Here is a 56,064-nt window from a genome sequence, read left to right as displayed (position 1 = left end):
CTGGTGTTCGCCGCCCGTGCCACCGCCAGCTTCCCCGGCGCCTTCCCCCCTTTCACCGTGCGCGAGCTGGACAAGGTGCTGGACAAGATGAAGCGCCACTGGCCGGGGCGCGCGCGCTTCCTTGCCCGCGTGCTGCCCAAGCAAAGCGCATTGGGGCAAGCCGAGAGCGCGGTGCTGATCGACGGATCGGTGCTGACCAACGCGCCCTTCGCCCCCGCGATCAGCGCGCTCAAAGACCGCCCGGCCCGGCGCGAGATCGACCGCCGCTTCGTCTATATCGACCCAAAGCCCACATCGGGCCGCGCCTTCTCGCTCAACCGCAACGGCAAAGCGCAGGCGGGCGACACCACACAAGACGCCCCGCCGCTGCCCGGCTTCTTCCGCACCATCTTCGGTTCCTTGAGCGACATCCCGCGCGAGCAGCCGATCCGCGACAATCTGGAGGCGATCGAAACCCGCTCTCGCACTATTCACCGCATGCGCCGCATCACAGAGGCCTTGCGCGAGGAAATTGAGCGCGAGATTGAGGGCACGTTCGGAGGCACCCTGTTCCTGGACAGGCCCACGCCGGATCGGCTCGCCACCTGGCGCGCCAAGGCGCAAACCCGCGCTGCCGTCAACTCCGGCTTTGCCTACCCCGCTTATGCGCTGGTGAAGCTCTCCGCCATCGTCGAGGAAGTGGTGGCGATGCTGTTTCGGTTAGGAGGAGACGGCAGCCCCGCCCTGCGCGAGCGTTTCCGCCAGTCGGTCTGGGCGCATATCCGCGAGCGTGGGCTGGATCAGATGCGCGAGGAGCGCAAGGGCGGCGCGCGGCCCGAAATCATCGCCTTCTTCCGCGATCATGATCTGGGCTTTCGCATCCGCCGCCTGCGCTTCATGGCCCGGCGCCTGACGGAGGTGGCAGACACTCCCCAGCCAGAGCTGATCGAGGCGGTGGGCATCATGCGCAATTCGATCTATTCCGCGCTCGCCATCTATCAGGAGAGCGAGGCGAGCGACTCATACTCCGAGGTGATGATCCAGTCCGCCGAGGCGACCGCGATAGACCCGGTCCACGCCCTGTCCGAGCTGGCCGAGGCGCGGAACCTCAAGGCCAAGGACGTGGCGGTGGAGGAGATGCTGGCCGGCGCGCTCTCCGGCCTGCCCAAGGCGGAGCGGCGGGCGATGCTGCTCGCCTATCTCGGCTTCCCGTTCTACGACATCGCGACGCTGCCGCTGCTTCAGGGCGAGGGGCTGGACGAGTTCGACCCGATCAAGGTCGACCGCATCTCGCCCGACGACTGCGCCTCGCTGCGCGCGGGCGGCGCGGCGGCGATGCTGAAAGGCATAGAGTTCAACAATTTCGGCGCGTTCTTCAGCCGCGTCTATCGCGAGAACGACTATCTCTGGGGCCGCCTCCACGGCGCGGAGCGGATGATCGACATATTGCTATCGACCGTGAAGGAGGGCGATCTGGAAGGCGCGGCCGAGCTTGCCCGCACCGCAAAGTTCAAGGCCTTCGCGGCAATCCTGGCGGAGGAAGAACCGCACCTGACCCATGTCGCGGAGCTGATCGCGGAGCTGAAGGGGGTTGTGGGGGGATAAAGGCCCTAAACGCGGAAACGCTACGTTACTTGTTGATATTCAAGAGGTTATATGCCGCAACCAATCAGCAGATCTGAAGCCAAATCCTATTCCGTTGGCGCTAAATGGGTGAGCGACCATCGCCCCGAATGCGTTGCAGCCATCGGACTGATCGCTATCTCGTGGACTAGGTTGGAGGACGAGCTTGCCTCCATGATATCAGGAATACTAGGCACATTTGGGAAGAGGCCAGACAATGGTTGGAGCATCAATCCGAATTGGATTATTTCAACAGCCATGCAAGAAACCGAAACAATCCGAGCGCGAATAAAAGTCGTAGATGCAATTCTAGGCAAGGTATTGGAGACTAGCGGGCTAATCGGAGAATGGAACATTCTTTCGAAGCGTCTCTATAAGAGAGCACGCGACCGGAACATCGCCATACATTCGGTATGGGCCTGGTCAGAACATTTACCAGAATTCATTCTAAAAATCGACAAATCACATGAAATTTCAAAATGGAATGAAAGTGATTTCATTAATATTTATAAAAGAATCCACGAATTAGAAATCGATATACATAAATTTATTAAAGGTGTTCTCGAACAAATCTATGAAGGTATAATAACCTCCTATGTAACTAAATAAATGTTTGCAACCTGACCATAAACCGATTGAAAATAGTTCAACCCAAATCGTCCCACATCTCTTTCAGCTTGCTGAAAAATCCGCTCGATGCCGGACATTCGTCGCCCGTCTCCGTCGCGCGGAATTGCTCCAGCAGTTCCTTCTGCTTGGCGCTCAGCCGCGTCGGCGTCTCGACATCGATCTGCACCACCATGTCGCCGCGCGCGCCGCGTGAATTGAGCGCAGGCATGCCCGCGCCGCGCTGGCGCAGTTGCTTGCCGGACTGGATGCCCGCCGGGATCTTGATCTTCACCACCTCGCGGTCCAGCCCCGGCACCTCGATCTCGCCGCCCAGCGCCGCCGTGGTAAAGCTCACCGGCGCGCGGCAGAACAGGGTCGTGCCATCGCGCTCGAACACGCGGTGGCGCTTCAAATGCACGAAAATATAGAGATCACCCGGAGGCGCACCGCGCGCGCCCGCTTCGCCCTCGCCAGTGAGGCGGATGCGCGTGCCTTCGTCCACGCCCGCCGGAATGTTGACAGAAAGCGTCTTGGGCTTGTCCACCCGCCCTTCGCCCCGGCAGGCGCGGCAGGGGCTTTCGATCACCTTGCCCGCGCCGTGGCAGGCCGGGCAGGTGCGCTCGACCACGAAAAAGCCCTGCTGCGCGCGCACCTGGCCGTGGCCGCCGCAGGTGGTGCAGGCGCGGGTGCCGGTGCCCGGCGTCGCGCCCGATCCATCGCACTCGCCGCATGAGGCGGAAACCTCGATCGAGATTTCCTGCGTCTTGCCGGTGAAGGCTTCTTCGAGGCTGACCTCAAGGTCATAGCGCAGGTCTGCGCCGCGCCGCTGTTGCTGCCGCCCACGCCCGCCGCCAAAGCCGCTGCCGCCGAAAATCGTCTCGAAAATATCGCCCAGGTCTGAGAAACCGGCGCCGCCGCCAAAGCCGCCCTGCCCCCCCGGCCCGCCATTTTCGAACGCGGCATGGCCATAGCGGTCATAGGCCGCGCGCTTCTGATCGTCTTTCAGGCAATCATAGGCGTGGCTGATCGCCTTGAACTTGGCTTCGCTTTCCTTGCAGCCCGGATTCTTGTCCGGGTGGCACTGCATGGCGAGCTTGCGATAGGCAGACTTGATCGTCGCGCCATCGGCGGTGCGCTCCACACCCAGCAGCTCATAGAAATCGACTTGCGCGCTCATTCATTCCCCCGGAACGTCCAGCTACCGCCCCCACAAGCGGCAGCCGGAGATCATTGGCATCACGCCTTACCGTTGTCGTCCACTTCGGAGAATTCGGCGTCGACGACGTCGTCGTCCTTCTTCGCGCCAGCATCGGCATCGGGAGAGGCAGCGGCGGCCTGTTCCTTCTCATAGATCGCCTGGCCGAGCTTCATCGCCACGGTGGCAAGCTCCTGCGCCTTTTCCTTCATCGCTTCCGGCTCATTGCCTTCCACCGCTGTCTTGGCGGCGGCGATCGCGGTCTCGATCTCGGCCTTCAGCGAGGCATCGACCTTGTCGCCATGCTCTTCCAGCTGGCGCTCGGTGGTGTGGATGAGGCTCTCGGCGTTGTTCTTCGCCTCGGCGGCCTCGCGGCGCTTCTTGTCTTCGTCGGCAAACTGCTCCGCTTCCTTGACCATCTTGTCGATGTCGGCGTCAGACAGGCCGCCAGAGGCCTGGATCTTGATCTGCTGTTCCTTGCCGGTGCCCTTGTCCTTGGCATGGACCGAGACGATGCCGTTGGCATCGATGTCGAACGTCACCTCGATCTGCGGCACACCGCGCGGCGCAGGCGGGATGCCGACAAGGTCGAACTGGCCGAGCATCTTGTTGTCCGCCGCCATCTCGCGCTCGCCCTGAAACACGCGGATCGTCACCGCCTGCTGGTTGTCATCAGCGGTCGAATAGACCTGAGACTTCTTGGCGGGGATGGTGGTGTTGCGGTCGATCATGCGGGTGAACACGCCGCCCAGCGTCTCGATGCCGAGAGACAGCGGGGTCACGTCGAGCAGCAGCACGTCCTTGACATCGCCCTGCAGCACGCCTGCCTGAATGGCCGCGCCCATGGCGACGACCTCATCGGGGTTGACGCCGGTGTGCGGTTCCTTGCCGAAGAAGTCCTTCACCGCCTCACGCACCTTGGGCATGCGGGTCATGCCGCCGACGAGAACGACTTCGCTGATCTCGCTCGCGGTAACGCCCGCATCCGCCATTGCCTTGCGGCACGGCTCCATCGTGCGCTTGATAAGGTCTGCCACCAGACGCTCCAGATCCGCGCGGGTGATCGTCTTGACCAGATGCTTCGGTCCGTTCTGATCGGCGGTGATGAAGGGAAGGTTCACTTCGGTCGTCTGCGCAGAGGACAGCTCGATCTTCGCCTTTTCGGCGGCTTCCTTCAGGCGCTGGAGCGCCAGCTTGTCCTTGGTGAGGTCGATGCCCTCGTCTTTCTTGAAGCTCTCGGCCAGATATTCGACGACCTTGGAGTCGAAGTCCTCGCCGCCGAGGAAGGTATCGCCATTGGTGGACTTCACCTCGAACACGCCGTCGCCGATCTCAAGGATCGAGATGTCGAAGGTGCCGCCGCCAAGGTCATAAACCGCGATGGTCTTGCCATCCTGCTTGTCCAGCCCATAGGCCAGCGCGGCAGCCGTCGGCTCGTTGATGATGCGCAGCACCTCAAGGCCCGCAATCTTGCCGGCATCCTTGGTCGCCTGGCGCTGGGCATCGTTGAAGTAGGCGGGCACGGTGATGACGGCTTGCGTCACGGTCTCGCCCAGATAGCTCTCGGCGGTTTCCTTCATCTTCTGGAGCGTGAAGGCCGAAATCTGCGAGGGGGAATAGTCTTCGCCGCCCGCCTTCACCCATGCATCGCCATTGCTGCCCTTCGCGATGGTGTAAGGCACCAGCTCCATATCCTTGGCGGTCATCGGATCGTCAAAGCGGCGGCCGATAAGGCGCTTCACCGCGAAAATCGTGTTTTCCGGGTTGGTAACGGCCTGGCGCTTGGCAGGCTGGCCAACCAGACGCTCGCCATCCTTGGTGAAGGCGACGATGGAAGGCGTGGTACGCGCGCCTTCCGCATTTTCAATCACCTTGGGCTTGCCCCCATCCATCACAGCAACGCAGCTGTTGGTCGTGCCCAGATCGATACCGATAACTTTAGCCATCTATGTCCTCTTTAACCCCAGAAGTTTCAGCGGTTGAGGGGGTGACATCGCTGCTAAATGAGCCGGTGCCGCCTCCCGTTCAGGTTGCGATATAGGGGCGCTTTTTCTTGGCACAAGACACGCGAAGGCTTAGCACTGCCGTCGAGTCGAATTTTGGGACAGATTTGAGGGATATTTCGATGCGACTGCTTCATTTTGCCGCCGTTCTTGCCGCGCCTTTTGCCCTTGCAGCATGCGCAGACCCGGCGCCGCTCTATGTCGATCAGGCATGGATCAAGCTGAACCCCAATCCCGAAGCACCGTCTGGCGGCTATTTCACGATCCACGGCGGGCCTGAGGCAGTGGCGCTGCGCGGTGTGCGCACAGAGGGCGCTCTGCGCATAGAGATGCACGACAATGTGATGAAGGACGGCATGATGACGATGGTGCCGATCGACTCTGTCGAAGTACCGGCTGAAACCAAGGTCGCGTTCGCGCCGGGCGGCAAGCATCTGATGATCTATGGCGTCAACCCCGCCGTGGTGAAGGAAGGCAAGCTGAGCCTGATGTTCATCTTTTCCAACGGCGACCGCCTGCCGGTAGACGCCGTGATCCAGAAGGCGGGTGCAGCCGATGCGCCGATGAACGGGATGGATCACGACGCACACTGAGCCTGACCCGCCCATGAGCAGCCGCGCATTGACCGCCGGAGAACGCGCGCTCGCCGCGTCGATCTTCGGGACTGCGATAGATTATGCGCCCGTGCGCCTGCATCGGCGCAAGTTCTGGCTGTTCCATCCACGTAGCTACACGATGGCGCCGGATGGACACTTGTGGTTCCATCCCCATAGCGATCTCTATTGCGCTGATTTTGCATGTGAAAGCCTGACGCTGCAAGGTCACTTCATCCACGAGATGACGCATGTGTGGCAGGCGCAGGCACGCGGGAAATGGTTTTTGCCACTGCGGCGCCATCCGTGGTGCCGCTATGAGTATGCGCTGGAACCAGGCAAGCCCTTTGCCCGCTATGGGATTGAGCAGCAGGCGGAAATCGTCCGCCATGCCTTCCTCTATCGGCGCGGGCTATGCGCGGCGGGCGCTCCCCCGCAAGACGCGCTGGAGGCGCTGTTGCCGTTTTGATGGCGTAGCCGACACCAGCCCGCTCCCCCTCCCGCTGCCGAGGCGCGTTAATCCGGCTTTTTCGCCACACCCACCAGCGCCGGGCGCAGCAACCGGTCCTTGATTTTATAGCCCGCCTGCATCTCCTGCACGATTGTGCCGGGTGCCTCGTCACTCGGCAGCTCGATCATAGCCTGATGGAGGTTGGGATCGAGCATGGCGCCCAGCGCCTTCACCTTCTCGATGCCGTGGCGGGCGAATACGCTCTCGACCTCGCGGCCCGTAGCCTCCAGCCCTACAACAAGCGCCTTGAACTTGTCGTCCTCGCGCAGCTCGGCGGGGATGGAATCGAGCGCCCGGCCAAGATTGTCCGCCACCGAGAGGATATCGCGCGCAAAAGCGGTCGCGGCATAGGCGCGGGCATCGGCCAGCTCCTTTTCCATACGGCGGCGCACATTCTGCGTCTCTGCATGGGCATAGAGCACATCCTGCTTCGCCGTTTCCAGCTCCTGCTCCAGCTCCGCGAACCGGGCGTCCAGATCATCGAGCGCCTCGCTCGCGCCGTCTGTCACTGATGCCTCCACTTCAGCCTTTTCGTTCTGGTCAGCTTCCATTTTCTGTTCGTTCATCTCATCAATCTCGATAATGTCTGTGCGGTGAAATCCACCATGGGGATCACGCGCGCATAGTTCAAGCGGGTGGGGCCGATCACGCCGACCACGCCGACGACCCGCCCTTCCCCATCGCGGTACGGCGCGGCTATGACCGAAGAACCGGACAAGGAAAAGAGTTTGTTCTCCGATCCGATGAAGATTTTGGTGGCGGCGGCCTGCATCGCCCCTTCCATCAGGCGCGAAATCTCCTGCTTGCCCTCCAGATCCTCCAGCAATTGCCGCACGCGCTCCAGGTCTGCCGAGGCATGTTCGTCGATCAGGTTCGCCTGCCCCCGCACGATCAGCACCGGGCGTTCCGAAGCGTCGCTGCTCCAGCTCGCCAGCCCGCTCTCGATGAGGCCACGCGCCGCTTCATCAAGCACCGCGCGATCCCGCGCCAGCTCTCCTGCCAGCTTCTCGCGCGCCTGCGCCAGTGTGAGGCCCGAAAGGCGCGCCGAGATATAATTTCCCGCCTCAACCAGCGCCGTCGGACTGACTCCTGCCGGCAGATCGACGATGCGGTTTTCCACACCGCCATCGGCGCTCACCAGAATCGCGAGCGCCTGTTCCGCGCCGCCCGGCCCGGCCCGGCCCAGTGGCACGAAACTGAACTGCCGCAGCACCAGCTCACGCCGGGGCACCAGCACCATGCCGGCGCAGGCAGAAAGGCCAGAGAGGATCGCACTGGTGGAGGCCAGCGCATCCTCTATCGGGCCATTGATCTCGCCCACGCCCTGCTCGATCACGCGCCGCTCTTCTGCGGAAGGCTCGGCCACCTGCATCATAGCATCGACAAACAGCCGCAGGCCGCTTTCGGTCGGCATCCGCCCGGCAGACACATGGGGCGCGGCAAGCAGGCCCATCTCCTCCAAATCCTGCATCACTGTGCGGATGGAGGCAGAGGAGAGGTTCAGCCCCGACAGCTGGCTGATCGTGCGCGAGCCGACAGGCGCGCCGCTGCCCAGATAATTCTCAACCACAAGGCGGAAAATATCGCGCGCACGGTCGTTCAGTTCTGAGATCGGGGTGACTCGCATGGGGCCACTGTAGGGGCACTCTCGCGCCCGCTCAATTGTGACGAACGAAATAGGGCGGCGACGCTCTGCTCATTCATCCGCGACGGACAGAAACACCAAATCGGTGAACCGAACTGTCGTTGATCCGCCATGCTTTGGCCCGGCTTCAGCGGAATCCGCTTGTGCAGGCGGCACTCGCTGCATAAGCGGCTCCCCAGCATATTAGTGTCTTAGAGGAAAGGTATTCCCATGCGCCCATCAGGCCGCACCCCCGATCAAATGCGGGGCATCACCATCGAACCGGAGTTCACCCGCCACGCCGAGGGGAGCTGCCTCGTCAGCTTTGGCGACACGCGCGTGCTCTGCACCGCCAGCATCGAGGAAAAGGTGCCCCCCTTCATGCGCGGCAAGGGCGAGGGGTGGATCACGGCGGAATACGGCATGCTGCCCCGCGCCACCCACACACGCGGCAGTCGCGAGGCGGCCAAAGGCAAGCAGTCTGGCCGCACGCAGGAAATTCAGCGGCTTATCGGTCGTTCCTTGCGTTCGGTGGTAGACCTGAAAGCACTGGGTGAGCGGCAGATCACGCTCGACTGCGATGTGATCCAGGCTGACGGCGGCACGCGCACTGCCTCTATTTCCGGCGCGTGGGTGGCGCTGCGCATCGCGGTGGACAAGCTGATGGCGTCGGGCGCTCTGAAGGCTGATCCCATAGTCGCGCAAGTGGCGGCGGTGAGCTGCGGCATTTATCAGGGCACGCCGGTTCTCGATCTCGATTACCCGGAAGACAGCGCGGCAGAAGCCGACGCCAATTTCGTGCTGACCGGCGATGGCAAGCTTGCCGAGGTGCAGGCAACCGCCGAAGGCGCGACCTTTGACGAGGAGGAGCTGCTGCGCCTGTTGCGCCTCGCGCGTATCGGCTGCGGAGAGATTTTCGCGGCGCAGAGGAAAGCCACAGGAAGATGAGGGTCGCCCGGTGACACGCAAGCTCTCCCCCGGCAGGCTGGTGATCGCCAGCCATAATGCGGGCAAAGTGCGCGAGATTACCGAGCTGCTCGGCCCTTATGGCATGGAGCCGGTTTCCGCAGGCGCGCTTGGCCTGCCGGAGCCGGAGGAGACGGGCACGACCTTCATCGCGAATGCCGAGTTGAAGGCTTTGGCTTCCGCGACAGCATCGGGCCTGCCAGCATTGGCGGACGACAGCGGCCTGTGTGTATCGGCGCTGGGCGGTGACCCCGGCATCTATTCCGCGCGCTGGGCGGGAGAGACCAAGGACTTCTCGCTCGCCATGGCCAAGATCCAAGAGGCACTCGTAGCAGCAGGCCCGGACGCGCCGCGTGACGCGCATTTCATCTGCGCGCTCAGCCTCGCCTGGCCGGACGGGCATGTGGAAAGCTTCGAAGGCCGTGTCGATGGCAGCCTCGTCTGGCCGCCGCGCGGGGACAAGGGCTTCGGCTATGACCCGATCTTCGTGCCCCAAGGCCACGCCATCACCTTCGCGGAGATGGACCCCGCCGCCAAGCACGCGATGAGCCACCGCGCCGACGCATTTCGCCAGCTCGTTGCGGCGGTGTTTTGAGAGTGCAGTGACCGCGCCGCTCGCCCTCTACATCCACTGGCCGTTCTGCGTTTCCAAATGCCCCTATTGCGATTTCAACAGCCATGTGCGTGAGAGCGTGGACGTGGACACATGGCGCGCGGCTTTGCTGGCGGACATGGCCTATGAAGCCGCGCAGACCGGCCCGCGCGACCTCGGCTCGATCTTCTTCGGCGGCGGCACGCCCAGCCTGATGCCGCCCGCTCTCGTAGCGGATCTCATCGCAGCGGCGCAGCGGCACTGGCAGTTTGCGGATGACATAGAGATCACGCTGGAGGCCAACCCCAATAGCGTAGAGGTCGCCCGCTTTGCCGACCTCGCGGCGGCTGGCGTCAACCGCGTGTCACTCGGAATCCAGTCGTTCGAGGCGGAGGCCTTGCGCTTCCTCGGTCGCGCGCACGATGCAAGCGAGGCGCACACCGCGCTCGATGTCGCGCAAAGCGCTTTCGCGCGCGTGAGCTTCGACCTGATCTACGCTCTGCCCGGCCAGAGCATTGCGCACTGGCAGGCGCAGCTCAAAGCCGCGCTGGCCCGCCAGACCTCGCACCTCTCGCTCTATCAGCTCACGATCGAGCCGGGCACCCGCTTCGAAACCTTGGTGCGGCAGGGCGATTTCACGCCGCTGGACGCCGACCATGCCGCCGATCTCTATGAGGCAACGCAGGAACTGAGCGCTCAAGCGGGCATCCCCGCCTATGAGGTGAGCAACCACGCCCGTGCGGGTGAGGAGAGCCGCCACAACCTCGCCTATTGGCGCTATCAGGATTATGTCGGCGTCGGCCCCGGCGCGCATGGGCGGCGGCCTTTTTGTCTGGATGCCGCACCAGCCCACTCCCCCTCCCAACCTCCCATAGGATACCATATCGGGGGGTTGGGAGGGGGAGCGGGCTGGCACCGATCACCAACCAGAACCTGCGCCACCCAGCGTCACAAAAAGCCAGAAAACTGGCTGGCCGCCGTCGCCCGCAACCAGCATGGCGCGCAAGCCGAAACGCCCCTCGCGCCTCAGGATCAGGCGCGCGAGGCACTGATGATGGGCCTGCGGCTGGCGGAGGGGATAGACATTGCCGCGCTCGCCGCCCGCCTCCGCCTTGATGGCAGCGCGATGGTCGACCGCGCGGCAGTCACGCGGCTCACCGGCCACGGCCTGCTGCACACCGATGGCCCCCGCCTCGCCGTCACGCCTGCGGGCATGCTGCTGCTCGATGCCATTCTGCCGCAGATTGTGGTATAAACACAGCTATGAAGCAGCCCCACCCCCTGCTCGCCACATGGCACCGGCATCTGGCGCTGGAGCGCCGCCGCTCGGCCCACACGGTGCGCGCCTATGTCGCGAGTGCGGAGCGGCTGCTTGCCTTTCTCGCCCGCCATCAGGGCGCGGTCCCCTCCACCAAAACCCTCGCCGCCCTGCCCGCAACAGACCTGCGCGCTTTCCTCGCGCACCGGCGCGCGGAAGGCCTCGGCAATGCCTCCACAGCGCGGGAGCTGTCCGCCATCCGCGCCTTCCTGAAGTTCGCGGGCGGCGAGGAGGCAACCGTGCCGCCGATACGCGGCCCGCGCGTCAAGAAGGGGGTGCCCCGCCCGGTCAGCCCGGATGATGTGATCGCGCTGGGCGAGGATGTGGCCGAAAATGCCGCCGAACCGTGGATCGCCGCGCGCAACTGGGCGGTGCTGCTGCTGCTCTATGGCGCGGGCCTGCGCATCTCGGAGGCGCTTTCGCTCACCGGAAGCGATGTGCCAGCCCATGAGACCATCCGCATCACCGGCAAGCGCGGCAAGACGCGGATCGTGCCGCTGCTCCCGCAGGTGCGCGAGGCCTTGGCCGAATATGCCGCGCTCTGCCCTTATGGCACCGGCAAGGCCGAGCCGCTGTTCCGTGGCGCACGCGGCGGACCGCTCGACCCCGCGATCATCCGCAAGGCGGTGCGCGAGGCGCGGCGGCGGTTGCAACTGCCGGAGCGCACCAGCCCCCATGCCCTGCGCCACAGCTTCGCCACGCATCTCCTCGGGCGCGGCGCGGACCTGCGCGCGCTACAGGAGCTGCTCGGCCACGCAAGCCTCAGCTCCACACAAATCTACACCCATGTCGACGCCGCCCATCTGCTCGACATCTATCGCAATGCCCATCCAAGGGCTTAGCGCACTCAATCCTCCGCGCGCGGCTTCCAGCGGATCAGCCGCCACACGAACCACAGCAGCCCGAACGCCAGCGCCGCCGTCGCCAGTGGCCCAAGATAATCATCAATCCGCTTGAAATGCGCGCCCATAAAATAACCCGCGCTCGCAAGAATGATGTTCCAGATCGTGGAGCCCGCCGCCGTCCAGATCAGGAACCGCAGCGGGTGCATGCGGAATATGCCTGCGGGCAGCGAGACAATGGTGCGGAAGGCGGGCATGAAGCGGATGACGAACACGATTTTCTCGCCATGCCGCGTGAACAGCCGGTTGAGATGCGTGATCGTGTGCCAGTCGAGCGTGAGGAAACGGCCGAACCGCTCCACAAAAGGCCGCAGCCGCTCCGTGCCGAGGCTATAACCCAGCCAGTACCACGGAATATTACCGATGGTGGTGCCTACCGTCCCCGCGATCAACAGCGGGATCATCTCCATCCGCCCCTGCCCCACGCGGATGCCGCCAATGCCCATGATCAGCTCGGACGGGATCGGCGGAAAGACGTTTTCCAGCACCATCAGCAGCGCGATGCCCCAATAGCCCCCGCCGTCGATCAGTTGGATTACCCACTCGGTCATCGGCGGAACACCATTATCATCGCTGCATGGATGCGAGGCGCGCCTCGATTGCCTCCCAGATCATCGCGCCGGTGTCAGTGCCGTTGAACGCGTCGATGGAGACGATGCCCGTAGGAGACGTGACGTTGATCTCGGTCAGCCACTCGCCGCCGATCACGTCTATGCCGACAAACAGAAGCCCGCGCTTTTTCAACTCCGGGCCTAAGGCGACGCAGATTTCCCGCTCCCGCTCGGTCAGCTCGGTCTTGGCAGCGGACCCGCCGACCGCGAGGTTGGAGCGGATCTCGCCCTTGCCCGGCACCCGGTTCACTGCGCCCGCCACCTCGCCATCGACCAGCACGATGCGCTTGTCGCCCGCGCTCACCGCAGGGATAAACGCCTGCACCATGAACGGCTCGACCCAGCTCGCGTTGAACAGCTCGACCAGCGCGGAAAGGTTCGCGCCATCGCCGCCAACATGAAACACCGCATTGCCCGCATTGCCATAGAGCGGCTTGACGACAATCTCTCCATGCTCGGCTAAGAAGCTTTTTACTTCGGCCAAATCCCGCGTGATCATCGTCGGCGGCATGAAGCGCGCATAATCGAGCACGAACAGCTTTTCCGGCGCATTGCGGACGGCAGCCGGGTTGTTCACCACCAACGTCTCGCCCTCGATCCGCTCCAGCAGATGCGTCGCGGTGATATAGGAGAGGTCAAACGGCGGGTCCTGCCGCATCAGCACGACATCGACATCGCGGCCAAGATCAAGGCTCGTCCAGTCGCCGAAGCTGAAATGATCGCCCTCAACTCGCTGCACCGTGACGGGCCGGGCCTTGGCGATCAGCCGCCCACCGCGCATCGTCAGAGCAGGCGCCTCATAGTGGTAAAGCCTGTGCCCGCGCGCCTGCGCGCTGAGCATAATGGCAAAGGTCGAATCCCCGCCGATCTTGATCCCTTCCATCGGGTCCATCTGCACGGCGATATTGAGAGGGGCGGTCATAATGCATTGCTCCAATAGGTGGCATGGGGAGGTCAATCTTGTTCGTGGCGAGGCGAAAATGGTGGATTTCGAGAACCGGAGCGCAGCGTACTCTAAGGTACGTGAGCACCGGAAGCGCAGAAAGCCGACATTTGCAGCCCGCCACGGACGAGATTATCCCCCATGCCAGACGTTGCTCAGATGGCGTGGGATCGCACCCGGCGCAAGGAGGATCACGTCAATTTGCATATCATCGCCCGGTTTCAGATACTCATGCGCCACGCTTTCCGCCGCTGCGGCGACGCGCGACAGGCGGCGCTCGTCTATCGCGAGGTCCAGCTCTGCCGGGGTGGCGCGCGCCTTCACCTCGACGAAGATGACGAGGCCGCCGCGCCGGGCAATGATGTCAATCTCCCCCGCCCGCGTCTTCACCCGCCGCGCCAATATCTGCCAGCCTTTGAGGCGCAGCCACCACGCGGCGATGCGCTCGCCCTGCCGCCCGCGCTTTTCGGCGGCGAGGCGCGTGGGCGACTTCATTCCGCTTTCAGGTCGAGCGCGCGGGCATAAAGATTGCGGCGATCCAGCCCGGTCGCCTTCGCCACCTCGCTCGCCGCCTTGCCCACGGGCAAGCGCGCCAACGCCTCCCGCAACAACGCATCCGCATCATCCGCGCTGGCAACAGGCGCTTCCCCCGGCGGGCCGACCACCACCACGATCTCGCCCTTGGGCGGTGCGTCGGCGGCGGCATAGGCACGCGCCAGCTCGGCCAAGGTGCCGGTGCGCGCTTCCTCATGCAGCTTGGTAATCTCGCGCGCGACGCACGCCTCGCGCCCCTCCCCCAAAGCAAGAGCCATATCGGAAAGCGCAGCAGCAAGGCGTGGCCCGCTCTCGTAAAACACCAAGCTAGCCCTCAGCCCCGCAACTTCGGCCAGCGCATCAGCCCGCGCCTTCCCCTTGGCAGGCAGGAAGCCCATGAACACAAAGCGGTCTGTCGGCAGGCCCGAAACGGTGAGCGCCGCTATCGCCGCGCAGGGTCCGGGAATGGTCGTCACACTCCGCCCCGCCGCGCGCGCATCGCGCACCAGCTTATAGCCGGGGTCTGAGATCAGCGGCGTGCCTGCGTCAGAAAGCAGCGCCACCACTTCCCCTGCCATCCGCGCCACCAGCCTTGCGCGCACCGCTTCGTCGCTATGGTCATGATAGGGCAGCATCGGCCGGTCGGACCCGGCATGACGCAGCAGGCGGGCGCTCACCCGGCTGTCTTCCACCGCCACAACATCGGCATGGCATAAGATATGAGCTGCCCTGGGCGTAAGATCAGACAAGTTGCCGATTGGCCCCGCAACGATATATAGGCCGGGAGAGAGAGCTTCCACCATATAAGGATGTGCAATGGCAGAGACGGGTGCCCTTCGGCAAGCAAACAGTTCCAGCCGCAGGTATCTGGGCCGAATCATCGCCGTTGCTGGCGCGTTGCTGCTCGCCGCCTGCCAGACGATGGTGCCGCGTGGCACCGGGCCGGAGGCAACCGGCCCCGCCCAGCCCGCGCCTGTGCAGCCAGGCCTGCCGTCTGACACCCAGCGCCACAGAGTCGCGCTGCTGGTGCCGCTCAGTGGCTCCAACGCCGGGGTAGGGCAGTCCATCGCCAATGCCACCACGCTGGCGCTGCTCGATACCGGGGCGCAGACTGTGCGCATCACCAGCTATGACACCGGCAAAGGCATAGCGGGCGCGGTGGCGAGCGCGATTGCGGACGGCAACCGCCTGATCCTCGGCCCCCTGACCGCCGATGAAGCCAGCGCCGCCGCTGCGCCCGCGCGCAAGGCGGGCGTGCCGATCATCAGCTTCTCCAACGATACCGGCGTTGCGGGCAATGGCGTCTTCATCATGGGCTATACACCTGCACAATCGGTGGAGCGCGTGGTCGGCTATGCGCGCGCCAAGGGCGTGAGCAAATTCGCAGCGCTGGTGCCGGGCGGCGTTTATGGCGAGCGCACAGGCAATGCGCTGCTCTCTGCCATTCGACAGGGCGGCGGCACCGTCGTCGCCATGCAGAATTATGATCGCAGCGCAGGCTCGCTCACCGCCGCGATCAAAAGGCTCGGTCCTGCGTCGGGCTATGAGGCGGTGCTGATCGCCGATGGCGGGCGCGTCGCCATTCAGGCCGCGCCGCTATTGCGCAAGAGCGGCGCGGCCACCGCCCGCATCCTCGGCACAGAGCTGTGGAACACGGAGAGCGATCTGTCCGCGAACGCAGCGCTTCGCGGCGCATGGTTCGCCTCCGTTTCGGATGCCTATTACCGCCAGCTCGCCACCAAATATCGCGCGCGCTTCAACGCCGCGCCCTATCGCCTCGCCGCGATGGGCTATGACGCGGTGCTGCTCACCGTCCGCATCGCGCAGGATTGGCGGCCGGGCAGCGCCTTTCCCGTCTCGCGCCTCACGGACAAGGGCGGATTCGCCGGCATCGACGGCGCATTCCGCTTCGGTTCCGATGGCGTAGCCCAGCGCGCGCTGGAGGTGCAGCAGGTGGACGCATCCGGCTTTACAGTGATCGACGCCGCGCCGCGAGGCTTTGGCGAGTAAGGGTGCGCCCGCGCCCGTGCAACTTTAGGGTCTTTGGGCTATTGTCGGCGCATGGCTGACCTGTTTCCCGATGCCGCCAAAGCGCACCCTGCTACTCCCTCACCCGATGGCCCGCTGGCCGATCGGCTGCGCCCCGCCCGGCTGGAGGATGTTGTCGGGCAGGAGCATCTGACCGGCACCGAAGGCGCGATCGGGCGGATGGTGGCGGCGGGCAGGCTCAGCTCGATCATCTTCTGGGGGCCGCCCGGAACCGGCAAGACCACCATTTCGCGCCTGCTCGCCGATGCCGTCGGCATGCGGTTCGAGCCGGTCTCGGCGGTGTTCACCGGCGTTGCGGACTTGAAGAAAATCTTCGCCGCCGCGCGCGACCACGCGAAGATCGGCCAACGCACATTGCTGTTCGTGGACGAGATCCACCGTTTCAACCGCAGCCAGCAGGACGGGTTTTTGCCTTATGTCGAGGACGGCACGATCACGCTCGTCGGCGCGACGACCGAGAACCCCAGCTTTGAGCTGAACGCCGCCCTCCTCTCCCGCGCGCAGGTGCTGATCCTGCGGCGGCTGGACAGCGCAGCGCTGGAAAAGCTGCTGGCGCGGGCGGAAACGCTGATGGAGCGCGCCCTCCCGCTCACACCCGCAGCACGCGAGGCGCTGATCGCCTCAGCGGATGGCGACGGCCGCTTCCTGCTCAATCAGGCGGAGACATTGTTCGCAGTGGATCTTGCCGAGCCGCTCGATCCCGCCGCCCTTTCCGCCTTGCTGCACCGCCGCGTCGCTGTGTACGACAAGGACCGCGAGGGGCATTACAACCTGATCTCCGCCCTGCACAAATCCCTGCGCGGGTCAGACTGCCAAGCTGCGCTCTATTATCTCGCGCGGATGCTGGTTGCGGGCGAGGAGCCGCTCTATGTGCTGCGGCGGCTGGTGCGCTTTGCGAGCGAGGATATCGGCCTTGCCGATCCGCAGGCACTGGTCCAGTGCCTCGCCGCCAAGGACGCCTATGATTTTCTCGGCTCACCCGAAGGCGAACTGGCGATCGTGCAGGCCTGCCTCTATCTCGCCACCGCCCCCAAATCCAACGCCGCCTACAAGGCGCAGAAGGCGGCGTGGAAATCGGCCAAAGACACCGGCTCACTTATGCCCCCCGCCAACATCCTCAACGCGCCGACCAAGCTGATGAAGGACATCGGCTATGGCGCGAACTATGCCTATGACCATGACGCGCCGGAGGGCTTTTCGGGCGACAATTACTGGCCGGAGGAGATGCGACCGGCAACCTTCTACACCCCCACCGACCGCGGCCTCGAAAAGCGGATTGCGGAGCGGATGGCCTACTGGAACGATCTCAGGCTGAAGCGCACATAACCTTTGCGCTCATGCGCAGGCAGGCGCCTGGCGCTATGGTGGCAGAGCGGAACCCCTGGCAATTTTACGAGCGCATGGCGCGCTCTCGGTCCTGCGCGATTCCAGGCTCGCGAACTCCCAAATAACCAACTGAAATAAAACACTATTTTCAGTTTACAGGCAAAATTCCATCATTTGCAATATCGTCATAATTATGTAATAATAATCCTTATAGTAAGAAAATTTTTTTGGAGAGTGACATGCAAAAAAGGAATCTGTCTCTGGGACTTGTCGTTTCGGCGCTGGCTCTTGCACTGGGAACCCCTGCATACGCCAGCCAGGAAACCGAAAGCGACACGCTCGGCAGCGCCATCATGGCGCGCCAATACGGCAATGCCGCTTCTCAAATCGAGGCATTGTCGCGCAAGGGTGGCGCGGATGCCGCTCTGCTCATCAATCTCGGCAACGCCTATGCGGGCATGGGCAAGTATGACAACGCGCGCGCAGCGTATAGGGCGGCGATGATCGCTTCACCCGATATGGAACTGGAAATGGCCGACGGTTCGGTTCGCATCGTTCGCGACATTGCCACAGATGGCATCCGCCGGCTGAATACGGCCTACGCCTCGCGATAAGAGCGCAAGGATGCGCCCGGCTTGACGGTTCGGCGATATGCGCCGAACCGGTAGGCGGTATGGACGATATGGCTGGCGCCGCGAAGGACGATCAATTCAAGGCTCCCTAGTGAAGGCAGGCTTGAGCGGACCGATCTTACGGAAGCAGAAGAGCATGTTTTAATGGGTTTGTTGCCGATAGCGGCCTCAAACGAACCAGATCATTTGCCATTCGCCTCCCCCTTCCCTATCTCACCCTCCATGCCCATGGACCCACCGCCCGATCTGGCTTCTCTCTCGCTCGCCGAAGTCGCGCGCATGGTGGCGGAGCGCAAGCTGCCACCGGTCGAGCGCTGGAACCCTGAGCATTGCGGTGACAGCGAGATGCGCATCGCAAGCGACGGCACCTGGTTTCATCAGGGTTCTCCCATCGGCCGCAAGGAGATGGTGCGCCTGTTCTCCACCATATTGCGTCGCGAGGCAGATGGCGGCTATGTCCTTGTCACGCCGGTCGAAAAGCTCTCGATAGAGGTAGAGGACGCACCCTTCATCGCAGTGGAACTGTCGACCGAAGGCACGGGCGAAAGCCGCACCCTCGCCTTCCGCCTCAACACCGGCGATCTGGTGATGGCGGATGGCGAGCACCGGCTTAGCATACGCGGTACTGCCGAAGAACCCCGCCCCTACATCCATGTGCGGAGCGGGCTGGAGGCGCTGGTGGCGCGGACCGTGTTTTACGAGCTGGCCGCCATCGCGCTGGAGGAGCAGGAAAGCGCGGACGCACCCATCGGGCTGTGGAGCAACGGCACATTCTTCGCGCTGGAGCCTGCATGAAGCTTGCGCACCGGCTGAAAACCGATCTTGAGCTGGGCCATGCGCGCGAGCTGACACTGCGTACTGCCGATGCGCGCATAACCCACCCCGCCTCGCTCGCTCCCGCCGCTGTGCTCATCGCCATCACCGACCGGCCGGAACCGGGCGTGATCCTCACCCGCCGCGCCTCGCACCTGCGCAAGCATGCGGGGCAGGTCGCGTTTCCCGGCGGGCGGCTGGATGAGGGCGATGCCGACGCCATCGCCGCCGCGCTGAGGGAAGCGCAGGAGGAAATCGCGCTCGATCCCGCGCATGTTGAGATCGTCGGAGTGTCAGACCGCTATCATACATGGACCGGGTTCGACATCCACCCGGTGCTCGGCGTCATACCGCCAGATCTCGCCTTCAGACCGCACGAGGGCGAGGTCGAGGCGCTGTTCGAGGTGCCGCTCGATTTTCTGCTGGCCCCTGCCAATCGCGCACGAAAAGAGATAGAGGCTCAAGGTGTAATGCACCATTATTACGAGATCATGTGGGGAGAGCATCGCATATGGGGCGTCACCGCCGCCATCATTGCCAATCTTTCACTGCGGCTGGGCTATGACGATGGCACGTCTGCCTGACGCGCCCTGGCGGCACCGCCCTGGCTTTGATGCCCTGTGTGCGTTGTTGGGCGCAGCGGATGGCGCCACGCGGCTTGTGGGCGGCGCCGTGCGTGATGGCCTTCTGGGCGTGGATGTGGCCGACATAGACCTCGCCACGGCCTTGCTGCCCGACGAGGTGACGCAGCGCCTATCGCAAGCGGGCATCAAGGTGGTGCCAACAGGGTTGGCGCATGGCACGGTGACGGCGGTGATCGATCATCGCCCGGTCGAAATCACCACCTTGCGCTCGGACATCAGCACAGATGGCCGCCGCGCGACTATTGCGTACACCGATGACTGGCGCGAGGACGCGGCCCGGCGCGATTTCACGATCAACGCACTCTATGCCGACCCTGCCACCGGCGAGGTTTACGACTATTTCGGCGGGCTGGAGGATCTGGAGGCGCGGCATGTGCGCTTCATTGGAGATCCGGCGCAGCGGATCGCTGAGGATCATCTGCGTATCCTGCGCTATTTCCGTTTTCTCGCCCGTTTCGGCGCGCTGCCACCCGATGCGGCGGCCTATGCCGCATGCCGGGCCAACGCCAACAGCCTGATGGCGCTCTCGCGCGAGCGGATTGCCGATGAGCTGCTGAAGCTGCTTGCCCTGCCCGAACCATCGGCTGTGCTGCGCCTGATGATCGAGGGCGGCATTTTCGCGCCGGTGTTGCCGGAGATTGACGGCGCCGGGCTGGCGCGGCTGGAAGCGCTGATCATGCGGGAGCAGCAGGCGGCGCTCGAAACGCCTCCCGCGGCGGTGCTGCGGCTCTGTGCATTGTTGCCGCCCGATGCGGCTGTGGGAGAGCAGGTGGCGGCGCGGCTGAAGCTCTCCAACAAGGCGCGCAAGCGGATCGTCACCGCGCTTGCGCCCCCGCCCGCGCATGGCTGCGCGCAGGAGCTGGTCTATCGTGTCGGCACAGAGGCGGCGTTTGATTTGATATTGCTGGATCGTACTGAGATGCCAAGGGATATGTGCGCATTATCGCACTGGAATATCCCGGTTTTTCCGCTTTCGGGGAGGGATATCATCGCGCTGGGCATCGTCGCCGGCCCCAATGTCGCAAATCTGCTTTCCACCTCGAAAGAGCAATGGATTGCCGAAGGCTTCCCCGATCGGGATCGCGCCCGCGCCATCGCACAAGCTCAGGTGGCGGAGTTCCTGCGCGAGCGCCAGAATTCGTAGGCATCACCGGCACTCAGCGGCCGCGCGAAATAATAGCCCTGCCCATATGTGCACCCCAGATTGCGCAGGGCTTTCGCGGCGGCGGAGTCCTCTATGCCTTCCGCAGTCGTCTTCATACCTAGCGTCTGAGAGAGTGAGAGGATCGTGCGGACAATCGCAAGCTTGTCCTTGTCCATCAGCATGTCCGTTACAAAGCTGCGATCCATCTTCAGCACGTCGATCGGCAGGCTTTGCAAGCTGGCGAGGTTAGAGAACCCCGTGCCGAAATCGTCCATCGCTACCGCGACATTAGACCGCTTGAGCGTCTCCAGCAGCTCCCGGCATTTGGCGGGGTCATCTACCAGCGCGCTTTCCGTCAGCTCGATCGTCAGGCGATGGCCGTCCATGCCGTTCAGGGCAAGCGCATCGGCGATCATCGCGGCGATGTCATCCCGCGCGATCTGGATCGAAGAGAGGTTCACACTCATCTTGAGCGGAACGATCTCGCCCGCCACGAAATCCCAGTCCGCCAGCTGGCGTAGCGCCTCATGCACTGCCCATCGGCCAAGCTGAACAATCAGGCCGGATTCTTCGGCTACCTGAATGAAATCAACGGGCGAAACCGGCCCCAAATCGGGGTCATTCCACCTTGCCAGCGCCTCAAAGCCAACTACGTCGCCGCTCGCGAGATCAACCATCGGCTGATAGTTCAGGCTGAGGCCATCACGCGTCAGCGCATCACGCAGGCGGCTCTCAAGAAAGAAACGCTGGCGGGCCGCGCCTAGTTCCCCAGCGCGGTATATCTCCATACGCCCGCTTTTCTTGGCCGCGCGCGAAGCAGCCTGCGCCTGCCGCACCAATTCATCCGGCTCGGCATCAGCTATCGGAGCCAGCGAACAACCGATTGCGCAGTTCACGGAAATTGTGAGGTTCGAAAGCCGGATTGGCGATGAAAGCGCGGCGTTCAGCCGCTCGGCCAGCGCAATGACATCGGAAATCCCGTTATGCGCCATCAGGCATAGACCGAAATCATTGCCTCCTATGCGGGCAAGCGAGGCCTCGTCGCCTACACAGGCCTTGAGCCGCGCGGCGACCGAAAGGATCAACTCATCGCCCGCCATCGAGCCTAGTGCCTCGTTCACCCTGCCAAAGCGCATGAGATCTATAATGAGCACACCCAATTGCGCCTGCGCGCTGCCGCCGGTATAGCTCTCGATCACCGTTTCGATCAGCTCGCCAAAGCCAATGCGGTTGGGCAGAGCCGTCAGGCTGTCGGACACCAGTTCCCGCCGCAAGCTTTCCTCGATCCGTCGATCGGCAGTGCGGTCCACAGCGTTGAGCAACATGCGCTGACCACCCGCCGTGCTATAGTCAATCCAGCCCAGCGAACAATGGAAGGCTTCAACACCGAGCGGACAGAGCCGCTCCACCTCGAAACGGCGGAGCGTGGCTTTAGATATAGCAAAGTCGATAATCTCCGCATGCAGATCAAGCACCCATTGCTGGTTGCCCTGATCCGATGCAGACATTGGCGCGAGCAACACCGCAAATTTGCGGGCGAATTCATCGTTCCATTGCTCGAAATGTGGTGCGCCATCCCGCCATGTGATCAACGCCGCTCCATGAGGCAAAGCGTTCAGAAAGGCATGATCGGCAGTGGCACCTGCCAGCCCATGTGCTGTAGATGCGAGACGAGAGGGCGGAGCAAAATCCGCACCTTTCCAGACTCGTGGCGACAAACCTTCCATAACGTATTTAACGACCTATCCCGCGCCTGATTGCGTGTGCGGCACGAATATTTTCCCGGCACAGACAATGCGCCAAGCCCGTTACCTATAGGTCATTCTATAATAGCAATTCTTTTCATGCGGTTAAGATTGCGCTTACCATAAGCAAAAATTCCGAATAACTGCTTCAACTGAAACGATTATTCCGCGGGAACCCGGTAGGCGGCATCCGCCCTGCCGCGCCGCGCGCTACCCGCCACATAGATAGGTCCGTCTCGGTGCGGGTGCGGCCCGTTTCTCCGCCCATGGCCCATGAAAGACCGTCGGATAAGCGGAAGGTGATGGCGTCTGATAGTCCGCCATCACGATAGCGCTGGAGCTGGACCCCCTGTCCGCGCGTCATTTCCGGCAGTTCGGATAATGGAAACACCAGTAGCTTGCGGTTCTCGCCGATCACGGCGACCGTGTCGGCCTCCGTCGTGATGACGTGGACCACCGCGACCCGCGCGCCGGTTTTCAGGTTCACCACCTGCTTGCCCTTGCGTGTTTCGGCGATCAGATCGTCCATCACCGCCACGAACCCGCGCCCGTCCGAAGCCGCGAGCAGTATCTTGCCCGCTGCCCGCGCAGGCAGCAGCGCGACGATCTCGGTATCGCCATCAAGGTCCACCATCAACCGAACCGGCTCACCAAAGCCACGTCCGCCTGGTAACTTATCGGCCCCAAGCGTGTAAAAACGCCCGTTGGCGCAGGCGAGCAGCAGCTTGTCTGTCGTTTGCGCGTGGAAGGCGAAGGCGGGGCCATCCCCCTCCTTGAATTTTGCGGTATCGGCGGAAGCAAGATCGACATGCCCCTTCATCGCCCTGATCCAGCCCCGCTGAGAGAGGATAACGGTGATCGGCTCGCGCTCGATCATCGCCTCCAGCGGGATTTCGCGCGCAGGCGCGGCCTCCTCCACCTGCGTTCTGCGGCGCCCCAATGGCGTGTCAGGGCCATAGCGTTTGCGCAGCTCAGCCAGATCGCGTTTCAGGCGGGTGCGCTGCCGAGCCGGGCTTTCGACCAGCTTTTCCAGCTCTTCGCGCTCTTTCAGCAGTTCCGCATGCTCGCGTCGAAGCTCCATCTCCTCCAGCTTGCGCAAGCTCCGCAACCGCATGTTGAGGATCGCCTCAGCCTGCCGGTCGGTGAGGCTAAACTCCGCCATCATCACCTCTTTCGGCTCATCCTCGGTGCGGATGATCTCGATCACCCGGTCGAGGTTGAGATAGGCAATGATATAGCCATCGAGCAACTCAACCCGTGCGGCGATCTTGTCCAGCCGATGCTTTGCCCGGCGCACCACCACCTCGATCTGGTGCTTCAGCCATTCGCGCAGCACCTCGCCCAGCCCCATGACGCGCGGGGTGCGGGTGGCGTCGAGCACGTTCATGTTAAGCGGAAAACGCGTTTCCAGATCGGTCAAACGGAACAGGCTGTCCATCAGCACCTCGACCTCGACCGTCCGCGCCCGCGGCTCCAGCACGATGCGGATCGCCTCGTCGCTCTCATCGCGCACATCGGCGAGGATCGGCAGCTTCTTCTCGGTGATGAGCGTAGCAATCTGCTCGATCAGCTTGGATTTCTGGACCTGATAGGGAATTTCGGTGATCACAGCGACCCACTGGCCCCGCCCTTCGTCCTCCTGATGCCATTTCGCACGCACCCGCATGGACCCGCGCCCGGTGGCATATGCCTCTGAGATTACCGCAGCACTGTCCACCAGCACGCCGCCTGTCGGCATATCCGGCCCGCGCACGATCTCCATCAGGCGCGCATGCTCGGCCTGCGGCTCGTCGATCAGCAACGTCGCGGCGTCGATGATCTCTGTCACGTTGTGCGGCGGGATGCTCGTCGCCATGCCGACCGCGATGCCGCTCGCGCCATTGGCCAGCAGATTGGGGAACAGGCCGGGAAACACCTCCGGCTCTTCTTCCTCGCCATTATAAGTCGGGCGAAACTCAACCGTGCCCTCGTCCAGCCCGGCCATCAGGTCCGCGGCCGCCTGCGTCAGCCGCGCCTCGGTGTAGCGCATCGCCGCCGCATTATCGCCGTCGACATTACCGAAGTTGCCCTGCCCATCGACGAGCGGCGTGCGCAGCGAAAAATCCTGCGCGAGGCGGACCATCGCATCATAGACAGACTGATCGCCGTGCGGGTGATATTTACCGATGACATCGCCCACCACACGCGCGCATTTCTTGTAAGGCGTGGTGTTGCGGGCCGGGTTCGCGATCAGCACATCAGGCGCGGCGCCCGCAGGCTCCATGCGCAGCAGCCGCATCGCCCACAACAGGCGGCGATGCACCGGCTTCAGCCCATCGCGCAGATCGGGGAGAGAGCGCGCCGTTATCGTCGAGAGCGCGTAGACGAGATAGCGCTGGGAGAGGGCTTCATCGAACGGGTGGTTGACGATGCTGTCGAACGGGTCGCGAAAATCGGTGGTCATGGGTGCGGATTAGCAATGCGTGAGCGGCTTGGCGAGGGGGGCGGGCAATATTTGCACCCTGCCCCGCTTTGCGTTATGGGCCGACACATCAGCCCCGGACCCGCCGATCTTATCCATGATTCGCGTTTCCGGGGCGCATTCATTCGCTTGGTTTTTTCCGTGATTTCCGAGTCGGCAGATGGGCATCTGCCTCGAAATCACTCAATACGAGTAGGCACCCCAAAGATGGTTCGTCGGCGCCAGATCTACGAAGGCAAGGCCAAAATCCTCTATGAAGGCCCGGAGCCGGGCACGATCATTCAGTATTTCAAGGATGACGCCACCGCCTTCAATGCCCAGAAAAAGGGCACGATCAACGGCAAGGGCGTGCTCAACAACCGCATTTCGGAGCATGTCTTCACCCTGCTCGCCAATATCGGGGTGCCAACGCACTTCATCCGCCGCCTCAACATGCGCGAGCAGCTCGTGCGGCAGGTCGAGATCGTGCCGATTGAGGTAGTGGTGCGCAACGTGGCGGCTGGCTCGCTTTCGCAGCGTCTTGGCATCGAGGAGGGCACGCAGCTTCCGCGCACATTGATCGAATATTATTACAAGGACGACGCGCTCGGCGACCCGCTCATCACCGAAGAGCATATCGCCTGCTTCGGTTGGGCGAGCCAGGAAGAGATGCACGACATCGCCGACATGGCGATCCGCGTGAACGATTTCATGAGCGGCTTGTTCGCAGGGATCGGCATCCGCCTCGTCGACTTCAAGCTGGAGTTCGGTCGCCTGTGGGATGGCGATTTCAGCCGCATCATCCTTGCCGACGAGATCAGCCCGGATGGCTGCCGCCTGTGGGACATGGTCACCGGCGAAAAGCTGGACAAAGACCGCTTCCGCCGTGACCTTGGCGGCGAGGTGGAAGCCTATCAGGAAGTCGCCCGCCGCCTCGGCCTGCTAATGGAAGAAGGCGCCGAGCCTACGACCGTGCTGGACCTCGACAAGCATCGCAAGAAAAAGGGCAGCTGATTTTTGGGCGTTGCAGGCTTGCCCTCAGCATCATCTGGGCATAGGGGCTTCTCGCACATCACTGCGCCACAGCCACGGAGTCTCGCCCCATGAAAGCCCGCGTTTTCGTCACCCTCAAGAACGGCGTGCTCGATCCGCAGGGCAAGGCGATCCGTCATGCGCTCGAAGGCTTGGGCTTTGCTGGCGTCAACGATGTGCGCGCGGGCAAGATGATCGAGCTGGATCTGGCGGATGGAACATCTGACGCGGATATCGACGCGATGTGCGCCAAGCTGCTCGCCAACACCGTGATCGAGAATTACCGCATCGAAAAGCTGGGGTAAGCCCATGAAAAGCGCCGTCATCGTCTTTCCCGGTTCCAACTGCGACCGCGACATGGCCGTCGCCATCGAACAGGCGAGCGGTGTCAAGCCAGTCATGCTCTGGCACCGCGAGACCGAGATCCCTGCTGGCATTGATCTGATCGCCGTTCCCGGCGGCTTTTCCTATGGCGACTATCTGCGCTCTGGCGCGATGGCCTCGCGCTCACCGGTGATGGCCGCCGTAAAAGCGGCGGCAGACAAGGGCGTGATGGTGCTGGGCGTATGCAACGGCTTTCAGGTGCTCACCGAGAGCGGGCTGCTTCCCGGTGCGCTGATGCGCAACGCGGGCATCCATTTTGTCTGCCGAGATGTCGCGCTCACGGTTGAGAACAGTCAGAGCGCCTTTACATCGCGCTATCAGGCGGGCGAGCAGATCACGATCCCGGTCGCCCATCATGACGGCAATTATTTCGCTGACGCCGTCACGCTGGACTGGCTCGAAGGCGAAGGCCGCGTCGCCTTCCGCTATGCGGAGAGCGTCAACGGCTCCGCGCGCAATATTGCGGGCATCCTCAACGAAGGCGGCAACGTGCTCGGCATGATGCCCCACCCGGAGCGCGCCTGCGAGCCTGCGCATGGCAATACCGACGGCGCGCGTATGTTCGCAGGGCTGGTCGAGGGGATGATGGCGAGCGCCTGACGCCCAGCCTAAACCCCTGTCTTAAATGGGGTGAAGTCCGTCCCTTCATCATAGATATCCAGCCCCTCGCGGCGCTTGATGAAGCCCACCACCGCATAGGTGACGGGCGTGAGCACCACCTCCCAGCCCACTTTGAGCGCCCAGTTGGTAACGAGCACCGAGCCCACCTGCTCTGTCGGCCACACGCCGAGAAACGCGAGCGGATAGAAGATCAGGCTGTCCACCCCCTGCCCGAAAATGGTCGAGCCGATGGTGCGTGTCCACAGATGCTTGCCCTTGGTCCAGACCTTCATCTTCGCCAACACGTAGCTATTGACGAACTCGCCCGCCCAAAAGGCGATGATCGACGCCGCGACAATGCGCCATGTGCTGCCGAACACCGAGTCGTATGTCGCCTGGCAGATGGTGCCCGCATCGCTGGCCTTGAGCACATTGGCGAACAACGCATTTTCGCTCGCTGCGCACGTCCAGCCAGCAAAAGGCGGCATCGCCACCACAACCGCGCTCATCACCGCCATGAACAGCATGGCGCAAAAGCCCGCCCACACGCACCTCCGCGCCCGCGCATAGCCATAAACCTCGGTCAGCACATCGCCGAGGACATAGCCGATCGGGAAGAACAATATGCCAGCGCCGAAGACGAACCCATCCACCACGCTCAGCTTCGCCGCGCCGATCAGGTTCGAGAGCAGCAATATCGTGACGAACGCTGCCAGCGCGAAATCGTAATAGCGCAACGGGCGGCCATGCAGGCTGTTCGCGGCGACATGCGGAAGAGATGTATCGCTCATAGCCTCACGCATATCGCTCTTTGCGCCGCCGTCAAACCACGCTATGCGCCTTTCTCATCAGCGCCCGTAGCTCAGCTGGATAGAGCACCCGCCTTCTAAGCGGGTGGTCGCAGGTTCGAATCCTGCCGGGCGCGCCAGTTTGTGTTCACAGCCAGCCACCTAAGGACTCTCCCGCGTGACCCAACCCCAATATGATGTCGTCGCCATCGGCAACGCGATTGTCGATGTGATCGCGCCCAGCGACGATGCGTTCCTCGCCCTTCACGCATTGCCCAAGGGCGGCATGCAGCTCATCGACGCGGAAACGGCAGATTTCCTCTATGCCGAAATGGGCGCAGGCCGCGAAACGAGCGGCGGCTCTGCGGCCAATACGCTTGCCGGCCTCGCCGCGCTGGGCAAGAGATGTGGTTTCATCGGCCAGGTGGCGAACGACCAGCTGGGTACAATTTTCGCGCATGACATCAAGGCGCTGGGCGTGGATTATCATACGCCGGTCTCGAATGGCGGTGTGCCCACAGCTCGCTGTCTCGTGATGGTGACGCCCGATGCGCAGCGGACGATGAACACCTTCCTCGGCGCATCCCAGCATTTGCCCGCCAGCGCGCTCGATCCTGAGATGATCCGTGGCGCGGGTATCCTCTACCTCGAAGGCTATCTCTGGGATCCCGAAGAGCCGCGCAAGGCGATGCGCAGCGCGATAGAGCTGGCGCGGGCGGCGGGGCGCAAGGTCGCCTTCACGCTGTCAGACGGCTTTGTGATCGAACGGCACCGAGCGGACTTTATGACCCTGATCGAATCCGGGCTGATCGACATCCTCTTTTCCAACGAGGCCGAAATTCAAGCGCTGGCACAAGTGGAGGATTTCGAGCAGGCGGTGGCGGCGATTGCGCCCAAGGTGCCGATACTGGTCTCGACCCGCAGCGAAAAGGGCGCTGTCGCGGTTGCGGGCGGGAAGCGGCATGAGGCGCCCGCCGCGCCGGTCGACGAGGTGATCGACACCACCGGCGCAGGCGATCTGTTTGCTGCAGGTTTCCTTGCAGGCATCGTGGAGGGGAAGAATCTGACGACCTGCCTCCATCTTGGCGCGCTGTGCGCGGCAGAGATCATATCGCATTATGGCGCACGGCCAGAGGCGGACCTCAAGGAACTGCGCGCTCGCTCTGGACTATAGGGCACGGCTAAGGCTATTTCTCTCGTCATGGCGCGCAATCGGACTATCTCAAAGACCCGTACATCCTTCTCTCTGCGGGGACTGATCCGCTGGCCGCTGCACATTATAGGTGGCTTTCTAATCCTCTCGGTGGTGATGGTGGTGATCTACCGCTTTGTCCCGCCGCCAGTGACGCTCACCATGCTGTTCGACAAGAATGGGTTCACAAAAGAATGGATGAGTCTGGAGGATATGGACCCGGATATGGCCCGTGCGGCCATCGCGGCGGAGGACAGCAAATTCTGCCTGCATCACGGCTTTGATGCGGAGGCAATCCAGAAGGCGTTTGAGCATAACGAGCGTGGCGGGCGTATCCGCGGCGGCTCCACCATCAGCCAGCAGACCGCCAAGAATGTCTTCCTCTGGCAGAATGGTGGATTTTTCCGCAAAGGGCTGGAGGCGTGGTTCACGCTGTTGATCGAAGCCTTGTGGGGCAAGCACCGGATCATGGAAGTCTACTTGAACGTCGCGGAGACAGGCATCGGCACATACGGCGCCAACGCCGGCGCGATGCGCTATTTCAACCATGATGCCAGCACGCTCACGCGGGCGGAAGCGGCGCGCATTGCCGCCGTGCTGCCGCTACCTAAAAAGCGTGCGGCGGTCGCTCCATCGGGCTTTACCCGCCGATATGGCAACAGCATCAGCCGTAGGGTAGGCGTCGTGCGCAATCAGGGGCTTGATAGCTGTCTGAAATAAGTGCGCCCCTCTTGCGTCTGCGGCGCGCATCGGGGATAGCCCTGCGCAACTGATGCCACTCCGGGGAATAGCTTCATGACTGACCATACTGATCTGATCGCCACACTCGATGCCGCATGGGAAGACCGGGTGAATATCTCGACAACAAGCACCGGCGAGGTGCGGTCCGCCGTAGAACGCGCGCTATCCTTGCTTGACGCCGGTCAGATCCGCGTGGCCGAACCGAAGGACGGAAACTGGCAGGTCAACCAATGGGCGAAGAAAGCCGTGTTGCTCTCGTTCCGGCTCAATGACAACCAGCTCATCCCCGGCGGGCCAAGCGCCAGCTTTTGGTGGGACAAGGTGCCCAGCAAGTTCGCGGGCTGGGGCGAAGCGGAATATCGCGCCGCTGGCTTCCGCGCAGTACCCGGCAGCATCGCCCGTGCAGGCAGCCATATCGCTAAAAACGTCGTCCTTATGCCGAGCTTCGTCAACATCGGCGCCTTTGTAGATGAAGGCACGATGGTCGACACCTGGGTAACGGTCGGCAGCTGCGCGCAGATCGGCAAGAATGTGCATCTTTCGGGCGGCGTGGGCATCGGCGGAGTGCTGGAGCCGCTTCAAGCCGATCCGGTCATCATCGAGGATGACTGCTTCATCGGCGCGCGATCAGAAGTGGTTGAAGGCGTGCGCGTCGGGCGTGGCGCCGTACTCTCGATGGGCGTGTTCCTCTCCGCGACCACCAAGATCGTCGATCGCACCACGGGCGAGGTCTTTGTCGGTGAGGTGCCGCCCTATTCTGTGGTCGTTCCCGGTTCGCTGCCCGGAAAACCGTTGCCCGATGGCAGTGCAGGACCAAATCTTTCCTGTGCAGTGATCGTCAAGCGTGTGGACGCTCAGACGCGCGCGAAAACGGCCATCAACGAATTGCTTCGCGATTGATGATGCATCGGAAGTTAGAGTCAACGCTCTAGGTAATCAACTAAATTAACTGCCTTTTTTCTAATTTTTAGTCTTGCGGCATTTCAGCTGGCATGACATCGATTAGCCCAAGACGCACCTCCAACCCCACTCGGAGGTTGCGTCTCAGGGCTGCTTTGGCGGCCTGCCTGGGCCGGATATGGTGAACCCCACAGCAGCCATGTCCGGTCCAGGCGAACTCTCGCGGCTTGGCTTTCAAGGCGCCAGTCCCTACATGGCCTTCCATGCCGCCTGACGCCCCCTCTACAGAGAACGCCCCCATGCCCCCCTTGTGGGCAACGATGCGCCGGTTCCTAGTCTATCTCTGGCCCGCGGATGCCCCCGCGTTGCGTCTGCGCGTTGTCATCGCCATGCTGCTGGTGGTAGCAAGCAAAGCCATCACCTTGATCATGCCCTTCGCCTATAAGGGTGTGATCGACCGGATGGCACCGGGCATGGAGACGGGCGCGATGCTCGCTGTCGCTCTCGTCTGCGCTTATGCGGGCGCGCGATTCGGCGGAGTGCTGTTCGATAACATGCGCAACGTCGTGTTCGAGCGTGTGGGTCAGGAAGCAACTCGACGGCTAGCGCAGCATGTATTCGTCCATCTGCATCAGCTTTCGCTGCGTTTTCACCTCAACCGCAAGACCGGCGCGGTTACAAAAGTCATCGAGCGTGGCACCAAGAGCATCGACACAATGCTCTATTTCCTGCTGTTCAACATCGCGCCGACGATTATCGAACTGATCGCAGTGTGCATCATCTTCTTTGCCAAGTTCGGTGCGGGGATGGTGATCGCGACACTGGTTATGGTCTTCAGCTACATCTGGTTCACACGCACTGTTACGGAATGGCGCAACCAGCTTCGCCGCGATATGGTGGACCTCGATACCGGCGCGATGGCGCATGCGGTTGACAGCCTGCTGAACTTCGAGACGGTGAAATATTTCGGCGCGGAGGACCGCGAGTCCCGGCGCTATGACGAGGCGATGCAGAGCTATGCGCGCGCAGCGGTAAAATCGGAAAACAGCCTTGCGGCCCTCAATATCGGCCAGTCGCTCATCACCAACATGATGATGGCCGGCGCGATGGGCTATACCGTCTGGGGCTGGAGCAAGGGGCAGTTCACTACCGGTGATGTGGTGCTGGTGAACACGTTGCTGGCCCAGCTTTTCCGGCCTCTAGACATGCTCGGCATGGTCTATCGCACGATCCGGCAGGGCGTGATCGACATGGAGGCGATGTTTGCGCTTGTAGACACTCCGGCAGAGATCACTGATGCGCCTGACGCGCGGCCGCTTCACGTTCGCGCGGGCGAAGTCCGGTTCGAGGCTGTGCGCTTCGGCTATGATGCCGACCGCGAGATAGTACACGGCCTGTCTCTCGCTATTCCTCCTGGCCACACTCTCGCCATCGTGGGGCCGACCGGGGCAGGCAAATCAACCATCGCGCGGCTGCTCTATCGCTTCTATGATGTGCAAGGCGGGCGCATCAGCATTGACGGGCAGGATATTGCCCGCGTCACTCAGGCCAGCCTGCGCGCCCAGATCGGCATAGTGCCGCAGGATATGGTGCTGTTTAACGACACAATCGGCTACAACATCGCCTATGGGCGTGAGGGCGCGGGGCAGGCAGAGATTGAGGCGGCTGCGCGCGGCGCGGCGATCCATGATTTCATCATCTCGTTGCCCCAAGGCTATGATACGCGAGTGGGCGAGCGTGGGTTAAAATTGTCTGGTGGAGAGAAACAGCGGGTCGCGATTGCCCGCACTCTGGTGAAAGACCCGCCGATCCTTATCCTCGATGAAGCCACCAGTGCACTCGACAGCCGTACAGAGGCCTCGATCCAGCAGGTTCTGCGGGATATGGCGCGCCAGCGCACCACGATCATCGTCGCCCATCGCCTCTCCACGGTTGTGGATGCGGACGAGATCATCGTGCTCGATCAGGGCCGCATTGCCGAGCGCGGCACCCATGCGGCGCTGGTGGCGCGGGGCGGCCTCTATGCCCAGATGTGGGCACAGCAGGCGCAAGAGCGCAACGTGGACGACACGCCGGAACCACTCGACGCCTAAAAAGGGCCGGGCTTGAACTTGGCGGCGCGCGGCCTATGAGTGGAGCGCTTCCCAAGGAGATACGCCTATGTTCCGTCCGCTCACCAATACCGTCCTCGTTTCGCCACAGATCAGCGTGGAGGATGTGGCGCGGGCCAAGGAGATGGGTGTCAGCTTCATCCTTAACAACCGGCCTGAAGGCGAATCGGCTGATCAAACGCCGGGTGATGACATTGCGGAGGCGGCGGCGGCAGCGGGGATAGGCTATGCCGCCGTGCCCGTGAATCACAGCGGCTTTGCCCCCTGGCAGCTTGACGGTATGGACGAAGCGCTAGGGAGCGCTACCGGTGGCGGCGGCAAACTGCTTGCCTATTGCCGCTCCGGCACCCGCTCGACCCTGCTCTGGGCGCTGGCGCGCGCCCGCGCTGGTGACAATCCTGATGCATTGTCAGACCTTGCGGCGGCGGCGGGCTATGATCTCTCGCCCGTGCGCCAGATCATGGACGCGTTGGGGGCCGCCCAATAACAAATCCATAAAATTGGGCCGGCGCATTGCTGCACCGGCCCCAGGTATGTTCGCAGGAGGAACACTGTCAGGCGGGCGGCGCTTGAGGTTCCCCCGCGCCGCCCTGCCAATTCTTACATATTGTAGGCGCGCTCGCCGTGGCTGGTGAGGTCGAGGCCCTGCTGCTCGGCTTCCGCACTCGGACGCAGACCGATGGTCTTGTCGATGATGAAGTAGAGCACAGCCGAGCCGATGCCGGACCACAGGATCGTAACGAGAACCGCCTTGATCTGGGTGACGACCTGCGCACCCATGTCATAGACGCCGACAGCGGCCGGGAACTGGGTGTAGTCGAAGAAGCCCTGACCACCGAGCGCCGGATCGGCGACAATACCGGTAGCGATCGCGCCGACGATGCCGCCGATGCAGTGCACACCGAACACGTCGAGGCTGTCGTCATAGCCGAACATGCTCTTCACCTTGGTGACGAAGAGATAGCAGATTGGCGAAACGACAAAGCCGAGCAGGATCGAGGTCATCGGCGCAGCAAAGCCTGAAGCCGGGGTGATGGCGACCAGACCGGCCACCGCACCCGTCGCGGCACCCAGCATCGAAGCCTTGCCGTGATGGACCTGCTCAACAAGAGCCCAGGCTACCGCAGCCGCACAGGTGGCGACCATGGTGTTGATGAACGCAACCGCCGTCACACCATTCGCTTCGAGGTTGGAACCGGCGTTGAAACCAAACCAGCCGACCCACAGCAGCGAAGCGCCGATCATGGTCATGGTCAGCGAGTGCGGAGCCATCGGTTCCTTGGGGAAGCCGATACGCTTGCCGACCATGAGGCAGCCGATCAATCCAGCTACACCGGCGTTGATGTGCACCACGGTGCCGCCGGCGAAGTCCAGAGCGCCCATGCCCCAGAGGAAGCCGTAATCGGTTGGCGCGTCAGCCAAAAAGTCCGGTCCGGCCCAGTACCATACCATGTGCGCGATCGGATAATAGACGATCGTCGACCAGGCGATGACGAACACGATCAGCGCAGAGAACTTGATACGTTCCGCAAAGGCGCCAACGATCAGCGCAGGCGTGATCATCGCGAATGTCATCTGGAAGACGACGAAAACCAGCTCAGGCAGATAGAGATTGTTGCTGAACGTTGCGGCGTAGGTGCCGCCGGTCACGCCGGTGAGGAACGCCTTGGAGAAACCGCCGAAGAAGTGGTTATCCCCGCCGCTGGTGAAGGCCATCGAGTAGCCATAGAGGCACCAGAGAATGCCAGCGACCGAAACGATCATGAACACCTGCATCAGCACCGAAAGCATATTCTTGCTGCGCACGAGGCCGCCATAGAACAGGGCTAGTCCGGGGATCGACATCATCAGCACGAGAACGCTGGAGACCAACATCCAGGCGATGTCGCCCTTGTTCATCATCGTCGCCATTTGTTCGACAGTCGGATTTTTTATCATGTCCTGCGCCCACACGGGCGTCGCGGCGGCAAGAGCGGCAAGCGCCCCGGTCACACCGCAAATTTTCTTGGAAATGCTCATTATTTCCCCTTTCATCACAGCGCGGTGTCGCCGGTTTCGCCGGTGCGTATGCGCACCGCCTCGCCGACATCAAGAACGAAGATCTTGCCATCGCCGATAGCGCCGCTGTTGGCGGCCTGCTGAACGGCTTCGACCACGCGGGGAGCGAGCGCGTCATCGCACACGACCTCCACCTTGATCTTCGGAACCATGTTTGTGCTGTATTCGGCGCCGCGATAAATCTCGGTCTGCCCCTTTTGACGTCCGAAGCCCTTGACTTCGCTCACCGTCATGCCCGCCACGCCGAGCGAGGACAAAGCGTCCCGCACGTCGTCCAGCTTGAACGGCTTAATGATTGCCATGACTAGTTTCATGCTACCCCCTTGTCTGGTGTGCGGAGGTATTTACGCAAGAGCCGTGCCAACTTGTTAATAACGGGTTAATGCGGTCTTTGGCGAAAATGGCGGGGGGATGAACGCTGCAAATTTAGGCAGCGCATGCGTATTGCACAATAAATAGGCAATTCTACTGACTATGCGCCGCGTCCTGCGCGTTATCAGCCATGGCGGAGACAGCATTGCCGGCGCGGGCATCCAGAATGAGCGCCGCCTCGTTAAGCGCGCGCGCTTCGCCCGCCGTAACCCCGCCCGGCCCGGCCGCGCTGTCGTTAGCGCCACACCCCGCCAGCAGAGCAAGCGCAGGTAATATTGGCAGCAACGGCCCCGGTATGGGAACGGTATGGGTCATCTGGGTCCTCGTGAAAATAAAAAGGGGCGCGCACCCGAAGGCCGCACCCCCTTAAAACCCTGTTCGCCTGAACTTACTGAGCGTTTGCGGCGTTCTCGGTCGCGTTCACTGCGTTGGCAACATTCTCGCCAGCGTTCATTGCGGCGTTCATGGTGTTCTCGGCAGCGTTGGTGACGTTCTCGGCAGCGTTGTTCATCGCGTTGCCTTCCTCGCTCTTGGAGCAAGCAGCAAGGCCCATCGAAGCGGCGATAACGAGCGAAAGTGCGATAGTCTTCTTCATGGGTAAACCCTTTCTCTGAGATACTGACGACGCAGGCTTCTCTCGGAGAAAAGCTTACCCCCCTCTTGAGCCTGCTGCGCGAATAAATACTGCCATGATTCGGCGAACGCAAGCGCCTGATTGCGCGAATTGTCGTATATTGCCACGGAAGTCAGGCCAAATGGGCCAAGGCGCATGCAAATAACCATGCCGGTTGACCTATATAAAGAATTCTTTATATAAGCTCAGCATGGCAGAACTACTCGACATTTTCCGCGCTATGGCGGACCCGACAAGGATGCGCATCATGCACCTCCTCGGTGCAATGGAGCTGTCTGTCGGCGAGCTTGCACAGGCCGTTGGGCAGAGCCAGCCCCGCGTTTCACGCCACGTAAAAATCCTCGCCGAGGCCGATTTGATTGGTCGCCGCAAGGAGGGGAACTGGGTATTCCTGCGGCTTGCGCAATCAGAATCCTGTCGCCAACTGATGGCGATGTTCGCGGATATTCCATCGGACGCGAGCGAAGGCCTGTGGCTGAAGGCCGATCTTGCCCGCCTCGCCGCAATCCGCGCGGACCGGGTGCGCGCGGCGGATGAATATTTCGCCGCCCACGCCGAACAATGGGATGCGCTCGGCTCGCTCTATGTGCCCGAGGCCGAGGTCGAACAGGCTATCGTTCGCGCACTGGGAGCCGAGCCGTTCAGTCACCTGCTCGATCTCGGCACCGGCACAGGGCGGATGATCGCGCTGCTGGGCGAACGCGCGCGCCATGTCGACGCGATTGATCGCAGCCCCGACATGCTTCGCCTCGCCCGCGCCAAGCTGCCGCAGGAGGGAGCCGAAAAATATAACTTGCTGCTGGGAGATTTCTGCGCCCTGCCCTTTGGCGACGCTGCGGCAGACCTCGTTACGGCGCACCAGATTTTGCACTATAGCGCCACCCCCCAGCGCGCGATCGCCGAGGCTGCGCGGGTGCTGAAAGATAACGGTCGCCTGCTGATCGTGGATTTCGAGGCGCATGATCGAGAAGAACTGCGCACGCGCGATCAGCATGAGCGCCTGGGCTTTTCGGATGACCAGATCGCAGACTGGTTCACCGAAGCCGGGATTGACATGGAACGGACCGACACGCTGCCCAGTGGCGAGCTGACCGTGAAACTATGGCTGGGGCGGCGCAAATCCGCCAACGTCACGCCTATCAGGGAACGACAAATATCATGAATGCCGAACGTAGAGCGCTCGAAGAAGCGCGCCGCATCCTCGACACCCCGCTTTACGCCGATCTGGGCGGAGACGCCGAGGTGAGCTTCGAATTTTTCCCGCCCAAGACGGAGAAGATGGAAGCGCAGCTGTGGGACAGCATCGAAACGCTGACACCGCTGGCGCCCCGTTTCATCTCGGTTACATATGGAGCAGGCGGCTCCACCCGCGAGCGCACGCACAACACGGTTGCGCGCATCGCGAGGGACACTTCTATCCCCGCCGCCGCGCACTTGACCTGCGTCGACGCCAGCAAGGACGAGATCGCCGAGGTAGCCGATGCCTATTGGCAGGCCGGGGTGCGCCATATCGTCGCCTTACGCGGCGACCCGCCAGAAATGGGCGCGAAGTTCGAGCCACACCCCGATGGTTATGCCAGCGCGGCGGAGTTGGTGGCGGGTCTGCGCGCGCTGCATGATTTCGAAATCTCCGTCGCCGCCTATCCCGAAACCCACCCGGAGGCGCTCTCCGCCCAGTCTGATCTCGATAACCTCAAGCGCAAACTTGACGCCGGGGCGGCCCGCGCGATCACGCAGTTCTTCTTTTCGCCCGAAGCCTATTTCCGCTTCGTCGACAAAGCGCGCGCAGCGGGAATCGAAGCCGAAATTCTGCCCGGCATCATGCCCGTCACGAACTTTGCCTCCACCCTGCGCATGGCCGCCATGTGCAACACCGAAGTGCCGAGCTGGATGGCGCGGTTGTTCGAAGGGCTGGACGATCACCCCCCAGCACGCCAGCTCATCGCCGCTACCATCACCGCAGAGCTGTGCCGCAAGCTCTATGCGGGCGGCGTGCGCAGCTTCCATTTCTACACATTGAACCGCGCCGAGCTGAGCTATGCGATCTGCCATCTGCTCGGCCTGCGCCCGCAAGGACAAGTCGCATGACCCTGAATGACTCTGGCGCCGAAACCGCCTTCCGCGAGCGCGCCGCCCGGAAGGTGATGATCTTTGATGGCGGCTATGGCACTTCGATCCAGAAATATGGCCTCAGCGAAGCCGACTATCGCGGCGACCTGCCGCTGGAAAAGGACCAAAAAGGCAATAACGACCTGCTGTGCCTCACCCGACCGGACATCGTGAAGGCGATCCACACCGCCTATCTCGACAATGGCGCTGACATGATCGAGACCAACACCTTCTCCGGCACGCGGATTGCGATGGCGGATTATGGCTGCGAACATCTGGTGCATGAGCTGAACGTCACCGCCGCCCGGCTGGCCCGCGAGTGCTGCGATGCGGCCGAGGCGAAGGACGGCATCAAGCGTTTCGTCGCCGGCTCCATCGGCCCCACCAACAAAACACTGTCAATCAGCCCCAAGGTCAATGACCCCGCCTTCCGCGAGGTGGATTATGACACGCTGAAAGAGCAATATCACGAGCAGTGCGCCGCGCTGATCGAAGGGGGCGTCGATTTCCTGCTGATCGAAACCTGCTTCGACACCTTGAACGCCAAGGCGGCGGGCATGGCGGCGAAGGAAGCCGAGGCAGCGTCTGGCCGCTCCGTGCCGCTGATGCTGAGCTTTACGATCACCGATATGTCTGGCCGCAACCTCTCCGGCCACACCATCGCGGCATTCTGGTATTCGCTGCGGCATCTGAAGCCACTGACCATCGGCGTCAATTGCGCTTTTGGGGCGGACAGGCTGCGGCCCTATCTCTCGGAGCTTTCCAAGATCGCGGACACGCTGATCCTCGCTTATCCCAATGCGGGCCTGCCCAACGAGTTGGGGCAATATGACGAGCTTCCAGAGCAGACGGCAGAACTGATCCGTGTGTGGATAGAGGAAGGGCTAGTCAATATGGTCGGCGGATGCTGTGGCACCACGCCTGCGCATATCGGCGCGATTGCGAAGGCGCTGGAAGGCGCGACCCCGCGGCCTATCCCCACCCTGCCCGTCATCACCCGCCTGGCGGGCCTCGAACCTATGCACATCGCGGCTTGAATCGGATTATCATGGCCACCCAAAGCACAGCAACCTTCGTCAACATCGGCGAGCGTACCAACATCACCGGCTCCGCGGCGTTCAAGAAGCTCATCATGGCGGGCGACTATGCCAAGGCCGTGGAAGTCGCGCGGCAGCAGGTCGAGAACGGCGCGCAGATCGTCGATGTCAACATGGACGAAGGCCTGCTGGACAGTCAGGCCGCAATGGAACAGTTCCTGAAGCTCATCACCGCAGAGCCGGACATCAGCCGTGTGCCGGTAATGATCGACAGCTCGAAATGGAGCGTGATCGAGGCGGGGCTGAAGTGCGTCTCCGGCAAGCCGATCGTCAACTCGATCAGCATGAAGGAAGGCGAAGCGCAATTCCTCGAACATGCGCGCAAGTGCATGGCCTATGGCGCCGCCGTGGTCGTGATGGCGTTCGACGAGGTCGGGCAGGCAGACACCAAGGCACGCAAGGTCGAGATCTGCGAGCGCGCCTACAATCTGCTCGTCGGCATCGGCTTTCCGCCAGAAGACATCATCTTTGACCCCAATATCTTCGCGGTCGCCACCGGGATCGAGGAGCACAACAACTACGCGGTCGATTTCATCGAGGCCTGCCGAGAAATCCGCGCGCGCTGCCCGCATGTGCATATTTCGGGCGGCCTCTCGAACCTTTCCTTCTCCTTCCGTGGCAACGAGACGGTGCGCCGCGCGATGCACAGCGTGTTCCTCTATCACGCGATCCCCGCTGGCCTCGATATGGCGATCGTCAACGCGGGGCAGCTCGATGTTTATGACACGATAGACCCGGAACTGCGCACTGCCTGCGAGGATGTGATCCTCAACCGCGATGTGGATGCGGGCGAGCGCCTCGTCACACTGGCCGAGAAATTCCGCGGGACGGACGCCGTGGCCGAAAAGGCCGCAGAGGAATGGCGCGGCTGGCCGGTCGAAAAGCGGATCGAACATGCGCTGGTCAAGGGCATAGACGCGCACGTCATCGCCGATACCGAGGAAGCCCGCCTCGCCGTCGCCGCGCGCGGCGGCAGGCCCATCGAGGTGATCGAAGGCCCGCTGATGGACGGGATGAACGTCGTCGGCGATCTCTTCGGTTCCGGCAAAATGTTCCTGCCTCAGGTGGTCAAATCTGCCCGCGTAATGAAACAGGCTGTCGCCCATCTCTTCCCCTATATCGAGGCAGAAAAGGACGAGAACTCAAAGGGCAAGGGCCGCATCATCATGGCGACCGTGAAGGGCGACGTGCATGACATCGGCAAGAACATCGTTGGCGTCGTCATGCAGTGCAATGGCTTTGAGGTGATTGATCTTGGCGTGATGGTGCCATGGAGCACGATTCTTGAGGCCGCAAACGAGAATAATGCCGACATGATCGGCCTATCCGGCCTTATCACGCCATCACTGGACGAGATGGTGACGGTGGCTGAGGAGATGCAGCGTGCGGGCTTCACCATGCCGCTGCTGATCGGCGGGGCGACGACATCCAAGGTCCACACCGCACTGCGCATCGATCAGGCTTACGAAGGCCCTGTCGTCCATGTGCTGGATGCATCCCGCGCGGTTGGCGTGGCGACGGCGCTGGTTTCCGATACCCAAAAGGACGGCTTTGTGAGCCAGACGGCGGCGGAGTATGGGCATATCCGCGAGGTCCGCGCAGGCAAAGGCCAGAGCGCATTGATCTCCATCGAGGACGCGCGCGCCAATGCTTTCGAAATTGACGAAGCGTTGAAGCCCCATGATCCGAAGCAGCCCGGCCTGCATGTGTTCTCGGACTGGGATCTGGCGGACCTGCGGCAATATATCGATTGGACCCCCTTCTTCCGCGCATGGGAGCTGGCTGGCAACTATCCCGCGATCCTGACCGACCCGGTCGTAGGCGAAAGCGCGTCCTCGCTGTTTGCTGATGCGCAGGCGATGCTGGACCAGATCATCGCCGAGAAATGGATACAGGCGAAAGGCGTCGCGGCGCTCTGGCCCTGCCGCCGCGATGGTGACGACGTGATCATCCATGTCGAAGATGAAAAGCACATACGCATGCCCTTCCTGCGGCAGCAGATCGCCAAGCGCGAGGGCCGCGCGAACATGTGCCTCGCGGATTTCATTTCCCATGATGGCGACTGGATCGGTGGCTTTGCCGTAACGGCGGGCCACGGCATCGAAACGCATCTGGCGCAATTCAAGGCGCGGCATGACGACTATAACGACATCCTGCTGAAGGCACTTGCGGATCGCCTTGCCGAGGCCTTTGCCGAGCGGCTGCACCATCACGTCCGCACGGAATTGTGGGGCTATGCAGAAGGCGAGCAACTCACCAACGAAGCGCTGATCAAGGAGGAGTATCGCGGCATCCGTCCGGCGCCCGGCTATCCTGCCTGCCCGGATCACAGCCAGAAGCAGCTGCTGTTCCCGATGCTCGATGCCACGCATCACACCGGCATCACCCTCACAGACAGCCTCGCCATGTGGCCGACGGCGGCGGTCAGCGGTTTTTACTTCGGCCACCCGCAATCCGAATATTTCGGCGTGGCGCGGATCGGGCGGGATCAGTTGGAGGAATATGCGATGCGTCGCGGGGTCGATCTTGCTACAGCGGAGCGATGGCTGCGACCCAATATGGATTGACGATGATGCGCAAGTTCCTGCCCCTCTTGCTTGTGCCACTGCTGGCCGCGGCTACCAATCAGCCCAATCCCTTCGGTATCATGGAGACAGGCCGCACCTATCGCACCTTGGGTGAAGCTGTGGCGGCGGTGGGAGACCGCTCCGGCACCATCGTGATCGCGCCCGGAACCTATCGCCAATGCGCGGTGCAGGAGGCGGGGGTCATCACCTATCGTGCGCAAAAGCCGGGCAGCGTGGTGTTCGATAGCACTACTTGTGAAGGCAAGGCGGCCCTGGTGCTGCGTGGCAGGGCGGCGACCGTGGAGGCAATCATCTTCCAGAACATGCGCGTGCCAGATGGCAACGGCGCGGGGATCCGGCTGGAGCGTGGCAATCTCACCGTCTCGGCCAGCCTGTTTCGCACCAGCGAGGAAGGCATCCTCACCCACGACGACCCGCAATCGACGATCCGCATAGACCACAGCATCTTCGGCAAGCTGGGCCGCTGCGACCGCGATCTGGACTGCGCGCATAGCATCTATGTCGGTCACTACGGCCACCTCATCGTCACCGCGACGCGGTTTGAGGCGGGCATGGGCGGTCATTACCTCAAGAGCCGCGCCGCGCGCGTTACCATCACGGGCAATGTGTTCGATGACAGGGCGGGCCACCTCACCAATTACATGATCGACCTGTCCAACGGCGCATCCGGCCTCATCGCCAACAACATCATGGTTCAGGGGCGCGACAAGGATAATTATTCCGCGTTCATCACCATTGCGCCGGAGGGGCGGGAGTGGGACAGCAACGGCCTGCAAATCCGCGACAATCAGGCGAGCTTCGGCGGCAATTATGGCCGCAACAGCACTTTCGTCGCGAACTGGACCAATGACCGCCCGCAGATTATCGGCAACCGCCTCACCACCGGCATCAAGGTGACAGACAGGCGCTGAGGCTCTGCTGCCTCAGTGCGGCATGTGCGGAATATGCGGCACCGATGTCGGCACGCGCGGAGGGTCGATATCATATTTGACCGACAGCCAGGAAAGTATCGCTATCGCCGCGAGCGTGCCGACAAGGATCACGAGCGCCGAGCGCCACGCGGCAAAGCGCCCCCCCGGCCCGACAGAGACCGGGTGCTCCTTGTCCGCGCGATACAGGGCGGTCGCGCTTGCCTTCTCCCACCACGCTTCGAGCCGGTCTGTCACATCTCCAAGCGGACCCACCTCATCCGGCTCATCCAGCGAATTCAGCGCGATGCCATAGCGATCTGCCGCAATGTCGAATTCCACAAACATATATCCCGGCGCGCGATAGCGGCGAAGGCCCAGCCAGACATAGGCGTCACGCGGAAAGGCCACATGCGTATCCCAGTCTGAACCCAGCAGATCGCACAGCACCTGCCCGTCCGACACCCGTACCACGCGCGGCGTCGCCGCAAACTGGCTCTGCGCCCATTCAACCGGCTGGATATCGACCCGGATGGAACCGTCTGGCGAGAATTCCTGATGCGCTGGTTGAGACGTGACTGGCTGGACGATGGCAGGCACCGAGCGGAACAGGACGGGCGGCGGCGCGGCAACCTCAGCTGTGCCTGCTGTCTGGACAGGCACAGGTTCGGGCGGCGGATAGCGGCGGCGCAGCATCGCGCCAAGGAAGAACCCGATTGTACATGCAGCCATCCATGGCAGCACTGCAACTATGCCGATCAGCATTATCCCGAAGGCAAGATTCGAAAACCCCGAATCATGGCTGGGAGAAAATATCGCCCCCAGCATCAGCACGGCGGCCATTAACAGCAGCGGAAACAGCGCCAGCATAAGCAGATAGATTTTCTGCCTGCGCCCCTGCATACGCCAGACGATCATCGCTGCGCCCACGATCAGCGGCACAGCTACCATGATCAGCGCGAAGATCTGACTTGCCAGCTCCATATCCTGCCCCCCGGCTTGCTTCCACTGCATCCCTCCAAATGGTTCGCCGGTCAATCATCTGGACAACGCCCGTTGACTTTTCACCCGGCTTTCCTTATCGGCACGCCTCTGTTTGGCGGCGGCCAACGGGAAACCCCGTTTCGGCGGCTTTTGCCATAAATGATTCGATTTTTTGAGGAATGAGCGATGAAGCGCACCTTTCAGCCGAGCAACCTGGTCCGCAAGCGGCGCCACGGCTTCCGCGCCCGCATGGCGACCGTAGGCGGCCGCAACATCCTGCGCGCCCGCCGCGCCCGTGGCCGCAAGAGCCTTTCGGCCTGAGCCAAGCGCCTGCCGACGCCCCATCCGGGGCAAAGCCGCTTGCCACGATTCGCAAACGCGCAGACTTTCTGGCCTGCAACAAGGCGCGCCGCCAGCCCATGCCCGGCTTTGTCCTGCTGGTGCGCGAACGGCATGATGGCGACGACGCCATGCGGCTGGGCATCACGGTAACGAAGAAAATCGGCGGCGCAGTGGTGCGCAACCGCATGAAGCGTCGCTTTCGTGCGCTCGCCCGTGCTATCCTTCCAAATGGCGGATTTCCTGGCGCGGATCATGTGCTGATCGGCCGCGAGGGCGGGATTGAGCGGGATTTCGCTCTACTCTCGCAAGAGCTGGAAAAGGCGCTGCGCAAGCTGCGCAGAACTGCATGATTGCACGCCTGCTCATCGGCTTTGCGCGGCTGTGGCAATGGGGGCCATCGCGCCTGATGCCACCCACGTGCCGCTATAACCCTAGCTGCTCGCATTATGCCGTGGGGGCAATCCAAAAATATGGCGCAATCAAGGGTAGCTGGCTGGCGCTGAAACGGCTATTGCGCTGCCATCCCTGGGGCGGATCGGGCCATGATCCGATCCCCTGAGGGGTTGATCCTGATACGAAATTCCCCTTTTCGGGGCATTTCGTAAGTTCGGTGCCAGCCCTCTCCCCCTTCCCAACCGCCCGGCAGGGTATCTTGAGAGGGGAAGAGGGTTGGTGCGGTACATCCGAAAAGCCGGTTATCCGGGGTTTCGGATCAGACACAATAACACACGCCGTGCGGCGGGGAGCAAGAATACGTGGACGACAAGCGCAATCTGATTCTGGCCGTGCTGCTGACCGGGCTGATCCTGTTCGGTTGGCCCTATGTGGCGGAGCGGCTGTTTCCCGGCTCGATGAAGCCTGCGGTAACTGCCCAAAAGCAGAGCGCGCAACCGGGCCAGCCCACGGCTGCAGCATCGGGTGCGCCCGCGCTTGACCCGGCGATGCCAGTCGCGCCGCAGGACCGCGCCACTGTACTGCGCCAGAGCCCGCGCGTCGTCATCGAAACGCCCAAGCTCACCGGCTCCATCGCGCTGAAGGGCGCGCGGATCGATGACATCACCCTCCCCACCTATCGCCAGACACTCGAGAAGAACTCCCCGCCCATTACCCTTTTCTCGCCCGCGGGGACGAAGGACGCACATTTCGCGGGCTTCGGCTGGGCGGGTGAAGGCATGAAAGCGCCAGACGCCAACACAGTGTGGCAGGCTTCAGGCAGCAAGCTGACCCCCACCAGCCCCGTCACGCTGCGCTGGGACAATGGCGCAGGCCAGCTGTTCGAGATCGCGCTATCGGTTGACGCCAACTATATGATCACCGCGCGCCAGAGCGTGACCAATCGCGGCGCGGGCGCGGTGGCGGTGCGCAGCTATGGCTTCATCAGCCGCGTCGGCCACTCCAAGGACCCTTCAACCTGGACGATCCATACCGGCCCGATCGGTGTCTTCAACGGCGCTGCAAACTATGACATTGAGTTCGAGGATCTGGATGAGAGCGGTGATAGCGCCCGCCTGCCCTCCACCGGTGGCTGGATCGGCTTCACCGACCACTACTGGCTCTCTGCTTTGGTGCCCGATCAGAAGGCAAGCTTCGACGGCCAATTCCGCAAGGGCGCGGGGCAGACCTATCAGGCAGACGTGAGCCTGCCTCCTGTCGTGCTCGCGCCCGGCAAGTCGCTCAGCCAGTCCAACCGGCTGTTCGTCGGCGCCAAGGAAGTGAAGGTGCTGGAGGCCTATCAGGATAGCGGGATCACCCTGTTTGACCGCTCGATCGACTGGGGCTGGTTCTACTGGTTCGAAAAGCCGATCTTCGCGCTGCTGCACTGGCTGTTCACCCAGATCGACAATTTCGGCGTTGCGATCATCTGCCTCACCTTCGTCGTGCGCGCGCTGATGTTCCCGATCGCACAAAAACAGTTCGCCTCGATGGCGGCGATGCGCGCGATCCAGCCCAAGATGAAGGCGCTGCAGGAAAAGCACAAGGACGACAAGCCCAAGCTGCAACAGGAGCTGATGGACCTCTACAAGAAGGAAAAGGTCAATCCCTTCTCCGGCTGTATGCCGATCTTCCTGCAAATCCCGATCTTCTTTGCGCTTTACAAGGTTCTGATGCTGACGATCGAGATGCGGCACCAGCCGTTTGCGCTGTGGATCAAGGATCTTTCCGCGCCCGATCCGCTGCATGTACTCAACCTGTTCGGTCTGCTGCCGTTCGAGGTTCCCGCTTTCCTCGGCGTCGGCATCCTCGCGATCATCCTTGGCATTACCATGTGGTTGCAGTTCAAGCTCAACCCAGCGCCGATGGACGAGATGCAGAAACAGATATTCGCGATCATGCCATGGATGATGATGTTCATTATGGCGCCGTTCGCGGCCGGGCTACTGATCTACTGGATCACTTCCAACATCCTCACGATCGCCCAGCAAAGCTGGCTCTACAGCCGCCATCCGCAGCTGAAGCAGGCTCCGGCCCAATGAAGGTGCAAGCGTGAACGATGAGGCAGAGCGCGAAGAGAAAATAGAACAGGCCCGGCGTATCTTTGCCGGGCCGATCACCTTCCTGCGTTCCGCGCCGAGCCTCAAGTTCCTGCCGGAGCCGGACGTGCTGGAAGTGGCTTTCGCGGGCCGCTCCAACGTCGGCAAATCCTCGTTGCTGAACGCGCTCACCAACCGCAACAGCCTCGCGCGCACCTCCAACACGCCCGGCCGCACGCAGGAGCTGAACTTCTTCGATGTCGGTGCGGAACCGCTGCTGTTCCGCCTCGTCGACATGCCCGGTTATGGCTATGCCAAGGCGCCCAAGGATGTGGTGAAGCAATGGCGCTTCCTCGTGAACGATTACTTGCGCGGGCGTGCGGTGCTGAAGCGCACGCTGCTGTTGATCGATGCACGACACGGCATCAAGGATGTAGACCGCGACATCATGAAGATGCTCGACGATGCGGCAGTGAGCTATCGCATAGTGCTGACCAAGGCGGACAAGATCAAGGCGTCGGAGCTGGAGGCAGTAACGGCGCGCACCACTGCCGAAGCGCGCACCCGCCCCGCCGCACATCCGGAAATCCTCGCCACCTCATCGGAAAAAGGCATGGGGCTGGCGGAGCTGCGCGCGGCGGTGATCGAGGCGGTAGAGTGAAGGAGCGAGCATGCTGAAAATCATCATCGGCAACAAAGCCTATTCCAGCTGGTCGCTGCGCGGCTGGCTTGCGGTCAAGCAATCGAGCCTTCCTTATGAGGAAGTGGTTGTACCGATGTATGACGCGGACTGGCCACAGCGAAAAACACAGCCCGATGTCGCGGTGTCGGCAGGCAAAGTACCAACATTGTGGGATGGCGACATCGCTGTGTGGGACAGCATCGCCATTCTGGATTACCTCAACGACATCACCGGCGGCACGCGCTTCTGGCCGAAGGAGAAGGCAGCGCTGGCGTTGGCGCGATCGATGGTGGCCGAGATGCACTCAGGCTATGTGCCGCTGCGCAAAGCATGCAGCATGAACGTGCGCAAGATTTTCGACGCCCAGCCGATGAGCGATGCCGTGGCAGAGAACATCGCGCGGATCGATGCGCTGTGGAGCGAGGCGCGGTCACGCTTTGGCGCAGGCGGGCCTTATCTGTTCGGAGAGTTCGGCGCGGCCGACATCATGTTCGCGCCGGTGGTGTTCCGAATTCAGGGCTATCAGTTGCCAGTGAGTGAGACCGCTCAGACCTATGTCGATGCGATGCTCGCTCATCCATGGATGGTCGAATGGGTGGAAGGCGCGAACACAGAAGCCTGGGTGCTGGACCAGTATGAGGGCGGGCCGATTTACGACTAGAGCATCGCGCCAAAAAGTGGGAACCGGTTTTTGGCAAAAAACGATGCGGCAACAAAAAGTTAGAGCGCGCATCTTGCGTCAGATTTAACGCAGCGCGCTCTAAGTCGGCGCCCGCCCCTCACACATCCAGATTGGCAACGTTCAGTGCGTTGTCCTGAATAAACTCCCGGCGCGGCTCCACCACATCGCCCATCAGGCGCGTGAAGATTTCATCCGCCACATCCGCCTGCTCTATGCCGACGCGCAACATCGAACGCGCTTCGGGGTCCAGCGTGGTCTCCCACAGCTGCTCCGCGTTCATCTCGCCCAGCCCCTTGTAGCGCTGGATCGCCAGCCCCTTGCGCCCGGCGGCGAGAATGGCGTCGAGCAACTCGCTCGGCCGACTGATGACAGTCACCCCCTTTGTCGGCGCGGCGGGCATATCCTCGCCATCTTCGGATGCAGTGGTCGCGGCATCCTCCGCCGCCATCGCCTTGGCGGTGATGAGGCGGCTGGGCTGACGATAGGTCTCGACCTGCTCAGCCACCGTGGCGTGCAGTTTGCGCGCCTCCGCACTGCCGAGAAACGCCGCCTCGACCACCATATGATCGGTCACGCCGCGCCAGTTGCGCTGGAAGTGATAGCCGCCCTCTTCGCTCATGGAGCCGGTCCATGCGCCCTCCGCGTCGTGCGTGTCCATCCAGCGCACAGCATCGGCCAGCGCGACCGTGCGCGCCGCTTCCGACAGCTCAACATCAAGCGCCCCGTTCAGCGCAAGCGCCTCAATGATCCGCGCGTCATAGCGCCGGGGCACATAGCGCATCACGGTGCGCATGCGCCGCGCATGGTCGATCAGGCTGCGCAGATCGGCGCCTAGCCGCACACCCTGATGCGTCTCCAGCGCCATCGTATCGACGCCATTATCGACGAGATACTGATCGAGCGCCGTGTCATCCTTGAGGTAGACCTCGCTGCGCCCGCGCGTTGCTTTGTACAGCGGCGGCTGAGCAATATAAAGATGACCATTTTCAATAATTTGTGGCATTTGCCTATAAAAAAACGTGAGCAGCAGGGTACGGATATGCGCGCCGTCCACGTCCGCGTCCGTCATGATCACGATCTTGTGATAGCGCAGCTTTTCTATGGTAAAATCGTCACGGATTCCGGTGCCCATCGCCTGGATCAGCGTACCGATCTCGCGGCTGCCGAGCATACGGTCAAAGCGGGCGCGCTCCACATTCAATATCTTGCCGCGCAACGGCAGGATCGCCTGAAAATGCCGGTTGCGGCCCTGCTTGGCGGAGCCGCCTGCCGAGTCACCCTCGACCAGAAACAGTTCGGATTTGGCGGGATCTCGTTCCTGACAGTCGGCAAGCTTACCCGGCAACGAAGCGATATCCATCGCACCCTTGCGCCGCGTCAGCTCGCGCGCACGCTTCGCCGCCTCGCGCGCCGCGGCAGCGTCGATCACCTTCTGGATGATCATCTTGGCGTTGGCGGGGTTTTCCTCCAGCCACTCGGCCATCTTGTCCGCCATCAGGCTTTCAAGCGGCTGGCGCACCTCGGAGCTGACCAGCTTGTCCTTGGTCTGTGATGAAAATTTCGGATCGGGCAGCTTGACCGAGACGATCGCCGTCAGCCCCTCGCGCATGTCCTCCCCGGTGAGCGCGACCTTCTCCTTTTTGAGCTGGCCGGACTTCTCGGCATAGTTGTTGAGCGTGCGCGTGAGCGCCGCGCGAAACGCGGCAAGGTGTGTGCCGCCATCCCGCTGGGGGATGTTGTTGGTGAAACACAGCACGTTTTCGTAATAGCTGTCGTTCCATTCTAGCGCGACATCGATGCCGATGGAATCCCGCTGGCCGGTAATCGCGATCGGCGTAGGCATCAGCGGTGTCTTGTTGCGATCCAGCCAGCTCACGAACGCGGCGATCCCGCCCTCGTAAAACAGCTCGATCTCCTTTTTCTCCTCATGCCGCGCATCGACAAGAAACAGGCGCACACCTGAGTTCAGAAAGGCCAATTCGCGATAGCGATGTTCCAGCTTCTCGAAATCGAACTCTGTGATCTTGAAGGTGGAGGGCGAAGGCAGGAACGTAACCTTGGTGCCTTTCTTGCCCTCAGGCGCAGGGCCGACCAGCTTCAGCGGCGCCACCGCATCGCCATGGGCAAAGCGCATATAATGCTCCTTGCCATCACGCCAGATCGTCAGATCCAGAAACTCCGACAGCGCGTTCACCACCGAAACGCCGACACCATGCAAGCCGCCCGACACCTTGTAGGCGTTGTCGTCAGACGTATTCTCGAACTTTCCGCCCGCGTGGAGCTGGGTCATGATGACCTCTGCGGCGGAAACGCCCTCCTCTTTATGGATGTCCGTAGGGATGCCGCGGCCATTGTCCTCGACCGAAACAGAGCCATCCGGGTTCAGCGTGATGACGATCTTGTCGCAGTGCCCGGCCAGCGCCTCATCGATCGCGTTATCGGAAACTTCAAACACCATATGATGCAGGCCAGAGCCGTCATCGGTGTCTCCAATATACATGCCGGGGCGTTTACGAACAGCATCCAGCCCTTTCAGGACCTTGATACTATCTGCGCCATATTCATTGGTGTTCGGGCTGCTGTCTATTGGTTCGTCACTCATGCGGAGGGTATAGAGAGAAGCGCGCAAAAGGGGAAGGGAAAGATGCTGCACTCCCAGCAAACACGGCGCACCACCTGCTTTTTTGCTGCTACCCCTTCACCCAGGCGGCGACATCGGCAGCGACCTTGTTCGCGGCCTCGTTGATCGGCCCGGCGACGCGATCCGCCTCGATCTTGCGCACCGGCACCCGCGCCGAGAACCGCTGGCGCATTGCTTCGCCCGGCGTATCGCTGGTCAGCGTCGCATCATAGGTCACGACCGCCTCACGGGTGCGGGCATCGATGCCGAATTCCACCAGAGATCCGGCGAGGCGGCGCCCCTTGAGGATCGCGCTCTGTTCGCCGTCTGCCACGAAGATCGTGCCGTCAGCGGCGATGGTATCACTGAGCACGCGGCGGAACATCTGGCGCGGCGTCTCTGCCCATTGCGCCTTCTTGACATAGGCGACGCTGGTGGCATCCGCCTGCACCGCAATACGCAAGGTGTCTATCTTGCGCGGAACATCGGGCGCAAAGACCGCGAGCACCGGCTTTCCCGCGCTACTGACGGTCTGGCCGGCCTGCGGGCTGGTCATGGGGGCTATAGCGAGAAGCTGCGCGGGGGGCTTACCCCCGAATTTGACGCATCCGCTCGCGATCACGCACAGAGCCAGCGCTGCAGGGACAATGAAGGCGGTGCGGGTTATCTGCCTCATGGCTTACTCCTTGTAATCGGGCAGCGGCGGCGCGCCCAGCAACGATCCCGCCCCTTCCTGATCCAGCTTTTCCGAAATGGCGCGGAGCGAGCGCGACATTTCACGCAGGTCTCGGATCAGCAGGTTCATTTCGGGCATGGTATCACGCGAGAAGGTGCGCACGCCCGGTTGCGCCTCTGCGATGGTCTTGTCGAGCGTATCGAGGCTGCGGCTCGCGGATTGCAGGGTGGCCCGCAAGTCCTTCAGCATCGGCCGCCCCTGCTCATCGAGCAGGCTGTTCGTAGTGCCCACCAGCTTGGTGATCTCGTCTGCCGCCAGTCCCGCCTTTTGCAGCGTGGTGCGAGTTTCAGTGATCGTCAGGCGCATTTCCGGCGCGCTCGCTGCCATGGCTCCAGTGAGAATTTCGGTATTTCTGATAATTCCAGAGATGCTTTTTTGGTTCTGGTCATTCAGCAATTCCGTTAGCCGCTCGGTCAGGGTCGATAGCCGCTCGATCAGCTGAGGCGCATTGGTCAGCAGTTCGCCCAGCGCGCCGGGCTTGGTGGGGATCACCGGCACGCCGTTGGGGCAGGAGGCATAGAGGTTTTCTTCCGGGCAGGCGATCGGTGGCGCGCCCTTCACCGCACCATCGAGCACGATTTCGGAAACGCCGGTAAATCCCACACCTTGAATCGTGGCCGTAGTACCCTGAAGCACTGGCGTGTCATCCTTCACCGCAATGCGCACACGCACGAAGCCGGGATCTTTGTCCCACAGCTCGATTTCCTTGACCTGACCAGACGGCACACCCGCATAGGAAACGCCAGACCCCTTGGCCAGACCAGTGACGGACTGCTTGAAATAGATGTCGTAAAACTCGTCCTGCCCGTCCGCGATACGCGAAAACCAAAACGCGGCAAACATCACTGCCAGCAGCAGCACGAGCACCACGCTGCCCACCAGCACATGGTTGGATCGGGTCTCCATCTAGCGTTGGTCCTTTCCGCCCTTTGGCGGCTGAGCCGCCCGCCCGCGCGGGCCATTGAAATATTCCTGTATCCACGGATGCTCTGTCGCCAGCAGATCGTCAATAGTGCCGACCGCAATCACCCGCTTGTCCGCCAGCACGGCAACGCGGTCACATATGGCGTGGAGCGTATCGAGATCATGCGTGATAAGGAAAACGGTGAGGCCCAGCGTTTGCTGCAACTGCCGTGTGCGCTCGTCAAACGCTGCGGCGCCGATCGGGTCCAGCCCCGCTGTCGGTTCGTCGAGAAACAGCAGATCCGGGTCTATCGCCAGCGCGCGGGCAAGGCCGGCGCGTTTCTTCATGCCGCCCGAAAGCTCAGCCGGAAACTTGGGTCCGGCGTCTGCGGGAAGGCCTGTCATGCGGATTTTGTATGCGGCAATCTCGTCACGAAGATGGGGTGCGAGCTGAGGGTAGAACTCCCGCAGCGGCACCTCAATATTCTCTGTCACCGTGAGGGTGGAAAATAGGGCACCGCCTTGAAAAAGCACACCCCAGCGCCGCCTCAGCGCCAGCGTGTCCTCATCATCGCGATTGAGAGTCGACTCGCCGAAAACGCTGATTTCGCCCTCATCGGCTGGTTGCAAACCGATGATAGCGCGCATCAAAACGGACTTTCCAGTGCCGGACCCCCCCACAACACCCAATATCTCACCGCGGCGCACGTCAAGGTCGAGCCCTTCGTGCACCACCTGATCGCCAAAGCTGGTGCGCAGCCCGCGCACGCAAATTGCCAGATCCTCCCCCTGCTCGCCCCCGCTCATGTCCACCCTACCCAGGTAAAGAACACCGCGAAAAACGCATCGAGCACGATGACCATGAAGATCGCCTGCACCACCGCCGCCGTGGTGCGCAGGCCTACCTCCTCGGCGTTGGATTTAACCAGCAGCCCCTGATAGCAACCGCTCATGCCGATAATGAGGCCGAACACCGGCGCCTTAATGAGGCCGATCCAAAGATCATGCAACGGAACCACCTCGCGCAGGCGCTGAACGAAGGTCACGGGCGGAATCTCAAGCGAAATCGCGCACATGAAGCCGCCGCCGATGATCGCCAGCACCGAGGCATAAAAGCCCAGCAGCGGCATCATCACTACCGCCGCCATGATGCGCGGCATCACCAGCGCCTCCATGGGAGACACGCCGATAGTGCGCATCGCGTCGACTTCTTCCGTCAGTTTCATCATGCCAATCTGCGCCGCGAAGGCCGAGCCGGAGCGCCCCGCCACCATGATCGCCGTCATCAGCACGCCCAGCTCTCGCAAGGTAAGGCGGCCCACCAAATTGACGGTCAAGATCTCCATGCCAAAGGCGCGCAGCTGCACCGCACCCTGCTGCGCGATTACGATGCCGATCAGGAAGCTCATCAGCCCGATGATGCCCAGCGCCGAGACGCCCACCACCTCGAACCGCTGGATCACCGCATTCCAGCGGAAGCGCGAGGGGTGGCGTATCAACGACCAGCTCGCGATCATCACCGCGCCGAGGAAGCCGACGAGGCCACCCAGCGTGGTAAGCGCCACCATCGTCGCGCCGCCGATCTGGTCCAATATGCGGATTGCAGGGCTGAGCTTGTCCGCATGAAGTGCCGGTGGCGGCCCCGCATCCGCAGAGGGCTTCACAGCATCGATCAACCGTTGCGCATCTGCGTCCGCGCCCCTTATCTCACACGCCCATTTTTGCGAAAGGCTATAGACCAGCCAGGCGCCGATGGTATCGATATGCTCTATGCCGCCAATGTCTATCGCGCCTACTGGGCCGGGCAACGCCTCCAGAGCATTGGGCAGTTCGCCGAGGCACGCGATGGATAGCGAGCCAGACAGGCGCAGCAACGGAGCACCGCTCTCCTCCCTTTGTTCCAGTGTAAATGCTGCTACCTCTGTCATCAGGGGCGATTACTGATCCATAAATTGTTGCACAGCAAGCCGAAACGCCCCAACGGTGCGATATGTCCATGCCTTCTCATAAACTCGCGATCTATGACATGGATCGCACGATCACGATCCGGGGCACCTACACGCCCTTCCTGCTCCATGTCGCGGCGCGGATGGCGCCGTGGCGGCTCATTTTTGCTCCGCTCGTAGTGCTTGCGATGCTCGCCTATGTGACGAAGCTGATCCGGCGCAAGACGCTGAAGGAAATCAATCAGCGGCTGATGATCGGCGGGCGGGTGAGCCGGGCGCGCCTCAACCCCCACATCGAGAGCTATGCCGATGCGGTGATGGCGAACAACGCACGGGCGGGCGCGCTGGCTCGCATTGCGCAAGACAAGGCCGAGGGCTATACCCTCGTGCTCGCGACCGCATCCTACCGGCTCTATGTCGATGCGATTGCGCGGCGGCTGGGGTTCGACGCCGTGATCGCGACCGATCATCTGGGGCAGGATCTGGACTATGTGCGCGCGCGGATAGCAGGTGACAATTGCTACGACGCCGCCAAGCTGCGGATGATTACCGACTGGATGGCGAGCCAAGGCATCACACGCGAGGCGGCGTACATCCGCGCCTATTCAGACCATGTATCCGACGCGCCGATGCTGGAATTTGCGGATGAGGCATACGCTGCGAACCCGCACAAGCCGCTGGCGGAGCTGGCGGGGGAAAAGGGCTGGCCGAGGGTGGATTGGGGATGACAGGAGAGCATTTTGTCTAATGATGATCGGGGACTGGCACCGTTGAATAGACTGCTAGTTGAAATTAACATGGCAGCAAAATCTGGCATGTATCTTACTGCTATTTCAATGACGGTAGCGCTCCCAGATATATGCGCGTCGTTAGAGTCAGAAGATGGCAGGACATCGGCCGCACGATATAAAGAATGGTGTAAACTTAACTTGGGACAAGGATTTTCTAATGTAACTCCTGAAGATCTTTATTCCATGCGGTGCGGTGTTCTCCACAATGGTCGATTCGGAGATCTAAAACACAGCGTTGCAAGGATTATATTTACACCCCCCGGTAATAATTCTGTTTTCACTGACTGTAAGATAAATGATGCATATTTTTACAGCATCTTGGAGTTTTGCGGTCTATTTACATTACAAGTATTAACATGGTCCAAAAATAATTATGACAATCCAGTCGTACTGAAAAATCTTGACAGGATGATGCAATATCGGCCGGACGGACTGGCACCATACGTTAAAGGTATGGCTGTGATTGCTTAGAACATGCCGGTGCCCACCCCAATCGCCGAAATCTGCCGCCCGTAGCCCGGCTCGCCTTTGTGGCAGGAGCGCCGATAGCTGTAAAACTGCTGCGGCTGCGCATAGGTGTCCTGCCCCAGCAGCTCGACCTTGCCCACGCCCGCGCTCGCGAGGCGCGCTGCGACATAGGCCTCTATGTCGAACTGCGCGTGGCCTGCACGGCCATCGGTGAAAAAGCGTTCGTTGGCGGGGTCGGCCGCCGTGAACCGTTCGACGAAGCCCGTGTCCACCTCGTAGGATGCGCGGGCAATGCACGGGCCGATGGCGCAGGCGATGCGGCCCACGTCCGCGCCGAGCGCCTTCATCGCCGCGATCGTGCGGTCGGTCACGCCCGACAGCGCGCCCTTCCACCCCGCATGGGCCGCACCGACCACGCCCGCCTCTTGGTCCGCGAACAGCACCGGCACGCAATCCGCCGTCAGCACACCGAGCAGCAGGCCGGGCGTCGCGGTGACGAGCGCATCGGCGGGCGGGCGCGCAGTATCATCGGCCAAAGGCGCGCAGACGCTCACCACATCGGGAGAATGGACCTGATGCACCGTAACGAGGCTCGCGCCCGGCATCACCGCCTCCACCACGCGGCGGCGGTTTTCCGCTATCGCGTCCCGGTCGTCATCCGAACCCAAGCCTACATTCAGCCCGGCATACAGGCCCGTCGATACGCCCCCGATGCGGCCCAGAAAGCCGTGCGGGAGGCCGGAGAGCAGATCGCTCTGCCACACCGCCACGCCACTATCCGCCAGTCTCATGCAAACCCCTCCGGCATTGGCCAATCGGGATGCGTCACACCCAGCACCCGGAACAAGCGCCCCATCTGTTCCGGCGCGGCAAGGCGGCGGCGCGCCGCCTCGACCTCCACCCCACGCTCCGGCGCGGCCTGTGCCAGCGTCCGCGCCCGCGCGCGCAGGCCCAGCCGTTCGAGAAAATCGCCCTGCCCCACCGGGCCGGACATACGCAGCCCCTCCTGCCGCGCGGCATTGCCAAGCAGCGTGAAATCGACATGGGCGGTGAGGTCATTCTCGCCCGGATCGGCATAGGGATCGGCATATTTGTGCGCGCGCACCGCTTGCAATGTGTCACCCAGCGC

General features: G+C 62.2%; 58 protein-coding genes and 1 tRNA gene (2 of these 59 running past the window's edge). 36 read left to right on the top strand and 23 right to left on the bottom strand.

From position 1 onward, the window contains the following. On the top strand, positions 1-1,584 hold the 3' portion of the coding sequence (locus EQG66_RS08875; RefSeq protein ID WP_129404236.1) for a patatin-like protein. It extends 768 nt beyond the left edge of the window; the window shows 1,584 of its 2,352 coding nt (coding positions 769-2,352); its start codon lies beyond the left edge, outside the window; its stop codon occupies positions 1,582-1,584. A 51-nt stretch (positions 1,585-1,635) separates the two neighbouring features. After that, positions 1,636-2,211 carry a hypothetical protein gene (locus EQG66_RS08870; RefSeq protein WP_129404235.1) on the top strand — a complete coding sequence of 192 codons (576 nt, stop codon included), beginning with the start codon at positions 1,636-1,638 and terminating at the stop codon, positions 2,209-2,211. Between the two features lie 37 nt (positions 2,212-2,248). Here EQG66_RS08870 and dnaJ read toward each other — a convergent pair whose 3' ends face one another. Together dnaJ and dnaK are read right to left on the bottom strand one after the other, a co-directional pair. Further along, the gene (gene dnaJ / locus EQG66_RS08865) at positions 2,249-3,388 is read right to left on the bottom strand and encodes a molecular chaperone DnaJ (protein ID WP_129404234.1); all 1,140 of its coding nucleotides are present in this window, start codon (positions 3,386-3,388) and stop codon (positions 2,249-2,251) included. Positions 3,389-3,447: 59 nt separating this feature from the next. Then, positions 3,448-5,352, bottom strand: coding sequence for a molecular chaperone DnaK (gene dnaK / locus EQG66_RS08860; protein WP_129404233.1), 1,905 nt, complete (start codon positions 5,350-5,352; stop codon positions 3,448-3,450). Between the two features lie 179 nt (positions 5,353-5,531). Between dnaK and EQG66_RS08855 the strand changes: the two genes are divergently transcribed. Together EQG66_RS08855 and EQG66_RS08850 are read left to right on the top strand one after the other, a co-directional pair. Beyond that, on the top strand, positions 5,532-6,002 hold the full coding sequence (locus EQG66_RS08855) for a copper chaperone PCu(A)C (protein WP_129404232.1): 471 nt from the start codon (positions 5,532-5,534) through the stop codon (positions 6,000-6,002). Positions 6,003-6,015: 13 nt separating this feature from the next. Then, entirely contained in the window at positions 6,016-6,471 is a 456-nt protein-coding gene (locus EQG66_RS08850; RefSeq protein ID WP_129404231.1) for a vgr related protein, read from the top strand. 47 nt (positions 6,472-6,518) lie between these two features. Here the strand turns inward: EQG66_RS08850 and grpE are convergent, their stop codons facing one another. Beyond that, the gene (gene grpE / locus EQG66_RS08845; protein ID WP_129404230.1) at positions 6,519-7,079 is read right to left on the bottom strand and encodes a nucleotide exchange factor GrpE; all 561 of its coding nucleotides are present in this window, start codon (positions 7,077-7,079) and stop codon (positions 6,519-6,521) included. Then, the gene (gene hrcA, locus EQG66_RS08840) at positions 7,076-8,140 is read right to left on the bottom strand and encodes a heat-inducible transcriptional repressor HrcA (RefSeq protein ID WP_129404229.1); all 1,065 of its coding nucleotides are present in this window, start codon (positions 8,138-8,140) and stop codon (positions 7,076-7,078) included. The genes grpE and hrcA overlap by 4 nt, the downstream gene beginning before the upstream one ends. Before the next feature lie 228 nt (positions 8,141-8,368). Between hrcA and rph the strand changes: the two genes are divergently transcribed. The 4 genes from rph to EQG66_RS08820 are packed head-to-tail and all read left to right on the top strand — an operon-like array spanning position 8,369 to position 11,855. Beyond that, positions 8,369-9,085, top strand: a complete 717-nt coding sequence (rph, locus tag EQG66_RS08835) for a ribonuclease PH (RefSeq protein WP_129404228.1) — start codon at positions 8,369-8,371, stop codon at positions 9,083-9,085. Between the two features lie 10 nt (positions 9,086-9,095). Next, positions 9,096-9,698 (top strand): RdgB/HAM1 family non-canonical purine NTP pyrophosphatase, encoded by a 603-nt coding sequence (gene rdgB, locus EQG66_RS08830; protein ID WP_129404227.1) that lies wholly within the window; start codon positions 9,096-9,098, stop codon positions 9,696-9,698. 7 nt (positions 9,699-9,705) lie between these two features. Continuing rightward, positions 9,706-10,950, top strand: coding sequence for a radical SAM family heme chaperone HemW (hemW, locus tag EQG66_RS08825; protein WP_164975637.1), 1,245 nt, complete (start codon positions 9,706-9,708; stop codon positions 10,948-10,950). Between the two features lie 8 nt (positions 10,951-10,958). Further along, positions 10,959-11,855 carry a tyrosine recombinase XerC gene (locus EQG66_RS08820; protein ID WP_129404225.1) on the top strand — a complete coding sequence of 299 codons (897 nt, stop codon included), beginning with the start codon at positions 10,959-10,961 and terminating at the stop codon, positions 11,853-11,855. Between the two features lie 5 nt (positions 11,856-11,860). Here EQG66_RS08820 and EQG66_RS08815 read toward each other — a convergent pair whose 3' ends face one another. The 4 genes from EQG66_RS08815 to rsmI all read right to left on the bottom strand — a co-directional run bounded on the left by EQG66_RS08815 (position 11,861) and on the right by rsmI (position 14,806). After that, a complete protein-coding gene (locus EQG66_RS08815; RefSeq protein WP_129404224.1) occupies positions 11,861-12,466 on the bottom strand; it encodes a DedA family protein in 606 nt (201 codons plus the stop codon). Between the two features lie 16 nt (positions 12,467-12,482). Then, positions 12,483-13,448, bottom strand: a complete 966-nt coding sequence (gshB, locus tag EQG66_RS08810) for a glutathione synthase (RefSeq protein ID WP_129404223.1) — start codon at positions 13,446-13,448, stop codon at positions 12,483-12,485. A gap of 153 nt (positions 13,449-13,601) precedes the next feature. After that, entirely contained in the window at positions 13,602-13,964 is a 363-nt protein-coding gene (locus EQG66_RS08805) for a YraN family protein (RefSeq protein ID WP_129404222.1), read from the bottom strand. After that, positions 13,961-14,806, bottom strand: a complete 846-nt coding sequence (rsmI, locus tag EQG66_RS08800) for a 16S rRNA (cytidine(1402)-2'-O)-methyltransferase (protein ID WP_129404221.1) — start codon at positions 14,804-14,806, stop codon at positions 13,961-13,963. The genes EQG66_RS08805 and rsmI overlap by 4 nt, the downstream gene beginning before the upstream one ends. A 13-nt stretch (positions 14,807-14,819) precedes the next feature. Between rsmI and EQG66_RS08795 the strand changes: the two genes are divergently transcribed. The 6 genes from EQG66_RS08795 to EQG66_RS08770 all read left to right on the top strand — a co-directional run bounded on the left by EQG66_RS08795 (position 14,820) and on the right by EQG66_RS08770 (position 20,611). Continuing rightward, on the top strand, positions 14,820-16,013 hold the full coding sequence (locus EQG66_RS08795; protein WP_129404220.1) for a penicillin-binding protein activator: 1,194 nt from the start codon (positions 14,820-14,822) through the stop codon (positions 16,011-16,013). A 51-nt stretch (positions 16,014-16,064) separates the two neighbouring features. Then, positions 16,065-17,378: a replication-associated recombination protein A gene (locus tag EQG66_RS08790; RefSeq protein WP_129404219.1), complete on the top strand. Its 1,314-nt coding sequence runs from the start codon at positions 16,065-16,067 to the stop codon at positions 17,376-17,378. A 239-nt stretch (positions 17,379-17,617) separates the two neighbouring features. Next, positions 17,618-17,992, top strand: a complete 375-nt coding sequence (locus EQG66_RS08785) for a tetratricopeptide repeat protein (protein ID WP_129404218.1) — start codon at positions 17,618-17,620, stop codon at positions 17,990-17,992. Between the two features lie 240 nt (positions 17,993-18,232). Continuing rightward, positions 18,233-18,805 (top strand): DUF1285 domain-containing protein, encoded by a 573-nt coding sequence (locus EQG66_RS08780; protein ID WP_129404217.1) that lies wholly within the window; start codon positions 18,233-18,235, stop codon positions 18,803-18,805. Beyond that, positions 18,802-19,407 (top strand): CoA pyrophosphatase, encoded by a 606-nt coding sequence (locus EQG66_RS08775; RefSeq protein ID WP_129404216.1) that lies wholly within the window; start codon positions 18,802-18,804, stop codon positions 19,405-19,407. Before EQG66_RS08780 ends, EQG66_RS08775 begins: the two co-directional genes overlap by 4 nt. Then, a complete protein-coding gene (locus EQG66_RS08770; protein WP_164975639.1) occupies positions 19,391-20,611 on the top strand; it encodes a CCA tRNA nucleotidyltransferase in 1,221 nt (406 codons plus the stop codon). Before EQG66_RS08775 ends, EQG66_RS08770 begins: the two co-directional genes overlap by 17 nt. On the opposite strand, the gene EQG66_RS08765 is transcribed toward EQG66_RS08770, so the two are convergent. Both EQG66_RS08765 and parC read right to left on the bottom strand, forming a co-directional pair. After that, positions 20,572-22,203, bottom strand: a complete 1,632-nt coding sequence (locus tag EQG66_RS08765) for a putative bifunctional diguanylate cyclase/phosphodiesterase (RefSeq protein WP_164975636.1) — start codon at positions 22,201-22,203, stop codon at positions 20,572-20,574. The two genes, EQG66_RS08770 and EQG66_RS08765, sit on opposite strands and share 40 nt — an antisense overlap. Before the next feature lie 301 nt (positions 22,204-22,504). Then, complete coding sequence (parC, locus tag EQG66_RS08760; RefSeq protein WP_129404213.1) at positions 22,505-24,799, bottom strand: DNA topoisomerase IV subunit A; 2,295 nt, start codon at positions 24,797-24,799, stop codon at positions 22,505-22,507. A 225-nt stretch (positions 24,800-25,024) separates the two neighbouring features. Here parC and purC point away from each other — a divergent pair, with 225 nt between their 5' ends. From purC to purQ, 3 genes are all read left to right on the top strand, one after another. Beyond that, on the top strand, positions 25,025-25,810 hold the full coding sequence (purC, locus tag EQG66_RS08755; RefSeq protein ID WP_129404212.1) for a phosphoribosylaminoimidazolesuccinocarboxamide synthase: 786 nt from the start codon (positions 25,025-25,027) through the stop codon (positions 25,808-25,810). Between the two features lie 89 nt (positions 25,811-25,899). After that, positions 25,900-26,133 (top strand): phosphoribosylformylglycinamidine synthase subunit PurS, encoded by a 234-nt coding sequence (gene purS, locus EQG66_RS08750; RefSeq protein WP_129404211.1) that lies wholly within the window; start codon positions 25,900-25,902, stop codon positions 26,131-26,133. A gap of 4 nt (positions 26,134-26,137) precedes the next feature. Then, a complete protein-coding gene (gene purQ, locus EQG66_RS08745; RefSeq protein WP_129404210.1) occupies positions 26,138-26,812 on the top strand; it encodes a phosphoribosylformylglycinamidine synthase subunit PurQ in 675 nt (224 codons plus the stop codon). Positions 26,813-26,820: 8 nt separating this feature from the next. On the opposite strand, the gene EQG66_RS08740 is transcribed toward purQ, so the two are convergent. Then, the gene (locus EQG66_RS08740) at positions 26,821-27,603 is read right to left on the bottom strand and encodes a queuosine precursor transporter (RefSeq protein ID WP_129404209.1); all 783 of its coding nucleotides are present in this window, start codon (positions 27,601-27,603) and stop codon (positions 26,821-26,823) included. Positions 27,604-27,663: 60 nt separating this feature from the next. Between EQG66_RS08740 and EQG66_RS08735 the strand changes: the two genes are divergently transcribed. The 6 genes from EQG66_RS08735 to EQG66_RS08710 all read left to right on the top strand — a co-directional run bounded on the left by EQG66_RS08735 (position 27,664) and on the right by EQG66_RS08710 (position 33,031). Next, positions 27,664-27,740: transfer RNA gene (locus EQG66_RS08735), tRNA-Arg, on the top strand. 38 nt (positions 27,741-27,778) lie between these two features. Next, complete coding sequence (locus EQG66_RS08730; protein WP_181951795.1) at positions 27,779-28,774, top strand: adenosine kinase; 996 nt, start codon at positions 27,779-27,781, stop codon at positions 28,772-28,774. Positions 28,775-28,801: 27 nt separating this feature from the next. Continuing rightward, positions 28,802-29,512: a monofunctional biosynthetic peptidoglycan transglycosylase gene (mtgA, locus tag EQG66_RS08725; protein ID WP_129404208.1), complete on the top strand. Its 711-nt coding sequence runs from the start codon at positions 28,802-28,804 to the stop codon at positions 29,510-29,512. A gap of 75 nt (positions 29,513-29,587) precedes the next feature. Continuing rightward, positions 29,588-30,433, top strand: a complete 846-nt coding sequence (gene dapD, locus EQG66_RS08720) for a 2,3,4,5-tetrahydropyridine-2,6-dicarboxylate N-succinyltransferase (protein ID WP_129404207.1) — start codon at positions 29,588-29,590, stop codon at positions 30,431-30,433. A 263-nt stretch (positions 30,434-30,696) separates the two neighbouring features. Further along, complete coding sequence (locus EQG66_RS08715; protein ID WP_129404206.1) at positions 30,697-32,526, top strand: ABCB family ABC transporter ATP-binding protein/permease; 1,830 nt, start codon at positions 30,697-30,699, stop codon at positions 32,524-32,526. 67 nt (positions 32,527-32,593) lie between these two features. Then, positions 32,594-33,031, top strand: a complete 438-nt coding sequence (locus EQG66_RS08710; protein WP_129404205.1) for a protein tyrosine phosphatase family protein — start codon at positions 32,594-32,596, stop codon at positions 33,029-33,031. A gap of 113 nt (positions 33,032-33,144) precedes the next feature. Here the strand turns inward: EQG66_RS08710 and EQG66_RS08705 are convergent, their stop codons facing one another. From EQG66_RS08705 to EQG66_RS08690, 4 genes are all read right to left on the bottom strand, one after another. Next, complete coding sequence (locus EQG66_RS08705) at positions 33,145-34,563, bottom strand: ammonium transporter (RefSeq protein WP_129404204.1); 1,419 nt, start codon at positions 34,561-34,563, stop codon at positions 33,145-33,147. Positions 34,564-34,577: 14 nt separating this feature from the next. Further along, positions 34,578-34,916, bottom strand: coding sequence for a P-II family nitrogen regulator (locus EQG66_RS08700; RefSeq protein ID WP_129404203.1), 339 nt, complete (start codon positions 34,914-34,916; stop codon positions 34,578-34,580). Between the two features lie 151 nt (positions 34,917-35,067). Then, positions 35,068-35,289: a hypothetical protein gene (locus tag EQG66_RS08695; protein ID WP_129404202.1), complete on the bottom strand. Its 222-nt coding sequence runs from the start codon at positions 35,287-35,289 to the stop codon at positions 35,068-35,070. 73 nt (positions 35,290-35,362) lie between these two features. Next, entirely contained in the window at positions 35,363-35,569 is a 207-nt protein-coding gene (locus EQG66_RS08690; RefSeq protein ID WP_129404201.1) for a circumsporozoite protein, read from the bottom strand. A gap of 229 nt (positions 35,570-35,798) precedes the next feature. On the opposite strand from EQG66_RS08690, the gene EQG66_RS08685 reads away from it, so the two are divergent. From EQG66_RS08685 to EQG66_RS08665, 5 genes are read left to right on the top strand one after another with little or no spacing between them, the layout of a single operon-like run. After that, on the top strand, positions 35,799-36,770 hold the full coding sequence (locus EQG66_RS08685; RefSeq protein ID WP_129404200.1) for an ArsR/SmtB family transcription factor: 972 nt from the start codon (positions 35,799-35,801) through the stop codon (positions 36,768-36,770). Beyond that, the gene (gene metF / locus EQG66_RS08680; protein WP_129404199.1) at positions 36,767-37,696 is read left to right on the top strand and encodes a methylenetetrahydrofolate reductase; all 930 of its coding nucleotides are present in this window, start codon (positions 36,767-36,769) and stop codon (positions 37,694-37,696) included. Before EQG66_RS08685 ends, metF begins: the two co-directional genes overlap by 4 nt. Further along, positions 37,693-38,754, top strand: coding sequence for a homocysteine S-methyltransferase family protein (locus EQG66_RS08675; RefSeq protein ID WP_129404198.1), 1,062 nt, complete (start codon positions 37,693-37,695; stop codon positions 38,752-38,754). The genes metF and EQG66_RS08675 overlap by 4 nt, the downstream gene beginning before the upstream one ends. 11 nt (positions 38,755-38,765) lie before the next feature. Further along, entirely contained in the window at positions 38,766-41,381 is a 2,616-nt protein-coding gene (gene metH / locus EQG66_RS08670; RefSeq protein WP_129404197.1) for a methionine synthase, read from the top strand. Continuing rightward, positions 41,357-42,313, top strand: a complete 957-nt coding sequence (locus EQG66_RS08665) for a polysaccharide lyase domain-containing protein (RefSeq protein ID WP_425470233.1) — start codon at positions 41,357-41,359, stop codon at positions 42,311-42,313. The genes metH and EQG66_RS08665 overlap by 25 nt, the downstream gene beginning before the upstream one ends. 12 nt (positions 42,314-42,325) lie before the next feature. On the opposite strand, the gene EQG66_RS08660 is transcribed toward EQG66_RS08665, so the two are convergent. Beyond that, positions 42,326-43,324, bottom strand: a complete 999-nt coding sequence (locus EQG66_RS08660) for a hypothetical protein (RefSeq protein WP_129404196.1) — start codon at positions 43,322-43,324, stop codon at positions 42,326-42,328. A 156-nt stretch (positions 43,325-43,480) separates the two neighbouring features. Between EQG66_RS08660 and rpmH the strand changes: the two genes are divergently transcribed. The 6 genes from rpmH to EQG66_RS08630 all read left to right on the top strand — a co-directional run bounded on the left by rpmH (position 43,481) and on the right by EQG66_RS08630 (position 47,450). Continuing rightward, on the top strand, positions 43,481-43,615 hold the full coding sequence (rpmH, locus tag EQG66_RS08655; protein WP_070156881.1) for a 50S ribosomal protein L34: 135 nt from the start codon (positions 43,481-43,483) through the stop codon (positions 43,613-43,615). Next, positions 43,612-43,986 (top strand): ribonuclease P protein component, encoded by a 375-nt coding sequence (gene rnpA, locus EQG66_RS08650; protein WP_281273927.1) that lies wholly within the window; start codon positions 43,612-43,614, stop codon positions 43,984-43,986. The genes rpmH and rnpA overlap by 4 nt, the downstream gene beginning before the upstream one ends. Then, a complete protein-coding gene (gene yidD / locus EQG66_RS08645; RefSeq protein ID WP_129404195.1) occupies positions 43,983-44,195 on the top strand; it encodes a membrane protein insertion efficiency factor YidD in 213 nt (70 codons plus the stop codon). Before rnpA ends, yidD begins: the two co-directional genes overlap by 4 nt. 196 nt (positions 44,196-44,391) lie before the next feature. Continuing rightward, positions 44,392-46,110: a membrane protein insertase YidC gene (gene yidC / locus EQG66_RS08640; protein ID WP_129404194.1), complete on the top strand. Its 1,719-nt coding sequence runs from the start codon at positions 44,392-44,394 to the stop codon at positions 46,108-46,110. Positions 46,111-46,120: 10 nt separating this feature from the next. After that, positions 46,121-46,768 carry a ribosome biogenesis GTP-binding protein YihA/YsxC gene (gene yihA, locus EQG66_RS08635; protein ID WP_129404193.1) on the top strand — a complete coding sequence of 216 codons (648 nt, stop codon included), beginning with the start codon at positions 46,121-46,123 and terminating at the stop codon, positions 46,766-46,768. Positions 46,769-46,778: 10 nt separating this feature from the next. Further along, positions 46,779-47,450 carry a glutathione S-transferase family protein gene (locus EQG66_RS08630; protein WP_129404192.1) on the top strand — a complete coding sequence of 224 codons (672 nt, stop codon included), beginning with the start codon at positions 46,779-46,781 and terminating at the stop codon, positions 47,448-47,450. Positions 47,451-47,568: 118 nt separating this feature from the next. Here EQG66_RS08630 and gyrB read toward each other — a convergent pair whose 3' ends face one another. The 5 genes from gyrB to EQG66_RS08605 form a co-directional block, all read right to left on the bottom strand. Continuing rightward, the gene (gene gyrB / locus EQG66_RS08625) at positions 47,569-50,073 is read right to left on the bottom strand and encodes a DNA topoisomerase (ATP-hydrolyzing) subunit B (RefSeq protein ID WP_129404191.1); all 2,505 of its coding nucleotides are present in this window, start codon (positions 50,071-50,073) and stop codon (positions 47,569-47,571) included. A gap of 88 nt (positions 50,074-50,161) precedes the next feature. Beyond that, complete coding sequence (locus EQG66_RS08620) at positions 50,162-50,767, bottom strand: ABC-type transport auxiliary lipoprotein family protein (protein ID WP_129404190.1); 606 nt, start codon at positions 50,765-50,767, stop codon at positions 50,162-50,164. A 3-nt stretch (positions 50,768-50,770) separates the two neighbouring features. Next, positions 50,771-51,733, bottom strand: a complete 963-nt coding sequence (locus tag EQG66_RS08615) for an MlaD family protein (protein ID WP_129404189.1) — start codon at positions 51,731-51,733, stop codon at positions 50,771-50,773. Continuing rightward, positions 51,734-52,537: an ABC transporter ATP-binding protein gene (locus EQG66_RS08610; protein WP_129404188.1), complete on the bottom strand. Its 804-nt coding sequence runs from the start codon at positions 52,535-52,537 to the stop codon at positions 51,734-51,736. Further along, on the bottom strand, positions 52,534-53,658 hold the full coding sequence (locus EQG66_RS08605; RefSeq protein ID WP_129404187.1) for an MlaE family ABC transporter permease: 1,125 nt from the start codon (positions 53,656-53,658) through the stop codon (positions 52,534-52,536). Before EQG66_RS08605 ends, EQG66_RS08610 begins: the two co-directional genes overlap by 4 nt. 62 nt (positions 53,659-53,720) lie before the next feature. Here EQG66_RS08605 and EQG66_RS08600 point away from each other — a divergent pair, with 62 nt between their 5' ends. Both EQG66_RS08600 and EQG66_RS08595 read left to right on the top strand, forming a co-directional pair. Next, complete coding sequence (locus EQG66_RS08600; RefSeq protein ID WP_281273925.1) at positions 53,721-54,404, top strand: HAD family hydrolase; 684 nt, start codon at positions 53,721-53,723, stop codon at positions 54,402-54,404. Positions 54,405-54,416: 12 nt separating this feature from the next. Beyond that, entirely contained in the window at positions 54,417-54,938 is a 522-nt protein-coding gene (locus tag EQG66_RS08595; protein WP_129404186.1) for a hypothetical protein, read from the top strand. Here the strand turns inward: EQG66_RS08595 and pgeF are convergent. Then, positions 54,935-55,726, bottom strand: coding sequence for a peptidoglycan editing factor PgeF (gene pgeF / locus EQG66_RS08590; protein WP_129404185.1), 792 nt, complete (start codon positions 55,724-55,726; stop codon positions 54,935-54,937). The genes EQG66_RS08595 and pgeF overlap by 4 nt on opposite strands. Then, positions 55,723-56,064 carry the final stretch of a class I SAM-dependent methyltransferase gene (locus EQG66_RS08585; RefSeq protein ID WP_245987970.1) on the bottom strand. It continues 750 nt past the right edge of the window, so 342 of the gene's 1,092 nt are visible here — the last part of the coding sequence; its start codon lies beyond the right edge, outside the window; the stop codon is at positions 55,723-55,725. Before EQG66_RS08585 ends, pgeF begins: the two co-directional genes overlap by 4 nt.

This window comes from Sphingobium fluviale (genome assembly GCF_004122115.1).
GTDB classification, from domain to species: Bacteria; Pseudomonadota; Alphaproteobacteria; order Sphingomonadales; family Sphingomonadaceae; genus Sphingobium; species Sphingobium fluviale.
The sequence above is the reverse complement of the archived record's forward strand: the minus strand, read 5'-3'. Positions and strand labels throughout refer to the sequence as shown.

Bases quoted from the DNA above. Each gene is read 5' to 3' on its own strand.
- EQG66_RS08790 (WP_129404219.1), top strand. From the start codon at position 16,065: ATGGCTGACCTGTTTCCCGATGCCGCCAAAGCGCACCCTGCTACTCCC.
- EQG66_RS08715 (WP_129404206.1), top strand. From the start codon at position 30,697: ATGCCGCCTGACGCCCCCTCTACAGAGAACGCCCCCATGCCCCCCTTG.
- EQG66_RS08660 (WP_129404196.1), bottom strand. From the start codon at position 43,324: ATGCAGTGGAAGCAAGCCGGGGGGCAGGATATGGAGCTGGCAAGTCAG.
- purS (WP_129404211.1), top strand. From the start codon at position 25,900: ATGAAAGCCCGCGTTTTCGTCACCCTCAAGAACGGCGTGCTCGATCCG.
- metF (WP_129404199.1), top strand. From the start codon at position 36,767: ATGAATGCCGAACGTAGAGCGCTCGAAGAAGCGCGCCGCATCCTCGAC.
- dapD (WP_129404207.1), top strand. From the start codon at position 29,588: ATGACTGACCATACTGATCTGATCGCCACACTCGATGCCGCATGGGAA.
- EQG66_RS08620 (WP_129404190.1), bottom strand. From the start codon at position 50,767: ATGAGGCAGATAACCCGCACCGCCTTCATTGTCCCTGCAGCGCTGGCT.
- EQG66_RS08690 (WP_129404201.1), bottom strand. From the start codon at position 35,569: ATGAAGAAGACTATCGCACTTTCGCTCGTTATCGCCGCTTCGATGGGC.
- EQG66_RS08615 (WP_129404189.1), bottom strand. From the start codon at position 51,733: ATGGAGACCCGATCCAACCATGTGCTGGTGGGCAGCGTGGTGCTCGTG.
- mtgA (WP_129404208.1), top strand. From the start codon at position 28,802: ATGGCGCGCAATCGGACTATCTCAAAGACCCGTACATCCTTCTCTCTG.
- EQG66_RS08685 (WP_129404200.1), top strand. From the start codon at position 35,799: ATGGCAGAACTACTCGACATTTTCCGCGCTATGGCGGACCCGACAAGG.
- EQG66_RS08780 (WP_129404217.1), top strand. From the start codon at position 18,233: ATGCCCATGGACCCACCGCCCGATCTGGCTTCTCTCTCGCTCGCCGAA.
- EQG66_RS08600 (WP_281273925.1), top strand. From the start codon at position 53,721: ATGTCCATGCCTTCTCATAAACTCGCGATCTATGACATGGATCGCACG.
- rph (WP_129404228.1), top strand. From the start codon at position 8,369: ATGCGCCCATCAGGCCGCACCCCCGATCAAATGCGGGGCATCACCATC.
- EQG66_RS08815 (WP_129404224.1), bottom strand. From the start codon at position 12,466: ATGACCGAGTGGGTAATCCAACTGATCGACGGCGGGGGCTATTGGGGC.
- rsmI (WP_129404221.1), bottom strand. From the start codon at position 14,806: ATGGTGGAAGCTCTCTCTCCCGGCCTATATATCGTTGCGGGGCCAATC.
- EQG66_RS08630 (WP_129404192.1), top strand. From the start codon at position 46,779: ATGCTGAAAATCATCATCGGCAACAAAGCCTATTCCAGCTGGTCGCTG.
- EQG66_RS08855 (WP_129404232.1), top strand. From the start codon at position 5,532: ATGCGACTGCTTCATTTTGCCGCCGTTCTTGCCGCGCCTTTTGCCCTT.
- yidD (WP_129404195.1), top strand. From the start codon at position 43,983: ATGATTGCACGCCTGCTCATCGGCTTTGCGCGGCTGTGGCAATGGGGG.
- pgeF (WP_129404185.1), bottom strand. From the start codon at position 55,726: ATGAGACTGGCGGATAGTGGCGTGGCGGTGTGGCAGAGCGATCTGCTC.
- metH (WP_129404197.1), top strand. From the start codon at position 38,766: ATGGCCACCCAAAGCACAGCAACCTTCGTCAACATCGGCGAGCGTACC.
- EQG66_RS08785 (WP_129404218.1), top strand. From the start codon at position 17,618: ATGCAAAAAAGGAATCTGTCTCTGGGACTTGTCGTTTCGGCGCTGGCT.
- purC (WP_129404212.1), top strand. From the start codon at position 25,025: ATGGTTCGTCGGCGCCAGATCTACGAAGGCAAGGCCAAAATCCTCTAT.
- parC (WP_129404213.1), bottom strand. From the start codon at position 24,799: ATGACCACCGATTTTCGCGACCCGTTCGACAGCATCGTCAACCACCCG.
- EQG66_RS08820 (WP_129404225.1), top strand. From the start codon at position 10,959: ATGAAGCAGCCCCACCCCCTGCTCGCCACATGGCACCGGCATCTGGCG.
- EQG66_RS08770 (WP_164975639.1), top strand. From the start codon at position 19,391: ATGGCACGTCTGCCTGACGCGCCCTGGCGGCACCGCCCTGGCTTTGAT.
- gshB (WP_129404223.1), bottom strand. From the start codon at position 13,448: ATGACCGCCCCTCTCAATATCGCCGTGCAGATGGACCCGATGGAAGGG.
- dnaK (WP_129404233.1), bottom strand. From the start codon at position 5,352: ATGGCTAAAGTTATCGGTATCGATCTGGGCACGACCAACAGCTGCGTT.
- EQG66_RS08795 (WP_129404220.1), top strand. From the start codon at position 14,820: ATGGCAGAGACGGGTGCCCTTCGGCAAGCAAACAGTTCCAGCCGCAGG.
- EQG66_RS08700 (WP_129404203.1), bottom strand. From the start codon at position 34,916: ATGAAACTAGTCATGGCAATCATTAAGCCGTTCAAGCTGGACGACGTG.
- rpmH (WP_070156881.1), top strand. From the start codon at position 43,481: ATGAAGCGCACCTTTCAGCCGAGCAACCTGGTCCGCAAGCGGCGCCAC.
- EQG66_RS08805 (WP_129404222.1), bottom strand. From the start codon at position 13,964: ATGAAGTCGCCCACGCGCCTCGCCGCCGAAAAGCGCGGGCGGCAGGGC.
- purQ (WP_129404210.1), top strand. From the start codon at position 26,138: ATGAAAAGCGCCGTCATCGTCTTTCCCGGTTCCAACTGCGACCGCGAC.
- EQG66_RS08675 (WP_129404198.1), top strand. From the start codon at position 37,693: ATGACCCTGAATGACTCTGGCGCCGAAACCGCCTTCCGCGAGCGCGCC.
- EQG66_RS08740 (WP_129404209.1), bottom strand. From the start codon at position 27,603: ATGAGCGATACATCTCTTCCGCATGTCGCCGCGAACAGCCTGCATGGC.
- EQG66_RS08695 (WP_129404202.1), bottom strand. From the start codon at position 35,289: ATGACCCATACCGTTCCCATACCGGGGCCGTTGCTGCCAATATTACCT.
- hrcA (WP_129404229.1), bottom strand. From the start codon at position 8,140: ATGCGAGTCACCCCGATCTCAGAACTGAACGACCGTGCGCGCGATATT.
- EQG66_RS08610 (WP_129404188.1), bottom strand. From the start codon at position 52,537: ATGAGCGGGGGCGAGCAGGGGGAGGATCTGGCAATTTGCGTGCGCGGG.
- EQG66_RS08775 (WP_129404216.1), top strand. From the start codon at position 18,802: ATGAAGCTTGCGCACCGGCTGAAAACCGATCTTGAGCTGGGCCATGCG.
- dnaJ (WP_129404234.1), bottom strand. From the start codon at position 3,388: ATGAGCGCGCAAGTCGATTTCTATGAGCTGCTGGGTGTGGAGCGCACC.
- EQG66_RS08605 (WP_129404187.1), bottom strand. From the start codon at position 53,658: ATGACAGAGGTAGCAGCATTTACACTGGAACAAAGGGAGGAGAGCGGT.
- EQG66_RS08850 (WP_129404231.1), top strand. From the start codon at position 6,016: ATGAGCAGCCGCGCATTGACCGCCGGAGAACGCGCGCTCGCCGCGTCG.
- grpE (WP_129404230.1), bottom strand. From the start codon at position 7,079: ATGAACGAACAGAAAATGGAAGCTGACCAGAACGAAAAGGCTGAAGTG.
- EQG66_RS08705 (WP_129404204.1), bottom strand. From the start codon at position 34,563: ATGAGCATTTCCAAGAAAATTTGCGGTGTGACCGGGGCGCTTGCCGCT.
- EQG66_RS08870 (WP_129404235.1), top strand. From the start codon at position 1,636: ATGCCGCAACCAATCAGCAGATCTGAAGCCAAATCCTATTCCGTTGGC.
- EQG66_RS08665 (WP_425470233.1), top strand. From the start codon at position 41,357: ATGGCTGCGACCCAATATGGATTGACGATGATGCGCAAGTTCCTGCCC.
- EQG66_RS08710 (WP_129404205.1), top strand. From the start codon at position 32,594: ATGTTCCGTCCGCTCACCAATACCGTCCTCGTTTCGCCACAGATCAGC.
- gyrB (WP_129404191.1), bottom strand. From the start codon at position 50,073: ATGAGTGACGAACCAATAGACAGCAGCCCGAACACCAATGAATATGGC.